Raw genomic sequence first — 57,004 nt, 5'->3', positions numbered from 1 at the left:
GAAGGCGAGGCTGCCGGTGCCGGCCGAGGCCGCGATGGCGATCGTCTCCAGCGCGGAGCGGATCCGGCCGCGGTTCGGCGGCAGGCCGTCCTCGGCGGACTCCTGGAACTGGGCCTGGATGATCTCGCCCTGGGGCACCAGTTCCGGGTACTCGGCGCGCAGCGTGTCGGTGAGCCGCTGGGCGAGGTCCATCATGGTGGGCAGGTCGGGGTGGGCGTGGCTGACCTGGTTCTGGCCGGGGTCGCCGAAGTGGGCGGGGCCGTTGACGTTGCCGAAGTTGTAGGTGCTCATGTCCTGTCCTCGCTCGCGGTCCGGCGGCCCGCCCCGGACCGGAGGGGCCGTCGGATGGGTGGGATTGCGGTTACGGCTTCGGCGCGGGCGGGCCTGATCCCGTAGGGCCGGGGCCGGCCTGGGGTCCGGTCCCTTGCTGCCCGCCCGGGACGATCGTCCCGTGGGCGCCGAAGGGGGCAGCGGCCGTCCTGCGGCGGTATCGCGCAGGCGGCCACCTCCCAGGGGTCGGGCACCAGCCCGGGTATGAGGTGGGCGTTGCTGCCGAGGACGTGGAGCCGGTTCCTGGCCCGCAGTCCCTGGAGCCCGGAGATGGTCTCCATGTGCCGTGCCCCGGAGATGTGCGGGTCGACGACGTCGAACGGGCGCGTCGGCAGCGCGTTCAGGTCGTGCGGCGCGGCCTCGGCCTCTGGTTCCACCGGCGGCACGGTCTGCTCGGAGCTGTCGGCGCGGAGGAACGCGTCCCGCGCCATGGCACGGCCGCGCGCCCGGGTGTGGCGGACCAGTGTCCAGGCGATCGCACAGGCGCCGAGAGGGCCGGAAATCGCCACCCGTCCGAGTGACCGGTCTCCGTTGACCAGCCCCCGGAGACCGGCGAGGAGTGCGAGGGTCACGGCCGTCTGGAGGCACGCGGGCCGGCGGTCGGGGGCGGCGCGGCGGCGGGTGGCCACGCGCGCGTGCCGGGCGAGGGCGACGGCGTCGATGGCGAGGCCGAGCCCGATCGCGTTGAGCCGGTCTGCGGTGAGCGTCCGGTCGGCGTACAGGGCGAAGTCGTCGTCGAGGTGCACCGGGGCGCTCAGGCGCCGGGACACGCCGTCCTCGCGGTACTGCGGCGATGACGGCAATGGTCTGCCCGTCACACTCATCCGTCCGTCCCCCTCAGGCCTTCCGCGCGGTTCACCCTAGGGAGAACGCCGCGGGTTTGTCGCCTGGTTCGGTGAGGGGCGGTGCCGGGGGGCGGTCGTGTGGTATCGGCCGCCGCGGTCCGGCGCTCCCCTGTGACGTCGGACCGCGGTGGCTCTTGGTTCTGCGCCGGACGGCGGCGCCGTGTCACACGCCCGGCGCGGCCGGCCCGCCGGAGGGGCGGTTATCGGCCAACCCGCTCCGGGTCAGTCGAACCGCAGCCGACCGGTGCGGGTGCGCTTCAGTTCGAAGAAGTCGGGGTGCCGGGCCAACACCCGGAAGGCGTCGAAGAGTTCGGCCGCCTCGGCGCCGCGCGGGACGGCGCGCAGCACGGGTCCGAACCAGACGGTGCCGTCGATGTGCAGGGTGGGTGTGCCGACGTATCCGCCGGTCTCCGGCTCGGTGCCGGCCGCGTGGCTGCGGCGGACCGCGTCGTCGTACGACGGGTCGTGGGCGACGGCCGACAGGCCGGCGGGGAGCCCGAGCCCGGCCAGCGAGTCGGTGATCACGGTGTCGAAGTCCTCGACGCCCTGTTCGTGGATGCGGGTGCCGAACGCCGTGTACAGGTCGCGCAGCACCTTCTCGCCGTACCGTTCGGCGGCGGCCACGGCGACCCGCACGGGCCCGGTCGAGCGGTCCACCAAATCGCGGTACCAGTCGGGCAGTTCGTTGCCGGTGTTGTGCAGGTACAGGCTCATCGCCCGGAACCGCAGGTCGAGCGGGCGCAACCGCTCCACCTCCAGCAGCCAGCGGGAGGTGATCCAGGCGAAGGGACAGGCGGGATCGAAGAAGAAGTCGACCCGGGTCGGGGCGCTGGTGGCGGCGGTGTCCGGGTCCGTGGCGGTGCTGCTGTGCGTCATGGCGCCGACGCTAGTGCCCGAGTGGTCCGGAATCCCGTCCCAATCCCTCACCGTTCCCCTGGCCCAATTCAGTCGGCGGTCAGACGCGCACCGCCTCGTCGGCCAGCCGGACCAGGTCGGCGACGGGCAACGAGCCCGCCGCCCGGTGCTCCCGGGCGAACCGGTTGGCAAGAGCGCGCAGCAGTTCGTTCAGCGGGGTGGGGACGCCGTGCAGCCGGCCGAGCAGGACGATCTCGCCGTTGAGGTAGTCCGCCTCGATGGTGCCGGTGCCCCGGACCAGGGACTGCCAGGAGGAGCCGCCGCCGCGGGGAGCGCCGTCCAGCGGGACCAGGGTGACCTTGTCGCCGCGGGCCGCGCGCTGCTCCTCCGCGCCGGCGTACGGGATGCCGGCGGCGTCCAGCACGGCCTCCCCCTCGGCCCGCACGCGCGCGAACAGGGCCCGCGCCTCCTCGCTCGCCACCGGCCCGCTGACCGCTTCGAGGGCGTTGCCGAGGTTGCCGAGCAGCTTGGCGTACTGCCAGCGGGCCACGTCGGGCACCACCGGCGCCTCGAAGTGGGCGTCCGCGAGGTCGGCGGCGATCCGGCGGGCGGTGTCGTCGGTGCCGTGCGGGAGACGGCCGAGGTGCAGGACGCCGGTGAGGGGGGCGCCGGCGGCGGAGACGACTCCGGGTTCCACGAAGGTCGACGGCAGCCAGACGCAGACGCCGTACACGTGCCGGAAGCGGCGCAGCGCCAGCCGGCCGCCCTCGACGCCGTTCTGGAGGCAGACCAGCGGCAGCAGTCCGGCCGCCGTGCCGCCACCGGCGACGGGCACGTCGCCCCAGGTCTCCAGGGCGGCCACGGTGTCCTGGGTCTTCACGGCGAGGACGAGGACGTCGTCGGCGCGCAGTTCGCCGAGCGGTTCCGGCCCGTCGACGGCGCGCAGCCGGTGCGTCGACTCGCCCTGGGGAACCCGCAGTCGCAGTCCGTGCTCCTGGAGGGCGGCCAGGTGCGGGCCCCGGGCGACGAGGACGACCTCCCGGCCGGCCTGGGCCAGCCGCCCGCCGACGGTACCGCCCACCGCGCCGGCCCCGATGATGATGTAGCGCATGGGCAGAGCCTCGCACACACGTCCGGGCCGGAGGCGCTGGTGCGGTGCGGCCGTCGTGCCCCGTGGGGGCGGGCACGACGGCCGCGCTCGGCGCACGCCGGATCGGGCGTCGGCCGGCTTGGCGAAACTCTGGCTGATCGACGGGGCCGGGTTCAACTCCTGTGCACAGCTGTGACTTGTTCAACAAGCTTTCGCAATGACAAAGGGGGCCCTGGCGGCGGATCGGACACCGCACCCCTGAGAGCGGCCCCCGAGAACCGGCGATAGATGTAAGGGCCCACCGTCCTCCCCAGCGGTGATCCGCGCCCCGCGTGGTTCACCGGGCAGTACGACGAGATGGCTTTATCCCGCCCCTACCGTCGAACAGGAGCAAGCAGACGTGGCGGCAGGGGGCCGTCACCGCACACGAGGGGGGCAGACCCGTCATGGGGAACACAGAGGTGCGGGTGCGGGGGCTGGCCGCCCGCGCCGGCGGCTGGAGCGCCCGGCACCGCTGGGCGGCCGTCGGCATATGGGTGGTGTTCGTCGTCCTGGCGATGGGCCTCGGCTCGGCGGCGGGCCGGGTCGACGTCAACGAGAGCGATCAGCTCAAGGGCGAGACGCACACCGCCGCGACGATCATCGAGGACGCCGGGATCAAGGAGCCGGCCGGGGAGACGGTCCTCATCCAGTCGGCGGACGGTGCCGTCCAGGCCACCAGCCCGCAGTTCCGCGCGGCCGTCGCCGACGTGGTCGAGGCCGTCGAGGGCACCGGCCAGGTGACGGGCGTGACCTCCCCGTATGACACGCACACCGTCTCCCGGGACGGCCGCAGCGCGCTGGTGCGGTTCGACGTGCGCGGTGACGCGGAGACGGCCGCCGACCGGATCGAGCCGGTGCTCAAGGCCGTCGCCGGGGTGCAGAAGGACCATGACGCGCTGCAAATCGCGGAGATCGGCGGCGCCAGCATACAGAAGCAGTACAAGGACGCCTTCGGCGACGACTTCCAGCAGGCCGAGTACTCGGCGGTGCCGGTGGCCCTCGGCATCCTGCTGATCGCGTTCGGCGCCCTGGTGGCCGCGCTGCTGCCGGTGGCCCTCGCGATCACCGCGATCATGGCGACGATGGGTCTGATGGGCCTGGTCAGCCACCTCCAGCCGATGAGCGACACCGCCAACTCCGTGATGCTGCTGGTCGGTATGGCCGTCGGTGTCGACTACTGCCTGTTCTACCTGCGCCGGGAGCGCGAGGAGCGGATGGCCGGCCGGGACGCCGGCACCGCCCTGCGGATCGCCGCCGCCACCAGCGGCCGGGCGATCATCGTCTCCGGTGTCACGGTGTGCGTGGCGATGGCGGGCATGCTGTTCACCGGGCTGGCCGAGTTCGAGGCGATGGGCCTGGCCTCGCTGATGGTGGTGGCGGTCGCCATGGTCGGCTCGGTGACCGTGCTGCCCGCGCTGCTGTCGCTGCTCGGCGAGCGGGTCGAGAAGGGGCGGCTTCCGTTCCTGGGCCGCCGCAGGCGCACGGGAAACGGGGACAGCCGGTTCTGGACGGCCGTGCTGCGGGGCGTGCTGGCCAAGCCGCTGGTCTCGGTCGTCGTCGCGGCCGGCGCGCTGCTGGCCATCGCCGCGCCCGCGCTCGGCATGAAGACCCAGCAGCTCACCCTGGACCAGGAGTTCGGCGACTCGCTGCCGATCGTGCAGACGTACAACCGCGTCAACGACGCCTTCCCCGGCGGCAGCGAACCGGCCGAGGTCGTCGTCAGGGCCAAGGACATCAACGCCCCCGAAGTCCGGCGGGCACTGGCCGACTTCAAGCGGCAGGCGGTCGTCTCGGGCGCCTCGCGCGGCCCGGTCGACGTCACGATGTACGACGCCAAGAACGTGGCCCTGGTGTCCGTGCCGCTGGTCGGCGGCTCCGACATGGACCGGGCGACACGGAGCCTGGAGAAGCTGCGCGACGAGGTGCGGCCCGCCACGCTCGGCAAGGTCGACGGCGTGCGGGCGCCGGTGACCGGACAGGTCGCGGGCAACAAGGACTTCAACGACCAGCTCATGGGCTCCGTCGTCCCGGTCTTCGTGTTCGTGGTCGTCTTCGCCTTCCTGCTGATGCTGCTGTCGTTCCGCTCGCTGACCGTCGCGGTCACGTCGATCGTGCTCAACCTGCTGTCGGTCGCCGCCGCCTACGGCATCCTCGTCGCCGTCTTCCAGCACGGCTGGGGCGCCTCGCTGGTGGGCGCGGAGGGCGTCGGCGCGATCGTCACCTGGCTGCCGCTGTTCCTCTTCGTGATCCTGTTCGGGCTGTCGATGGACTACCACGTGTTCGTGGTCTCCCGGATCCGCGAGGCGCGGATGCGCGGCCGTACGACGAAGGACGCGATCCGGCACGGCGTGGTCACCACGGCCGGGGTCGTCACCAGCGCCGCGGTCATCATGGTCGCCGTGTTCGCGATCTTCGGCACGCTCTCCATGCAGTCCATGAAGCAGATGGGCGTGGGCCTGGCCGCGGCGGTCCTGATCGACGCCACGGTCATCCGCGGGGTGCTGCTGCCGGCGGTGATGGCGCTGCTCGGCGAGCGCAACTGGTACCTGCCGAAGTGGCTGCACCGCCTGCCGGACCTCACCCACGACGAGAGCCCCGAGCCGGTGGCGGCGCCGGTGCCCGAGCGGGGCGAGCGGCTGACCGTCTGATTCCGCCCGTTGCCGCAGGGCCCGCCGGTTCCCGAACCGGCGGGCCCTGTCCGTGCTCTCGTTGTCCGCACAGGTACGCCGCAGCACGGGGGAGGCACCACACGGACAGGCGGATTCTGCTCAGGGGCGCGCTGGCCGTGCCCGCGGCCGGGCTGCCGACCGCGGCACCCGCACACACGGCGGGCGCGGCGGCTCCGCCGGCGTTCGACGTGCTCACCGGGGACGTGAACTCCGGGAGGATCCTCCTCTTCGACCGCGACAAGCCGTTCACCGACGCGCACGTCAAGTGGCTGCCGAATCCGGCGGGTCCAGGCCATCCCATGGAGCATCGCTTCCGCCGCGACACGAGCGGCGACGGCCAGGTCCTGCTCGCACCTGGGACAGCGGGACGGCGAGCGTCTACCGGCGCCGGGACAAGAAGCTGCTGTGGTCCGCGAACGTCCCCGACTACCCCCACGCCATCGAGCGGGCCCCCGGCACCGGCGTGGTGGTGGTCGCCGGCCGCAGCAAGGGGCCGGGCGGCAGCGACGCCAAGGGCCGCAGCCTGCACGTCTTCCGGTCCACCGGCGGCCACAGCGGCTCGCTGGTCCGCGCGGGTGCGCCGATCCCCTTCCACCAGGCGCACGGCCTGCTGCGGGACCCGCGACGGGAGCGGATGTGGGCGGCGGGCGGCTCCGGCTTGGGGGCGTACCGGATCGTGACGACGGCGAGTTCGGCGCGGCCGGTGGAGGACGCCGCCCGCCGGCTCACCGGCTTCCACCACCCGCACGGCCTCCAGCCGGATCACCAACACGCCGGCCGGCTCCTGGTCACCGACACAGGCGGCGTCTACGCGGTCGCACCTCGACGGTGCGGCGGACGACCCTGCGCACACGCAGGCCGGTGAAGTCGTACGTGCGCCACGCCTCCGGCGAGCAGATGCGGACGGGTGCGGTGGCGGGCGGCAACGCCTTCGGCACGGAGTACGTCCACTTCGACCTGAGCGGGGTCGACCGGGCCCGGCCGGGAGCGATCATCTGCAAGGCCCGGCTCGACACCACGGCGTACCTCTGACGGCCGCCTACCTCGGGCGGCGGCCCGGCAGTTCGGCCTCGATGAGGTCGGCCGCCTGCCGGGTGCCGCCCTCCTGCGCCATCTCCGCCTGCACCTCCTTGAGCCGGCGCGCGACCTCCGGGTCGTCCACCAGGGCGAGCGCGGCCTCGCGGAGGCTGTCGGCGGTGGCCTCCTCGGCGGGCAGGTGCCGGGCGACCCCGAGCGCCTGGAGCATGTCGGCGTTGCCGAACTGGTCGACGGCCTGCGGCACGGCGATCATCGGCGTCCCGGTCGCCAGCCCCTCCTGGCTGCCTCCGGCGCCCGCGTGCGTGACGAACAGGTCGGCCTGCCGCAGGATCGCCAGTTGCGGCACCCAGTCGCGCACCTCGACCCGGGCCGGCACCTCGCCCAGCTCGGCGCGGGTCACATGCCGGCCGACCTGGAGGACGACGTGCCATCCGGGCAGGTCGCCGAAGGCGCGCACGCACTCCCGGTAGAAGGCGGGCTGCTTGGTGAAGGCCGAGCCGAGCGACACCAGGACGACCTTCTCCGCATCGGCGGGCCGCTGCCAGTCGCCCTGGTCGGCGCGGTCGCCCTGGCAGGCGCCGACGAAGGTGTACACGCGCTCGTCCACCCGGTCGGCGTGCGGCTGGAGCACCTTCGGGATGAGCACGAGGGAGCGCGCGGGGTGGCCGGCGAAGGAGTCCGGGTCCAGGCTGATCCCGTTCTCGGCCAGCCATGCCGCGAACCGGGCGTAGTACACCCGCCCGCGCTCGGTCTTCCTCGGCTCGGCCCACATCGGCTCGGCGACCTCCTCCTCGTAGCCCTCCCAGGCGACGAGGTTCGGGGAGAGCGAGATCGCCGGGACGCCCCAGCGGTGGGCGAGGACACGGGCCGGGTAGGAGGTGATGTCGTACAGGACGAGGTCGGGGGTGTCGTCGGCGTAGGCCTCGATGAGCTGCGGGAGCGCCTGGATCGCGTCGTCCAGGAACGGTTCCACGTTGTCCAGCAGGGTGGTCCCCCAGGCCTCCGGGTCGGCGTCCGGGCCCGGCAGGGTGGAGGTGTACGGCACCGGCCGGGCCCCGGTGGCGGCCACCTTCTCGGCGAAGGCCGGCGGGATGGCGTAGGTGACCCGGTGCCCCCGGGCGACGAGTTCACGGATCACCTCCAGACTGGGGTTCACATGGCCGTGGGCGGCGATGGAGAACATGGCGATGTGGGCGGGTGCGGTCATGTCCCGAAGGCTAGGCGAGACGAGACGTCTCGTTCAATCGATTTTCCCGCCCGGCGCGACGGCACGTGCCGGGCCGAGTCCCGTGCAAACCGGCGGTCACGCTCAGCGCTGGTAGCGGGCCAGCACCAGATTGCCGTCTCTCTCCAGGCGACGGCGCAGTTCGGCGAGGCCGATGGCGCCGCTGTAGTACTCCTGGTAGGCCGGGGTGGCCACCTTGTCCTTCCACTCCGGGTAGCCGCGCACGGACTGGGCGGGCGCCGGGCGCAGCCGGGCCGCGAGGGCGGTGCCGGTGGCCCAGCCGTTCTCCGTGGTGTGCAGCGCCGGGTCCTTCAGGGCCTCGGTGCCGGTGGGCAGCATCCAGTCCCCGAGGGCGAGGCGGACCATGTTCTCCGGCCGCAGCAGGAAGTCGATGAACGCGACCGCCTCCTTCTTGTGCGGGCAGTCGGCGGAGACGGACAGCGTCTGCGGGCTGACGCCCTGGGTGAGCCCGTCGGCGCCCGACGGCGCGGGCAGCACCTCCCAGCGGAAGCCCTCAGGAGCCTGCTGCGCGATCTGCTGGCGGTAGGAGAAGCCCAGCGGGACCATCGCGTACCGGCCGCCGAAGAAGCCCGGCAGGGTGTCCGAGCTGCCGCTGCCCAGCGTGGAGGCGGGCGCGCTGCGGTCGACGGCGACCTGGTCGTGCACGGTGCGCGGTACGACCGCGTCCCCGGCCGTGAACCGTACGGTGACCTTCCCGTCCGCGTTCCGGTGGAACAGCCGCCCGCCCGCCGACAGGGACAGGTTGAGCGTGGCGGAGACGGGCTCCTTCAGCGGCCAGGCCACGCCGTACCGCCCGGGCCCGCTCAGCCGCTTGGCCACCTGCCGGAACTCCGCCCAGCTCCACGGGTGTTCCGGCGTCGGTATGCGCACCTTGGCCGCGCGCAGCCGGTCCGCGTTCGCGATCAGGACACGCGGTTCCTGGAGGAACGGCACGCCGTAGACGCCGTTCCCGAAGGCGGTCGTCTCCCAGCTGCTCTCAGGGATGTCGGACCTGAGCCGGGCGGGCAGCAGGCCGGTCAGGTCGGCCAGGTAGCCGCCATAGGCGAAGTCGGCGAGGTCGTCGGAGGCGTCGTGGACGATGTCGGGGGCCTCACCGCCCTCGAAGGAGGTCAGCAACTGGTCGTGCACGCTGTCCCAACTGCCCTGGACGTACTCGACCTTGATGTCCGGGTGGGACGCGTTCCACTCCTTCACCAGCTCCTTGTTGGCGGTGACGGACTCCTGCTGCCAGGCCAGGGACTGGAAGCGCAGGGTGATCGGGCCGCCGTCCGTGCGAGCGCCCGAGGTGCAGCCCGCGAGGAGCAGCAGGAGCACGACGAGCGCCGTGGCGCTTCTGGTCCGCATCAGCTCTTCACCGCCCATCAGCTCTTCACCGCCCCTACGAGCAGGCCGCCTGTGATCCGCCGCTGGACGAGCGCGAAGACGGCGACGGAGGGGAGGGTGGCGAGGAACGCGGCGGCGGCCAGCGGGCCGAGGTCGGCCACGCCCTCCGCGCCGATGAAGTGGGTGAGGATCACCGGCAGGGTCTGCCTCTGCGGGCTCTTGAGCAGCACCAGCGCGAAGAAGAACTCGTTCCACGCGGTGACGAACGCGAACAGGGCCGTCGCCGCGATGCCGGGTGCGAGCAGCGGCGCCGTCACCGACACGAGCGTTCTCAGACGTCCGGCACCGTCCACGGCCGCCGCCTCCTCCAGTTCGGCGGGCACCGCCCGGACGTGCCCGGTGAGCATCCACAGCGCGAACGGCAGCGCCCACACCACGTACACCAGCACCAGCCCGGTCAGGGAGTCGATCAGCCGCAGGTTCTTCAGCACCAGGAACAGCGGGATGATCACCAGGACGAAGGGGAACGCCTGGCTGACCACCACCCACGCCGTGGCGGCCCGGGTCAGCCGGGAGCGGTGCCGGGCCATGACGTAGGCCATCGGGGTCGCGATCAACACCGCGACGACGGCCGTGCAGAGCGCCACCACCAGGGAGTTCAGCGCGGCGTGCGCCAGCGGCTGCTCCGCGAACGCCTGCCGGACGTTGGCCAGGGTGGGGTGGCGCGGGAGCCAGGTGGGGTGCAGACTGCCCAGCTCACGGGGGGACTTGAGCGCGGTGGACAGCAGCCACAGCAAGGGGAAGGCCAGGAAGAGCAGGTAGCCGAGGAGGGCGGCGTACTGTCCGGCGCGGGCCGCGCGGCGGGTCCTCATGCCTCCTCACCGCCCCGCAGCCGGCCGGCCAGGAACACCGCGAGCAGGACCGCGACCACCGCGACGAGCACGCAGCCCATCGCCGCCGCGTAGCCGAACTGGCCGTAACGGAACGCCTCCTCGTAGGCGAAGAGCATCGGCAGCCGGGTCTTTCCGCCGGGTCCGCCGCTCGTGAGCACGTAGACCAGCGCGAAGGAGTTGAGGTTCCAGATGAGGTTGAGCGCGGTGATGGCGAGGGCCACCGGCCGGAGCGCGGGCCAGGTGACGGTGCGGAAGCGGCGCCAGGCGCCCGCGCCGTCGACCGCCGCGGCCTCGTGGAGTTCGCGCGGCACGTTCTGGAGTCCGGCGAGCAGGGCGACCGTGGTCTGCGGCAGGCCCGCCCAGACGCCGACGACGATGACCGCGGGCAGCGCGGTGGCCAGGCCGCTCAGCCAGTCCCGGCCGGTGCCGAGGCCGAGGTCGCGCAGGGTTTCGTTGAGGACGCCGGCGTCCGGGTTGTAGACGAGGCGCCACATGATGCCGACGACGACCTCGGGCATCGCCCAGGGCACGATCGCGAGGGCGCGGGCCAGGCCGCGCAGGCGTAAGTCCTGGTTCAGGAGCAGGGCCAGGCCGAGCGCCAGCAGGAACTGGGGCACGGTCACGCCGGCCGCCCAGACCAGCCCGATCCGGAACGACTCCCAGAACAGGGTGTCGTGCAGCAGGTCGCGGAAGTTGAGGGCGCCGATCCACCGGGTGGCGGCCGTCCGGCCGGACTGCGCGTCGGTGAAGGCCAGCAGGATGCCGTAGAGCAGCGGGCCGACGCTGAGCAGGAGGATGGGGATGAGGGCGGGCAGGACCAGGAACCAGGCGCTGTGATCGGCGGCGCGGCGACCGGCCGGCCGGCGTGCTTCGGCCGGTGGTGTCCGCGCTTCGGCCACTGATGTCACGGAATCAGCCCCTTTGCCTGCCCCGGTTGGCGTGTTCATGTTCGTGAAGGCCCGGTACCCCGTCAAGGGACCGCGCACGACGGCCGGGCCCGCGCCCGGTGGCCGACCTGGGCGGATGCGAGACTGGCCGGGGACCGGACAGACACGGCACGGGAAGACGGCACGGAGGCAGGACGATGGACGAGGCACGCGCGCGGGACGTACTGGCCGCGGCGGGAGTGCTGCCGGACCCGGTCCGGGACGCACGGCTCCTGGCCCTCGGTGAGAACGCGGTGTTCGCGGCCGGCGACCTGGTGGTGAAGGTGGGCCGGGACGCGGAGCTGCTGGGGCGGGCCGAGCGCGAGCTGGCCGTCGCCGGCTGGCTGGCCGAGGCGCACGTACCGGCGGTTCGGGCGGCCGAGCCGAAGCCGCTGCTGGTGGACGGCCACCCGGTGACCGTGTGGCACCGGCTGCCGGATGCCGTACGGCCGGCCGAGCCGCGGGATCTGGCCGTCCTGCTGCGCGGGGTGCACGCACTGCCCTCCCCTCCCTTCGATGTGCCGCCCCGCGATCTGCTGGGCGGTGTGGAACGCTGGCTGCGGCTCGCGGGCGACGCGATCGACCCTGAGGACGCGGCATTCCTCCGTGCGCGCCGCGACGGCTTCGCCGCGCAGGCGGCGGCGCTGACGCCCCATCTGACGCCGGGGCCGATCCATGGGGACGCACTGCCCCGCAATGTGCACGTCGGACCGGACGGGCCGGTCCTGGTCGACCTGGAGACCTTCTCCGCCGATCTGCGCGAGCACGACCTGGTCGTCATGGCCCTCTCCCGCGACCGGTACGGGCTGCCGGCGGAGGCGTACGACTCCTTCACCGAGGCGTACGGGTGGGATGTGCGGGAGTGGGAGGGCTGCGCGGTCCTGCGGGGCGCCCGGGAGACGGCGAGCTGCGCGTGGGTGGCCCAGCACGCGCCGTCCAACCCGAAGGCGCTGGCCGAGTTCCGGCGCCGGGTGGCGTCGCTGCGGGACGGGGACGCGACGGTGCGGTGGTATCCCTTCTGAGGATCCCGTCGGACGCGGCCGGACGAGACGGCCGACCACACTGCCCGCCACACGCGCCCGCGGACCGGAACGGCTAGGCGGGCTGGCCCTCGGTCAGCTCCCTTAGCGGCCACGTGCCGTCGACCACCGCGTCCGCCTCCCCCTTGCGCCGCAGGAACGCCTGGAAGTCCGCCGCCCACTGCGCGTACCACTCGATCTGGCGGCGGTGCAGTTCCGCCGGGCCCAGCGACGCTATCTTCGGGTGGCGGTCGGCTATCGCGGACGCGAGCCGCGCCGCGGCGAGGGCGTCGGCGGTGGCGTTGTGGGCCGCGTCGAGGACTATGCCGTACTCGGCGCAGACCGCCTCCAGGTTCCGTTTGCCGCGGCGGTAGCGGTCGACCCAGCGGTCGATGGTGTACGGGTCGACGACCGGGGCGGGGTGGGTGCCGCCCAGCCGGTCGGTCAGGGACGGCAGATCGTACCGCCGCAGTTCCGCCGAGAGCAGCGTGAGGTCGAACGCCGCGTTGTAGGCGACGACCGGAACGCCCGTCTTCCAGTACGACACCAGGACGTCGGCGATGGCGTCGGCCACCTGGTCGGCCGGGCGGCCCTCGGCCGTCGCGCGTTCGTTGCTGATGCCGTGCACGGCGACCGCGTCGGCCGGGATCTCCACGCCCGGATCGGCCAGCCATTCCCGGCACCCCATGGGCTCACCCGCCCTGACCTCGATCACGGCGCCCGTGACGATGCGCGCCTCGCGCGGATCGGTCCCGGTCGTCTCCAGGTCGAAGCCGATCAGCAGCTCCCGGTGCCAGCCCATGGGCGGCCCCCCTTCTTGGTGGTGCTTTCCCCCAGTGGCCTCCACCATCGCACGCGGCACTGACAATCAGACGACAGCGTTCCGCTTCCCGGCCCCGAACCGGCCCCCGCCCGCCCCGGCACCCGGCCCCGACCGTTCAGGACACCGGGCGCGAATCCGCCCAAGCCAGCTCGAATTCCTCGCGGTATGTCGGGAACAGTCCAACTTCGCCCACGTCGTCCGACTTGACCAACCGGCTGCCGTTGCGCAGCACCAGCACCGGCGACTCCATCCCCCGCGCCCCGCGCAGATAGGACTGCACCACGGCGATGCCGTCGGCGCCGTCGCCGTCCACGAGGTAGGCGGTGAAGCGGGGCGTCTCGTCGTACACCTGGATCTCGAACGCGCCCGGATCGCGCAGCCGGGACCGCACCCGGCGCATGTGCAGGATGTTCATCTCGACCGAACGGCTCAGTTCGCCCCGTTTCATCCCGAGTTCGCGTTCGCGGCGCTTGACCGAGCTGGAGGCCGGGTTGAGGAAGAGCAGCCGCACCCGGCAGCCGCTCTCGGCGAGCCGGACCAGGCGCCGCCCGGAGAAGTTCTGCACCAGCAGGTTGAGGCCGATACCGATGGCGTCGAGCCGGCGGGCGCCGCCGAAGATGTCCTCGGCCGGGAACTGGCGCAGCAGCCGCACCCGGTCGGCGTGGACGGCGACGACGTCGGCGTACCGGTCGCCGACCAGGTCCTCGACCGCGTCGACGGGCAGCCGGCGCGCCGAGGGGACGTCACCGCCGGCGCCGAGCATCTCCAGCAGCCGGGCGGAGGCCCGCTCGGCCTGGCTGAGGACCGCCTCGGACAGGGCCCGGTTGCGGGAGACGACGTTGCGGGTGACCTCCAGCTCGTCCAGGGCGAGTTCGAGGTCGCGGCGCTCGTCGAAGTACGGCTCGAAGCACGGCCAGTGCTGCACCATCAGCTCGCGCAGCTGGGGCAGGGTGAGGAAGCTGAGCACGTTGTCGTCGGCCGGGTCGAGCAAGTAGCCCTTGCGGCGGCTGACTTCGCGGACGGCGACCGCGCGCTGCACCCACTCCTGCCCGGCCGGGCCGGCCGCCGCCACCACCCACTCGTCGCCGTGGACGGGTTCGTAGATGGGCCGCAGCACGGCCGCCACGACCGCGCGCAGCCGCTGTTCGACGAGGTTCAGCCAGATGTAGGCCCGGCCGGCCCGCTGGGCGCGGGTGCGCACCTCGCGCCAGGCGTCGGCGTCCCAGTCCAGCTCCGGACCGATGGAACCCGCGTCCATCGGCCGGGCCAGGGACACCGCGCCGGGCGGGACGTCTGTGGAGTTCCCCTCGTGACCCTCGTCACCAGGAGGCAGCTCCAGCCCTCCCGAGCCCACCCGTGCACCGCCTTCCGCTCCCCCGGGCCTTTCCCGTCTCAACGATCAAGGAAGGGTACTCCGCGAGCGGTCGGCCGTGCAGCCGGACGGACAGGTCGGTTTCGCGACTGCCGTGCTCAACTACGCCATTCCCAGTGCCCGTTCTCCCATGCCAGCTCCTTCGGAGTGAGCGGATTCATAGCCGTGACGTCCCGCGGGGCGATGGAGAAGCCCTGCCAGTGCACCGGCATGGGCTGCTGGTCCTCGTCCCGGGCGATGTGGTGGAAACCGACGTTCACCCAGACCACGGGGTGGGTGAGGGCCTGGCCGCCCACCCATTTGTCGACGGACTTCGGGTGACCGCTCGCGCAGGACGGGTTGTTGCTCGCGAACAGCTCGCACTTGTCGTACTCGGTGACGTACATGTCGTGCTTGGTGAAGCTGCGGCCGGGGTACTTGGTGGTCGGCCCGGGGACCAGCTCGTACGAACGCGCGTGGCCGTCCTTGTTCTTGCCGGTGGCGCTGACCACCCGCCACCAGCGGTAGGTCTTGTAGTCGCCGGCGAGTTCCTTGCCGACCTTGGTGCGGGTGGTCCGGGCGGTCGGGCCCTCCCGCCCGGCGGGGGCGCTGACGGTGGAGTCGTACTGCTCGACCTTCGTCTTCGACGAGCCGTCGAGGCCGAAGTCGAGCCGCCAGAAGACGTTGTGGCTGTGGCTGGTGGCGTAGTCCCGGGCGCCCTTGCCGATGGGCCAGCCGCGTCCGTCCTGGGCGTTGTAGTCGTCGAAGGAGAGGCTGCCGGTCGCGCCGACGTTCATGTTGATCGTGCCGTCGTCCTGGAAGCGCCACTCGGTGATGTACTCGTACCAGCCGACCTGGTTGACCGTGTAGACCAGCAGGTCCTTGCCCTGCTGCTGGTAGGTCTTGCCCGACTGGAAGAGGTCGTGCATCCGGTAGGCGTGGCCGCGCGAACGGGTGGTCGTGCACAGGCCCTTGACGTTCGGGTGGCGCGGGTCGCCGTCCGGGACCTTGACGGTCTTGATGGTGCCGCCGGGGCACTCGCCGGGCGACAGCTCCATCAGCTCCTGCGCGAAGTCCTGGCCCGTCAGGTCGTAGTACTCGTGCTTCCCGTCGTCGTACGGGACGTGGATCTGGCCGAGTCTGGCGCTGTTGAGGACCTTGATCGGCTTGGCCTCGCCCTTGGGCTGGTAGGAGATGTTCTCCAGGACGAGGCCGGCCTTGCTGTCGTAGCGCCAGCACATCCGCCAGGTCGTGCCGGTGGTGAGCTTCTGTTCGATCGTGTAGGCGGTGCTGCAGCCGGGGGCCGCCGCGGCGGGCGCGGTCTGCGGCCGGGCCGCGGCCGGACCGGCGAGCGTCGTCGCGCCGGCGGCCAGCGCGGCCAGGGACACTCCGACGGCCGCGGCCTTGCGGGCGGCGCGGCCTCGGCCTCGCGGCCGGACCACGCCGGGCAGGTGCTTCTCGGGCATGAAGAGGTGACTCCCTTACCGGAGGTACGGGTGTGCAGGTCGGGTGGCGGCCGGTCAGCCGCGGTCGAGGGCGGCGGCCTTGCGGGCGCTCAGGTCGATCACGAGGTCCCTGGTGTCGATCCACGGTCCGTTGCGGACCTTGGAGAACAGCCGCACGCACCGGTGGACGCCGCACTTGTCGAGCACCGCGGGCTGGGCGCCCGGCGAGGCCTCGTAGATCCCGCCGCTCAGCTCCAGTTGGTCCGGCGAGGTGAGTTCCCTGCCGGTGGCGTCCTTGTAGTCCGCCTTGAGGCCCGCGCCCAGCGGGTGGGCGATCAGGATGCGGGCCGCCTCGGCGTTCTCGGCGCGGCTCGGCGGCGGCTGGACGCCGCGCTGGGTGCCGGTCCGCTCGACCTTCCCGGTCTTCAGGTTGACGGTCCTGGTGACGAGTGTGTCGTTCTCGTAGTCGTAGAAGGTCACGTCGGCGCGGCGCGGCGCGTCCGGGTCGTCCGCCTCGGCGGCCTCCGGCTCGGCGAGGTCGACGCTCAGCCGCTGTGGTCCGCGGTCGCCGTCGACGTCCCGGGCCGTGGCCGAGAGCCGTCCCGCGGCGGCGATCTTCTCGACCCGCCCCAACTCGTCGTCGGTGAGCGGGTCACGGCCCGTGCCCTGCTTCTGCTCGGCCGGTGCCCGCTCCACGACACCGGGCGGCGCGGCGTCCGGGTCCTGCCCGGCCTGCCGCGCGGCCCGTGCGCCGCCGCCGGCCCCTCCGGAGTCGTCCGCTCCCGCCGTGCCCGGCAAGGTGACCGCGACCATCGCGGCGGTCCCCGCCGCCGCGAGGGCCGCACCGGTCAGTACTTTGCCCAGATGGCGGTGGACTGTCTCACGCACATTCTCCCCCTACTCCCCCCTGGTCCCCGGGAGTACGCATCTGCCCCGCTGGTTCGGCGCACGGCGGGTACCAGAACCGCCGTGCGCACTGGTCACTGGATAAGAGGGCGGACGAGCCACGGGAGGTTGCCTCACTTTCGGACGATACTCGGGGCCAAGGCGGCCCCCGGCGGACGGCACACCTGGGAGAGTCGTATCCATGCAGGTCTGGCCTGGAGAGGCGTATCCGCTCGGCGCCACCTATGACGGCGCCGGAACCAACTTCGCGGTCTTCACGGAGGCCGCGGACCGAGTAGAGCTGTGTCTGCTGCACGACGACGGCTCGGAGACGGCGGTGGAACTGCGCGAGAGCGACGCGTTCGTGCGGCACGCGTACGTGCCGGGCGTGATGCCGGGACAGCGGTACGGGTTCCGGGTGCACGGCCCGTACGACCCCGGACGCGGACTGCGCTGCAACTCCGCGAAGCTGCTGCTCGACCCGTACGCGAAGGCGATCAGCGGGTCGGTCCGGTGGGGCGAGGAGGTGTACGGCTACCACTTCGGCGCGCCCGAGAGGCGCAACGACCTGGACTCGGCGCCGCACACCATGACCTCGGTGGTGATCAACCCCTACTTCGACTGGGGTGACGACCGCCCGCCGCGCACCGAGTACCACCACACGGTGATCTACGAGGCCCACGTCAAGGGCCTGACCATGCGTCACCCCGGGCTGCCGGAGGAACTGCGCGGCACCTACGCGGCCCTCGCCCACCCGGCGATCATCGAACACCTGACCAAGCTCGGGGTGACCGCGCTCGAACTGATGCCCGTGCACCAGTTCGTGAACGACCACCGGCTGGTCGACATGGGCTTGAACAACTACTGGGGCTACAACACCATCGGCTTCTTCGCCCCGCACAACGCGTACGCCTCCTGGGGCGACCGCGGCCAGCAGGTGCTGGAGTTCAAGTCGGCGGTCCGGGCGCTGCACGAGGCCGGGATCGAGGTCATCCTGGACGTGGTCTACAACCACACCGCCGAGGGCAACCACCTGGGTCCGACGCTGTCCTTCAAGGGCATCGACAACCCGTCGTACTACCGGCTGGCGGAGGACCCGCGCTACTACATGGACACCACGGGCACCGGGAACTCGCTGCTCATGCGGTCCCCGCACGTGCTCCAACTGATCATGGACTCGCTGCGGTACTGGGTCACCGACATGCACGTCGACGGCTTCCGCTTCGACCTCGCGGCGACCCTCGCCCGGCAGTTCCACGAGGTGGACCGGCTGTCGTCGTTCTTCGACCTGGTGCAGCAGGACCCGGTGGTCTCCCAGGTGAAGCTGATCGCCGAGCCGTGGGACGTGGGCGAGGGCGGCTACCAGGTGGGCAACTTCCCGCCGCTGTGGACCGAGTGGAACGGCAAGTACCGGGACACGGTCCGGGACCTGTGGCGGGGCGAGCCGCGCACGCTCGCCGAGTTCGCCTCCCGGCTGACCGGCTCCTCCGACCTCTACCAGGACGACGGCCGCCGCCCGCTCGCGTCCATCAACTTCGTCACCTGCCACGACGGTTTCACGCTGCACGACCTCGTCTCGTACAACGAGAAGCACAACACCGCCAACGGCGAGGACAACCGGGACGGCGAGAGCCACAACCGGTCGTGGAACTGCGGCGCGGAGGGCGAGACCGACGATCCGGAGGTGCTGCGGCTGCGCGCGCGGCAGATGCGGAACTTCATCGCCACGCTCATGCTGTCCCAGGGCGTGCCGATGATCAGCCACGGCGACGAGTTCGCGCGCACCCAGGGCGGCAACAACAACGCCTACTGCCAGGACAACGAGCTGTCCTGGGTGGACTGGCCGGAGTCCCTGGAGAGCGACCTGCTGGAGTTCACGCGCGCGATGGTGTGGCTGCGCCGCGACCATCCCGTCCTGCGCCGGCGCCGCTTCTTCCACGGCCGTCCGGTGGAGGGCACCCACGACGAGCTGTCCGACATCGCCTGGTTCACCCCCGAGGGCGGCGAGATGACGCAACAGGACTGGAACTCGGCGCAGGCGTCCGCGCTGACCGTGTTCCTGAACGGCAACGCCATCTCCGAGCCCGGCCCACGCGGCGAGCGCATCACCGACGACTCCTTCCTGCTGATGTTCAACGCCTCCCCCGAGCCGCTGGACTTCCTGGTGCCGGTCGACCACGGCCGCCAGTGGCAGGTGGTCGTCGACACGGCCCGCCCGGAAGGGGTTCCGCCGGGAGCGGGCGCGAAGGTGGCGGCCGGCGACCGCATCACCTTGCCGGACCGCAGCTTGACGGTGCTGCAACGGCCGGCATAGGGAGCCGGGCCGTACGGTTCGCGTGCGTGCGGGGAGTCGTTCCGCAGGCGCGCGGGGCGTCTCGTACGCGCGCGTGGGGGCCCGTCTCGTACGCGTGTGTAGGGGGCCCGTCTCGTACCCGCGCGAGCGAGGGCCGTCTCCTACGCGCGCGGGTGAAGGCCGTTCTCGTACGCGCGCGTGTCGGTCGCGTGGGACGCACGCGCGCGTGGACGGTCCGGGGGTCTTTCGCGTGGGCGGCCGGTGGCGGCGCCCGGGTGAGTACCTGTTCCCCGGCCCGCGACGGCCCCAGGTGGGCCAGACGGGTGCCGGCCGCCCCGTGGGCGCGTCGCGGGGAGCGCGGCCCTCTGGCCGAGCGCGGGCGCGCCACCGGTCGGCTCTCGTGCGGGCGACGGGCGGCGGCGCCGGCGAAGCGGACGGTCGCCGTCGGCAGCCCGGCCCAGGTGGGACACGCACGGCGGCGGCAGCGGCCTCGTCGCACCGGCCATCCGGCGGTGGGCGCCCCACGGGCCGCGCCGGCCCTGCTTTCCGTCGTCCCCAGCGCCCGGAACCGGACACGCGTGCGTGATCCGGGCAGAGGTCGATGACACGAAAGACGGCGAGCGGGGTACGTAGCTTCCCATGACTTCTGCGCGACCCGGACCGGGGGTGCCCACGGCCACCTACCGGCTACAGCTCCAGCCCGCGTTCCCGTTCGCCGCCGCCGAAACGGCCGTGCCGTACCTGGCGTCGCTCGGCGTCTCGCACCTGCACCTGTCCCCCGTCCTGGAGGCCGTTCCGGGCTCGGCGCACGGTTACGACGTCGTGGACCACACGCGTGTGCGCGCGGAGCTGGGCGGCGAGGAGGGGTTGCGCGCGCTGGCGCGCACGGCGCACGAGCACGGCCTCGGCCTGGTGGTGGACATCGTGCCGAACCACATGGCACTGGCCCCCCGGCACAATCCCGCCCTGTGGGAGGTGCTGCGCGAGGGACCCGACTCGCCCTACGCGCGCTGGTTCGACATCGACTGGGAGGCGCAGGGCGGCCGGGTGCTGCTGCCGGTGCTCGGCGGCCCGGTCGGCTCCGAGTTGGCGCACCTCGTGGTCGACGGTGATGTGCTGCGCTACCACGACCACGCCTTCCCGCTCCGCCCCGGCACCGAGCACCTGCCGCTGCCCGAACTGCTGGACGCCCAGTGGTACCGCCCGGTGTGGTGGCGGCTGGCCCGCACGGAACTGAACTACCGGCGGTTCTTCAGCATCTCGGAGCTGATCGGGGTGCGGGTGGAGGATCCGGAGGTCTTCGACGCCACCCACGGCACGATCCTGCGGCTGCTGGCGGAGGGCGTGTTCGACGGGCTGCGGATCGACCATCCCGACGGGCTCGCCGACCCCGACGGCTACCTCGCGCGGCTGCACGAGGCGACCGGCGGGCGCTGGACGGTCGTGGAGAAGATCCTGGCCGACGGCGAGCACCTGCCGGCCTCCTGGCCCGTCGCGGGCACCACGGGCTACGACGCCCTGCGGCACGTCGACGGCCTGTTCACGGACCGCACCGGGGCGTACGAACTGCTGGGCCGCTACCGGGCCTTCGCGGCCCCGCAGACGGACCGGGGCGGCAACTGGGAGGCCACGGTCCGGCGGGCCGCGTACAAGGTGCTCACGCACGAGCTGGCCACCGAGACGGACCGGCTCACCCGGGTGGCGGCCCGGCTGTGCGCCGCCTCGCCCGACCTCTCGCTGCGCGACCGCGCGCCCTGGGCCCTGCGGACGGCCGTGGAGGAGCTGCTGGTCCGGATGCGGGTCTACCGGCCGTACGCCTCCGGTGACGCGTCCGCCGTGATCACCGAGGGGGCCGCCGAGGAGGCCCGGCTGGCCTTCGTGGTGCCCGAGGAGGCCGAGGCCGTCGGCGTCGTGCGCCGGCTGCTGGTCGAGCCGCCCGGTGACCCGTCGGCGCCGGACCACGCCGACCGGGTGGAGTTCCGCACCCGGTTCGCGCAGACCGCGTCGGCGCTGCGCGCCAAGTCGGTGGAGGACACGGCGTTCTACCGCTACGTGCCGCTGCTGTCGGCGACCGAGGTGGGCGGCGACCCGGGCAGCCCGGAGGTGTCGCCGGAGGAGTTCCACGCGTACTGCGCGCGCGTGCAACGCGATTGGCCGCTCACCGGCACCGTCGTCTCCACGCACGACACCAAGCGCAGCGCGGACGTGCGCGCCGCGCTGGCCGTGCTCACGGAGTGCCCGGACCGCTGGGCGGAACTGCTCGCCGAGGTGACCCTGCCCGAGGAGGGCGTGCCGGACGGACAGCTGGCCTGGGCGGCCTGGCAGACGGTGTTCGGACTGGGGCCGGCCGAGGAGGAACGGGTCCAGCAGGCGCTGCTGAAGCACGTGCGCGAGGCGGGCATGTACACCAGCTGGACGGAACAGGAACCGCCGTACGAGGAGGCGGTGGCGTCCTTCGTCGCCGCCGGGCCGTGCGGGCCGCCCGGCGAGCGCGTGGCGGCGTTCCGGAAGGCGTTGGAGCCGCACGTGCGGGCGAATGTCCTCGGCACCGCGCTGGTCCATCTGACGATGCCGGGGGTGCCGGACGTGTACCAGGGCACGGAGGGCGAGTACCGGGCGCTGGTGGACCCGGACAACCGGCGGCCGGTGGCATTCCCGCCGGAGGCGCCCGGCGAGAAGGACGCGCTGACGGCGGCGGCACTGCGGCTGCGCGCCCGGCGCCCGGACGCCTTCGGCGCGGACGCGTCGTACGAGCCGCTGACGGCCGAGGGCCCGGCGGCCGACCACTGCCTGGCGTTCGCCCGCTCCGGATCGGTGGTCACAGTGGTGACCCGGCTGTCCCTGCGGCTCGCGGAGGCGGGCGGCTGGCGGGACGCCCGTCTCCCGCTCCCGCCGGGCCGCTGGGCGGACGTCCTCGCTCCGGGCCGGGAGTTCACCGGCGAGGCGTCCGTGGCGGAACTCCTGGACCGGCTGCCGGTGGCACTGCTGGAACGGGTGGCGGAGGACTGAGGGCACCGGGGCCGGGGCCGGGCCCCGGGGGGCGCGTGCGGCGTACGGCCGCTCGGCGGGCGGTTGCTCGCCGGATGGCCGGGCGGCAGGCGGGCGTACGACACACGGTTGCCCGGTCGACGGGCGCGCGGCACCCGCACCACAGCCACAGGCCCGACGGTGGCTTCCCGCGCGCCGTCACGCCGCGGGCGGCGCGCAGTCCTCGTGCGGGTCGTGGGGGCCCGGGGAGGGCCAGGCCGCGCGCAGGAGGTCCACGAAGGCCGCGGCGGCGCCCGTGGGCGGCACGCGCGCGTAGACGGTCAGGGAGCGCTTCCAGGGCGGGTCGGGGGTGAGGACCACGCAGTCCTCGCCGACGGCGCCCCGCACGATGTGGGCGGGCGCCGCGCACACCCCGACGCCGGCGGCGGCCATGCGGACGGCCGTCGAGGTGTGCTCGGTCCACACGGCGGTCCGGGGCTGGAACCCGGCACTCGCGCAGGCCCGGTCGAGGAAGCGTTCGCCGTGCACGACGGGTTCCATGGCGCAGCGGATCCAGGCGTGGTCGGCGAGTTCCGGGAGCGTGACCGTCGTACGCCCCGCGAGCCGGTCGTCGAAGGGCACGACGAGGACGACCTCCTCCTCGCCGACCGGCACGACGGTGCCGGGCCGCCCGAACGGCTCCGGGCCGACGGCGAGGTCGGCAGTGCCGCGCTGCACCGCCTCCTCCAGGGCCTCGGCGGTGGCGTACTCGTGCAGGCGCAGCAGGACACGGGGGTGAGCCGCGCGCCAGCGGGCGAAGACGTCGGGCAGGGTGCCGACCGCGATGGAGTGCAGGGCCGCGACATGCAGTTCGCCGCCCTCGGCGCCGACGGTGGCGCGGGCCGCGCGGCGGGCCTGGGCCGCGCTGCGGACGGCGAGTTCGGCGTGCGGCAGGAAGGCACGGCCCATCGGGGTGAGGCGCACGCCCCGGGGCAGGCGCTCCAGCAGGGCGCCGCCGACCGACTTCTCCAGTGCCTTGATCTGGTGCGAGAGCGCGGGCTGGGTGACGTGCAGGGCGTCCGCCGCGCGCGTGAACGACGCCTCCTGGACGACCGTCACGAAGTACTCCATCTGGCGCAGGCTCACGTCCCCGGACCTCTCCCCGTCCTGCCATGAAGATCGTGCATGGAGTCCACAAGAACATTGCCTTGGACTCATGACAAGGGGTGGACGGAGGGTGGATGCCATGACCATCGACACAGGCGTCAATACATCCGACGTGATCGTCATCGGCGGCGGCACCGGCGGCTACAGCACCGCCCTGCGCGCGGCCGGCCTGGGGCTGGACGTCACCCTCGTCGAACGCGACAAGGTCGGCGGCACATGCCTGCACCGGGGTTGCATCCCCAGCAAGGCGATGCTGCACGCCGCCGAGCTGGTCGACGGGATCGCCGAGGCCCGCGAGCGCTGGGGCGTGAAGGCGACCGTGGACTCCGTCGACTGGGGTGCGCTGGTGGCCACGCGCGACGACATCGTGGCGCGCAACCACAAGGGGGTCGAGGCGCATCTCGCGCACGCGGGCGTGCGGGTGGTGCGGGGCAGCGCACGGCTGACCGGGGCGCGCACGGTACGGGTGGAGAGCGCGGGTACGGAGAGTGCGCCGGGCGTGCACGACCTCACCGCGCGCCGTGCGCTGGTCCTCGCGACCGGTTCCCGCCCGCGCACGCTCCCGGGGCTCGATCCGGACGGACGGCGCGTGGTGACGAGCGACGACGCCCTGTTCGCGCCGGGGCTCCCCGCGTCGGTCCTGGTGCTGGGCGGGGGCGCGATCGGGGCGGAGTACGCCTCCTTCCACCGGTCGATGGGCGCCGAGGTCACCCTGGTGGAGGCCGCCGACCGGATCGTGCCGCTGGAGGACGCCGACGTCAGCCGGCATCTGACGCGCGGCCTGAGGAAGCGCGGGATCGATGTGCAGGCGGGCGCGCGGCTGCTGGACGCGGAGCTGCTGGAGAACGGCGTACGCGCGCGTGTGCGCACCGCGCGGGGAGAGACCCGGACGGTGACGGCGGAGCGGCTGCTGGTGGCCGTCGGCCGGGCTCCCGTCACCGAGGGCCTGGGCCTGGAGGCGGCCGGGCTGACGACGGACGAGCGGGGGTTCGTCGTACCGGAGGACTGGGGGCGGCTGGAGACGGCCGTACCGGGCGTCCACGTCGTCGGCGACCTGCTGCCGCCGCCCTCGCTCGGCCTCGCCCACGCCTCGTTCGCGGAAGGCCTGCTGGTGGCCGAGACCGTGGCCGGGCTGGAGTCGCCTGCGGTCGACTACGCGACCGTGCCCCGGGTGACGTACTCCTCGCCGCAGACCGCCTCGGTGGGGCTGAGCGAGGCCGAGGCACGCGCGCGTGGGCACGAGGTCGACGTCGACACGATGCCGCTGACCGCCGTCGCCAAGGGGATGGTGCACGGCCAGGGCGGCATGGTGAAGGTCGTGGCGGAGGCCGGCGGCGGGCAGGTGCTCGGGGTCCACCTCGTCGGCCCGAACGTGTCGGAGATGATCGCCGAGAGCCAGCTGATCGTGGGCTGGGACGCCGAACCCTCGGACGTGGCCCGGCATGTGCACGCGCACCCCACCCTGTCGGAGGCGGTGGGCGAGGTGTTCCTGACGCTCGCGGGACGCGGCCTGCACCAGCAGTGAGCCCGCGGAACACGGGGCCCGGACGGGGGCGGGCCCCCGCGTCCGGGCGCCCCCGGGAGCCTCCCCCGCCGGATGCTTGACAGTTCACCCTTCGCGTGCGGGACTGGGAGGTGCGAAGCCGGGCGGACTAGTCGGGGGGTGAGTCCTCTGCCGGAGCTGCGCTATCCCAGCGTTCCCGAACTGGTCGCCGCCGCTCAGGCGCTGGCGGCTCGGGAACCCGGGCTGTGCGCGCTGCGTCAGGTGGGCGTCTCGCGCGCGGGAAGACCCCTGCACCTGCTGTCGGTGGGACACGCCCGCCGTGCGGTGCTCGTGGTGGCGGGCGCGCACGCCAACGAGCCGACGGGCGGCTCCACCCTGCGGGTGCTCGCCGAAAGGGTGCTGGCGGAACGCGAGTTGCGGGCGGACACCTCCTGGCACTTCCTGCTGTGCGCGGACCCGGACGGCGCGAGTCTGCATGTCACCCCGGCGCCGCGCAGCCTGCTCGACTACCACCTCGGCTTCTACCGGCCGACGGGTGCGGAGCAGCCGGAGTGGTCGCCGTCGGTGCTGCCGCCGGACCGGCTGCCGCCCGAGACACGGACGTTGACCGGGGTCATAGACGAACTGCGCCCGTACCTCCAGGTGACCTTGCACGGCACCGATCTGGGCGGTAGCTGGGTGCAGTTGACCAAGGACGTGCCGGGCCTCGCCGAGCCGTTCGCCAAGTCCGCGGCGGAACTGCACATCCCGGTGGAGACGGGGGCCTCGGACGCGGCGGGCTGGCCCGCCTCCGGTCCCGGTGTGCATGTGATGCCCGGCCCGGAGACGGGCGTGGCCTACCCGAGCCTGCCGGACGACGCCCGGCACAGCACCTGGTACCACGCGCACCGGTACGGCGGTCTGACGGCCGTGGTGGAGGTGCCGATGTGGGCCAGCGACCTGGTGGACGACCCGGCGCCGCACCCGGCACCGGCGGCGGCCATGCGGCGCCTGGCCACGCGGCTGCTGCGGGACTCCCGGGAGGTCGAGCGGATCCTCGCCGAGGCGCAGCCCCGGCTGGAGGGCGTGGACGGGCCGCTGCTGCGGGCCGCGCGGTGGGCCCTGGAGCTGATCCCGGGCCTCGCGGAGGACTGGACCCACACGTCTCCGGCGGGCACGACGATGGCCTACGTCGGCAGTGTCGACGCGTTCGGACGGCGGCTGCCGCTGCGGGCCGCGGCGATGCTGCTGCGGGTGCTGCGGGAGGCGGACGACCGGGCGGCGCCGCGTCTGGAACAGCTCGTCGCCACCTGGTGCGACGCCTTCGCGGAACGGTTCCGGGCCCGCTGGGTGCCGTTGGAGCACCAGGTGGAGCACCAGTCCCGAACGGTCCTGGTGGCGGCACAGCAGGCCCGCGACCAGTCGGCGTGAGCCGGCGCGCGGAGCAGGCGCGCGGAGCAGGCGCGCGGAGCAGGCGCGCGGAGCAGGCGCGCGGAGCAGGCGCGCGGAGCAGGCGCGCGGAGCAGGCGCGCGGAGCAGGCGCGCGGAGCAGGCGCGCGAAACCCGGCGCGCGAAACCCGGCGCACTGATCAGAAGGGGCGCGAGCCGGGCGCCGCCCACGCCGACCCCAGGCCGGCCCACGGCACTCCGCGCACCGCCCACGCCTGCCCCGCCCTGACCCGCGCCCGACCCCAGGCGCCACCCCCGGCACCGCTCACGCCGCCCCGGCACCGCCCACGCCACCCCAGGCGCCGTCTCACGCCACGCGGGCGCGTGGGCCCGCCCCGCCTGCTCGTAGACCGCCCGTCAGCCGTCCAGGGCGAACACGGACCCCGTCCGCGCCCGCATCACACACGCGCTGGTGTACGTGTCCTGGAAGTCGACCGGCCGCCCGTCCCACCGCCCGCGCGCGTGGACCGTCACCGGGGCGAAGATCATCGGACAGAAGACCTGCTTGGCCGGGATGCGGTCGATGGCACCGCCGGCGGCGGTCAGTTCCGCGCAGGCCTCGGACGCGCGCGCGTGCCCCTGGGGCGGCTCGCACAGCAGCAGCGTGCCGCGGGTGTCGCTGGACCGGGCGTCGCCCTTGGTGACCGTGAGGTAGAGCCAGTTGCCCGAGAACCCGTCACGGAAGGCCGCCTGGGCCGGACCCGCGGTGAGGAGGCCGGCCGCGGTCAGCAGGGCGCCGGCCGCCGCTGCCGCTCTGGTGATGTACGTCATGCCCCGTTGCATCGGCACGGCGGCCCGTCTTCCGCAGTGCGGCTCACCCGATCGGTGCCGCACGCGCGCGTGGCTGCGCGCCCGTTCGAACAGGACCGGCCGGGCAGGGCTCAGCTCGCCGCGAGCCGGAACGCCATCCTGCCGAAGGCGACCTGGTCGCCCTCGCGGACGACGACCGCCCCGATCACCCGGCGGCCGTTGACGGTGGTGCCGTTGGTCGAGCCCAGGTCCCTGAGGACCCACAGGCCGCCCTGGTGGCGGAGTTCGGCGTGCACGCGGGAGACGGTGTCGTGGTTCAGCCGCAGCCCGTTCGCGGGATCGCGGCCGATGCGCAGCGGATGGGTGTGCGCCGGGTGCGGCAGCTGTAGCTTGGGCAGCCGCTCGGCCTGCCAGGCCCGCCGCAGTCGTACCGTGAACCCGGAGACGGCCTCCACGGTGCCGAGGACCGCGCGGGAGAAGCGGTTCTCCTGGGGCAGGTCGGCGACGAGGGCGGCGAGTTCGTCGGAGCGGCGCGCGGTGAGCGCCAGTTCCATCCGGCGCACGAACGTGTCGTGCGAGAGCCGGCCCATGGCGACGCCGTCGCGCAGCACCCGCAGCGCCTGGTCGCGCTCCGCGTCGGACAGGCGCGCGGGGTAGGTGGGGAACTCGAAGGACGACGTCACGCTGGTGATTGTCGGGCAGTGAACCCCGGGTGTCCAGAAATCAGGGAATCGGTGCCGATCCCCGGGTACTTCCGCGACACCTCCCGGCAAAGGGCCGATTCGAGAGCGGATTGATCGTCCGGGGCGGCACGATGGAGACGCGGGACATCACGGTGAGCAGACGAAGGGGAACCGTCCGTGCAGTTCGAGGTGTGGGCACCGCAGGCAGACCGAGTGACGCTCCATTGCGAGGGCACCGTGCGCGCGTTGGCGCGTGATCCCGCGCGCGGGGGGTGGTGGACGGGCGAGGCGGAGGCCGGGGACGGCGCCCGGTACGGGTTCGCGCTGGACGACGGACCCGTGCTGCCCGACCCGCGCTCGCGACGCCAGCCGGACGGCCCGGACGGGTTGAGCGCGGTCGTGGACCACGAGCGGTACGCGTGGCGGGCGTCGTGGGCGGGGCGCGGGCTGCCGGGCGCGGTGCTGTACGAGCTGCACGTGGGCACGTACACCCGGGAGGGCACCCTGGACGCCGCCGCCGCACGCCTGGACCACCTGGTGGAACTGGGCGTGACGCATGTGGAGTTGATGCCGCTGTGTCCTTTCCCGGGGCGACACGGCTGGGGCTACGAGGGTGTGTCGCTGTGGGCGGTGCACGAGCCGTACGGCGGTCCCGAGGCACTGAAACGCTTCGTGGACCGGGCGCACGAACTCGGCCTGGGCGTCGTCCTGGACGTCGTGCACAACCACTTGGGGCCTACCGGGAACCATCTGCCGCGGTTCGGGCCGTACTTCACGGACACGCACACCACGCCGTGGGGTTCGGCGGTGAACCTGGACGCGCCCGGCTCGGACGAGGTGCGCGCCTTCCTCGTGGGCAGCGCGCTGGCGTGGCTGCGGGACTACCGGATCGACGGTCTGCGGCTGGACGCGGTGCATACGCTGTACGACACGCGCGCGTGCCACTTCCTGGAGGAGCTGTCGGCGGCGGTCGACGGCCTCGCCGAGGAGGTGGGCAGGCCGCTGTTCCTGATCGCCGAGTCGGACCTGAACAACCCGCGCTTCATCACCCCGCGCGCGGAGAACGGCCTCGGACTGCACGCGCAGTGGAACGACGACTTCCACCACGCCCTGCACACCACGCTGACCGGTGAGTCCCAGGGCTACTACGCCGACTTCGCGCGTGATCCCTTCGCCGCGCTCGCCAAGACGCTCACCGGCGGCTGGTTCCACGACGGCACGTACTCCAGCTTCCGGGGCCGCAGTCACGGCCGGCCGCTGGACCGCGCGCGCGTGGCCGGGCACCGGCTGCTCGGCTACAGCCAGACCCACGACCAGGTCGGCAACCGCGCCCAGGGCGACCGGCTCTCCGCGCACCTCTCCCCCGGTCTGCTGGCCTGTGCGGCCGCGCTGACCCTGACCGCGCCGTTCACGCCGATGCTGTTCATGGGCGAGGAGTGGGCGGCGGGCACGCCCTGGCAGTTCTTCACCGACCACACCGACCCCAAGCTGGCCGAGGCGGTACGGCAGGGCAGGCGCCGGGAGTTCGCCGCGCACGGGTGGGCCGAGGAGGACGTGCCCGACCCGCAGGACCCGGCGACCCGCGAGCGGTCCTGCCTGGACTGGTCGGAGCCGGAACGCGAGCCCCACGCGCGCGTGCTGGCCTGGTACCGGCAGCTGATCGCGCTGCGCCACGCCCAGCCCGACCTCACCGACCCGGACCTCGCCGACACGAAGGTCGCGTACGACGAGGACGCCCGCTGGCTGGCCTTCCGGCGCGGCGACGTACGGGTGGCGGTGAACCTGGGCAAGGAGCCGGCGGCGATCCCGCTGGGCACCGGCCGGGTGGAGGTCCTCGCGGCCTGGGACCCGGTGGGGACGCCGGGCTCGGACGGGCTGCTCCAGGTGCCCGGCGAGTCGTGCGTGGTGCTGACGCAGCCCTGAGCGTGGGGGCCGGCACCGCCCTGAGGGGCCCTGGCGGTGGCGTCAGGGCCCCGGCTCGTCCTCCTGGAGGTCGGTCACCCGCTCCAGCAGGATCGGCTCCCAGGCGCGCCGCAGCTGGGTCCGCAGCAGGGGGAGGGAACCGGTCGTACGGCCTTCCAGGCGGTCGGTGAGGCGGATGACGGTGTCGCAGCGGGCCAGCCACAGGCCGCGCAGACAGGGGCGGGCGCCGTAGCCGGCGAGGGTGGCGGCGCGCACGGCCGGCGGGGAGCCGACGGCGACGGCGAGCCCGGCGATGTCCTCGGCGGGGTCGCCGACGGACGCCGCGGTCCAGTCCAGGATGCCGCGCACCCGTCCGTCGGCGCTGACCAGCACGTGCGCACCGGTCAGCCCGTGGTGGGTGAGGACGGCGGAACCGGGCTGCGCGGTGAGCTGGGCCGCGCCGGGCGGGGTCAGCTGGTGCAGCCGTGCCGCGTCGAACTCGTCGGCGGCGGCGAGCCGTTCGGCCGCGTGCACGGCCATCCGGCGCAGCGCCTCCAGAGAGCGCGGGGCGGTGCGCGGCACGCCGAGCGCCTCGGCCTGCCGGGCCGGCACCGTGCGCAGCCCGCTGAGCAGCCCGGCGAGGTCGGCCTCGCCGACGGCGGAGACGTCGTGCTCGTCGGCCGTGCCGCCGGGCACCCGGGTGTCCAGGGTGTAGGCGAGGCCGGGCGCCCAGTCGCCGTGCGCGACGCTGGTCGGGACGGCGACGGGCACCTGCGGGCGGACCAGCTCGCGCAGGCGCAGTTCGCGGCGGCGGCGGACGGAGGCCTCGCGGTCGGGCGCGAGGCGCAGCACATGGCGGCTGCCGACCCACCAGGTGTGCTCGCGGTCCTCCGTCACGGGCCGCACATCGGGTCCCCCCGTGCCGTCGCCGCCCTCCTTGAGCAGCGAGCGAACCAGTCTGCGGACGGTGTCCGCGGTGGGTGTCGGTGCCTGGGTCATGGGTCGCGCGTCGCCGTTCCGGGTCTCGTCGGGAGTGGGTCTCCTCGGGTCTCTCACTCCACTATGACCATCTCACGGGTGGTGTCGTTGAGGCGCCGGCCGCCGTCGGCGGTGACCGTGACGATGTCCTCGATGCGCACCCCGAAGCGGCCGGGCAGGTAGATGCCGGGCTCCACGGAGAAGCACATGCCGGGCACGAGCGGCTGTTCCTCGCCCTCGATCATGTACGGCGGCTCGTGCGTGGTGACGCCGATGCCGTGGCCGGTGCGGTGGATGAAGTACTCGCCGTACCCGGCGTCCGTGATCACCGCGCGGGCGGCGCGGTCGACCTCCTGGCAGGCCGCTTGCGGGCGCACGGCCTGGAAACCGGCCTCCTGGGCGGCGCGCACCACGTCGTGGACCCGGCGCTCCTCCTCGGTCGGCTCGCCGACGTGGACCGTGCGGGTGGTGTCGGAGCCGTAGCCGTCCTTCAGGCCGCCGAAGTCGAGGACGACCATGTCGCCGGACCGGATGACGCGGTCGCCGACCTCGTGGTGGGGGTTGGCGCCGTTCGGTCCGGAGCCGACGATCGTGAAGTCGACCTGGGAGTGGCCGAAGCGGCGCAGCAGCCCGGCGAGGTCCTGGCCGACGTCGGACTCGCGGCGGCCGGCGAAGGGGACCTTCCGGATCTCCTCGAACGCCAGGTCGGCAGCCGCGCCCGCGGCTGCCAGGAGTTCCAGTTCGGCCGCGTCCTTCACCGCGCGCAGCATGGGCAGGGCGTCGGTGAGGGAGGCGTAGGAGGTGCCGGGCAGGGCCCGCTGGAGGCCCAGCAGGTGCATCGCCCACGTGTTGTCGCTGATGCCGAACCGGCCGCGGTCGTCGAGGAGGCCGGCGGTGACCGCGTAGGGGTCCTTGCCGTCGGTCCAGTCGCGCAGCGTCAGCGCGGCGGCGCCGGCCGCCTGCTCGGCGTCCGGGGCCTCCAGGGTGGGCACGACGAGCACGGGGTCCCGGCCGGGCGCGAGGACCAGCAGGGTCAGCCGCTCCGTGACCGCTGTGGGCGTGTAGCCGGTGAGCCACACCATGTCCGGTCCCGGCGCCACGAGCAGCCCCGCGAGGCCGGCGTCGGCGGCGGAGCGCACGGCGCGCTCCATGCGGGCCCTGTAGTCGGCGGCGGTGAAGGGCGCGGGCGTACTACCGGTCATCCGGGCCTCCGGGGCGGGTGAGGAAACGGGGCGATGGCGTCTCGGGCAGCATCCTGCCCGCCCGCGCGGACCCACGCGAGCCGGTCCCGCGGACCGACGTCCCGCGGTCCGTTCAGGGGGCACTCGGCATGGGTCCATGATGACGTGCGGGACGGACGGTGACCAAGGGGTTTCCCGGCGTGACCGGGACGGCGGCGGTGGCGGGCCCGGACCGGGTCAGATCACCACTGCCGGCGTCACCGTCAACTGCTGGTAGCCGCCGCTCGCGTGGCGCACGGTGAGGAGCACCGCCGTGCCGGGGCGGGCCCGTCCGACGGCTCGGGCGAGGTCGGCGACGGTGTCCACACGGGCCTGGCCCCACTGGAGGACGACGTCCCCGCGGACCAGGCCCGCCGCGTAACCGGGGCCGGGCACGTGCACGCCCACCACGAGGGCGCCCGCCTTCTCCGCGTCGACGGCCTCCACGCCCAGGGCCGGTCCGGGCGGGGCGGGGACGGGCGCCGACGGGGGCGTGGCCCTGGCCGAGGGCGCCGGCGGCGGGGCCTGGCGTCGCGGCTCGGCGAGGCTGCTCATGCCGATCACCGTGGCGCCGACCGTGCCGATGCCGACGCCGGAGAGCACCAGCGCGGTGCCGGCGCACAGGCCGCACAGCAGGGTCCGCAGCCGCCGTCCGCGCCGGGGCACGGCGTGCGGGCGGTGGGCGGGGTCCGGGGTGTCGTCCGCCCGCCGGTCCTGACCGGGCATCGGCTTGGGACGCAACGCAGTCTGTTCCATGGTTCGCTCGCCTCCGGGTGGTGCTCTACCCGGGGCGGCGGACCGCGACGAGACACGAAAGGGTGAGAATGCCCGGAGGGTGACGCTGGGTAGTCATAGCCGTCGCGTTCAGCGCACCCTTGCGGCCCGCCCTCTCAGCCCGTGTGGCCCTCGCCGTGGCCGCCGTGCGCCCCGCCGTGGTCGAACTTCAGGGCCTCGGGCGGCATGACGACGAAGGGCCGCATCATGCCCATGTCCTCGTGCTCCAGCAGGTGGCAGTACTCCGAGAGCTGGGCGTCGCCGTGGCCGACGGCGTTGTCCGCCCAGCCGTCGTTGCCGCCGCCGGTCTGCGCGCCGTGCAGATGGGTCACCGACCAGGCGGGCAGGGCGGCGACGTCCTTGTTCGGCTCGACGCCCTCGCGGCCGGGCTCGGTGGTGGCCTGCGGGCGGCCGTCCGTGCGCAGCGGCACCTCCACCGAGGTGACCGGGTACTCGCTGTCCTTGGGGATGCGGTTGGTCCAGGCGATGCGGACGCGCTGTCCCCGGCGCACCTCGATGGTCGGGCCCGGCACGTGTCCGTCGTAGCCCCACATCAGGGTCGGCGGCAGTTGCGGGTGCAGGCGCACCCAGGTCGGGCGCAGAGCGATCTCGGTCTCGCGCAGGACGTCGTCCGCGGCGGGCCGCAGGACCGGCGGGACGGTCAACGGCGCCATGTACGGCGTCAGTTCGCGGGCCGCCGGTGCCTGCTCGCCCGTGGTCCGTCCGGTGAGCCTCTCGATGGTCTCGGTCAAGGTAGAACACCCCCGTGTGTTCTGGCTCTGTTGTTCCCCTTACTCCACAAGACTCCCCAAGGCTCACCGAAGTTCCCTGAATGCCCGATTCCGTACGCGGAGATTCGGCGACCGTCAGCCGAGCGACAGGGCGGGCGCGCGGTCGGGCAGGAAGCCGTGGGCACGGCGGCCGAGCCACGCGGCCTTGTACCGGTCGACCTCCCGGTGCCAGTTGAGGATGCCGGCCAGCCAGTTCCGCAGGTCCTGCACATAGGCGTCCATGAGCGTGCGGGCCTCGGCCGACAGTTCGAAGTCGTCGTACAGCACCGGCAGTTCGTGGGCGATCACATGCTCGAACTGCTGCATGCGCTGGGTCATCAGGTCGTGGACGACGCCGAGCGCGGCCGGATAGTCCACGCCGAAGAAGTTCTGCACCACCAGGACCGAGTTGTGGATCTCGCCCTCGTACTCGATCTCCTTCTGGTAGGAGAAGACGTCGTTGAGGAGACAGGCGTAGTCGATGGCGGCGTTCTCCAGGGAGCGCACCGGACCGCTGGCGTAGACCTCGGCGGGGATCGCCGGGCCGTTGCCCATCCGGCACAGGCTCAGGGTGAGGTCCGAGCCGAAGGTGGAGCGCCGCATCTCCAGGTAGTCGACCGGGTCGGGGACGCGGTTCTGCATCTGGTTGGAGAGCTCCCAGACCCAGCTCTCGGTCATCTTGTCCACGGCCGTCTTGAGGGTGCGCCGCTGGTCGGCGGTCATCTCGGCCGTGGTGCGCGTCCACAGGTCGATCAGCCCGCGTTCCATGGCGTCGGCGGGAACGACCGTCGGCGCGCCCTCCACCGCCATGCACCGCGACAGCCGGGCCGTGGTCAGCCGGGCGGCGGCGAGGTCCCGGCGGTGGCCGTACACCAGGGGGTAGTAGTCGTCGCCGTAGGTGCCCCAGGCGAGCCACTGCGCGCTGAGGTCGAGGGCCTCCGGGGTGGCGTCCGGGTCCAGGCCGGCGGAGCACAGCGCGAGGTCGTAGGCGGCGAGCTTGTCCTCGTCCCAGACGCCCTCCTGGAGGACGCCCATCCGGTGGCACCAGTCGACGAGGTTGCCGCGGGCCCGGTCCAGGTGGGGGCTGAGCTGGAGCTCGAAGGGCATGTAGAGGTCGGGGATGCGGGACGGGCCGACCTTCTGGTACGGCACGTGGGAGTAGGCGCGCAGCCGGTCCTGTGCGGCGGAGGCGAGCAGCGCGCCGACGTCGGCGGCGGAGGTCCCGGGGCCGCTGGGGAGCTGCCAGGGCGAGCTGGGGCGCGCGCCCTTGTTCATGTAGCGGCTGGAGCGCATGTGCCACTCGTGGCCGCCGGACTGCCAGTCCTGGAGCCCCTTGGTGTAGGCGGCGACCGCGGCGACCTCGGCGGGCGTGAGGCCCTTCTCCAGGGCGACGGCGGGGACTTCGGTGAACGCGGTGTGCTCGAACTGGTGCAGCCGTGAGGTGAGGACGTCGTTGACGGTGTCGGCGGCCTCCTGGGTGGTGCAGCCGAAGAACTTCTCCAGGACCAGCACGCCGTTGCTGTTCTCGCCCTCGTCCTCGACCTCGCGCTGGTAGGAGAACAGGTCGTTGCGCAGGTGGACGGCGTCGGAGAAGGTCTCCATGAGGACGCGCAGCGGCCGGGTGCCGGCGACGGCGGCGGGCACCTCCGCGGTCGCATACTCCACGAGCCCCGCCGACCAGGGGGCGCCGCCGACCTTGCGGCGCATCTCGATGTACTCGACGGGGTTGGCGACGCGCCCCTCGTCGATGTTGGACAGCTCCCACATCGACTCGTTGAGCAGGTGCTCGGTGGCGGTCGAGAAGCGGCGGCGCCAGTCCACGGACATCGACGGCACCGTCCGCGCCCACAGGTCCTTCAGCCCGGCCTCCACCGGGTTCTCCGGCTCCGGCACGGTGGTGGCGGGGTCGAGCGGCATGAACAGCGGCAGGCGGTCCAGGTGGGCCTTCCCGGCGGCCCGGTCCGGGGTGCGCTTGTACATGTCCAGGAAGTGGTCGTCGAAGAAGAACACCCACACGTACCAGTCGGTGATCAGGGAGAGAGCGGGTCCGTCGCAGTCGGGATGGGTGTAGGCGCACAGGAGGCCGTAGTCGTGCGCCTCCAGGTCGGCCTGTTCCCAGATCCCGGAGCCCTCCAGCATGCCCATGTCGCGTGCCCACCGGGTCGAGTGGGCCCGGGCCTCGTCCAGGTGCGGGTTGAGCCGCGCGGGATACGGCATGTAGAAGCGCGGGAGTTCGAACGGCTGCGTCATGGCCGGGCCCTACCCGCGACCCCGGACGCCCATCCAGCCGGCGGCACATGATCACACCATCGCGTGAACCGCTCGCGAAACCGGGAACCCCGGTGGGCGGTTGTGGCGTTGGGTGCCTTGCCGTGTCCGCGCGCGGGGGCCACGGTAGGCGCATGACCTCCTTCGTGCTGCCCCATGAGGTGCACGGCGACGGCGCCCACAAGGTGTTCGCCGTGCACGGCTGGTTCGCCGACCGGTCCGCCTACGCGGCCGTCCTGCCGGACCTGGACCGCGCGTCCTTCAGCTACGCGCTGGTGGACCTGCGGGGGTACGGCGAGGCCCGGCACGCCACGGGCTCGTACACGACGGCCGAGGCGGCCGTGGACCTGGTGGAGCTGGCGGACCGGCTCGGCTGGGACCGGTTCTCGGTGGTCGGGCACTCGATGGGGGGCGCGGTGGCGCAGCGGCTGCTCGCCGTCGCCCCGCACCGCCTGCGCCGGATCGCCGGCGTCTCCCCCGTGCCCGCCTCCGGAATGCCGCTGGCCGGCGAGCAGGCGGCGCTGTTCACGGACGCGGCGCACCGGGCGGAGAACCGGCGCGCGATCATCGACTTCACCACCGGGGGCCGCCGGCCCGCCGCCTGGCTGGACCGGATGGTCGCCCGCTCGCTGGAGCGCAGCGACCCGAAGGCGTTCCGGGCCTGGCTGGAGTCGTGGGCGGGCGAGGACTTCACCGCCGACGTCGTGGGCAGCGAGGTACCGGCGCTGGCCGTGGCCGGCGCGCTGGATCCGGCGCTGTCCCCGGAGGTCATGCGGCAGACCTGGCTGTCCTGGTACCCCCGCGCGGAGCTGACCGTGCTGCCGGGCGCCGGTCACTACGCGATGGACGAGGCCCCGCTGGACCTGGTCCGCGCCGTCGAGGACTTCCTGCGGGCCGACGACGCGGGTGGCGCCCGGGCGGGCGGGGCGGCGTGAGCGTGCGGGAGGTGCCACCGGTCCCGGACGTCTTCGATCCGCGCCGGTACGCCGCCGGGGTGCCCCACGACGACTACCGCGTGCTGCGCGACCACCATCCGGTCGCCTGGCAGGAGGAACCGGAGGTGCTGGGCTGGCCGGCCGGGCCCGGGTTCTGGGCGGTGACCCGGCACGCGGATGTCGTGCGCGTGCTGAAGGACGCGGAGACGTACTCGTCGTACGCCGGCGCGACCCAGATCCGCGACCCGGACCCCGAGGACCTGCCGTTCATCCGGCGGATGATGCTCAACCAGGACCCGCCGGGGCACGGGCGGCTGCGGCGGCTGGTGAGCCGCGCCTTCACGCCGGGGCGCGTGGACCGGTTCGCGGCGGTAGCGCGGGAGCGGGCGCGCACGCTGCTCGCGGGCGCCCTGGAGGCGGCGCGGGCGGGGGACGGCACGGTGGACCTGGTGTCCGCCGTCACCGACGAGTACGCCCTGCTGAACCTGGCGGATCTGCTGGGCGTCCCGGAGAGCGACCGGCGGCTGCTGCTGCGCTGGACGCAGCGGGTGATCGGCTACCAGGACCCGGACGAGGCCGGTCCGCCGGTGCTGGACGGGGCGGGCAGACCGGTGAATCCGCGGTCACCGGCGATGCTGGCGGACATGTTCGCCTACGCCGGACAGCTGGCCGCGTACAAGAGGCGGTACCCCGCGGACGACATCATGACGACACTCGCCCACGACGCCGAACTCGCGGAAGCCGAGCTGGAGATGTTCTTCTTCCTGCTCACCGTGGCGGGCAACGACACCGTGCGCGCCGCGGCCCCGGGCGGGCTGCTGGCGCTGGCGGAGCACCCGGAGGCGTACGAGCCGCTGCGCGCCGGGAAGGCGGCCGTGCCGTCCGCCGTCGACGAGCTGCTGCGCTGGCATCCGCCCGTGCTGACCTTCCGCCGGACGGCCGTGCGGGACACCGAGCTGGCGGGCCGCCCGATCCGGGCGGGCGACAAGGTCGTGGTGTTCCACGCCTCGGCCAACCGCGACGAGCGCGTCTTCGCCGCTCCCGACCGGCTCGATCTCACCCGCGCCCCCAATCCGCACGTCTCCTTCGGGGACGGCCCGCACGTGTGCCTCGGCGCTCACTTCGCCCGGCTGCAACTGCGGCTGCTGCACGAGGAGGTACTGCGCGTCCTGCCCGGACCGCCGCGTCTCGCCGGGCCGACCGGGCGGCTGGTGTCCAACTTCATCAACGGCATCAAGTCACTGCCGCTGCACGTGACCTGACGGGTCCTTCCCGTCGCCCTTCGGGTCGGTCTGGATCAGCGCGTGCGTACCGCTGGTCCGCCAGCTCTGTCCCTCGGCCGCCACCAGTTCGGCCTCGGTCGTCGCGGACAGGCCGGTGATCACATCGGACTTGAGGGTGCGCAGGGCGGCGACCGGGCCGGGGAAGTACGCGGTCGTCTCCCGGAAGGGCGTGGTGGGCGGCCAGAGCCGGTCGCCCACCAGGCGGCGGTAGTTGAGGTCGCCCTTGACGATGGTCAGCGTGGCCGCGGCGAACTCGGCGCGCAGGTCGTCCGGCATCGCCGCGTACGGCAGCGGGGCGCAGGAGAAGGGGTGGGCGCGCACGGTGAGCCGGCCGTCGGCCATGGCCGACCACAGCAGGCGCCCGTACTCGGCGGCCGTCCCGCGGGCCGCGCGCAGCCGGTGCAGCGCGTCGACCACGTCGGCGGTGGTGGCGTCGGAGACGTAGTACGGGTACGGCTTGACGTGCAGCACCGCTCGGGCGGTCCGGCCCTCGGCGAGGAGATGGGCGATCAGCAGGAGGTCGGGGACGAGTTCGCGGCCCGCGTTGTCCGCGACGAGCACGAGCGTGCCGGTTCCGGCGGGCGGGAGCAGCGACCACAGGGTCTCGCTGTCGTCGGCGACCAGCGCGGGGGCGGGTTCGCGGGCCGGGGCGCCCGCGGCGGAGAGCCGGAAGCCGAGGTCGGCGCGGTTGCCCCAGAGCGAGCCGTGCAGCAGGGCGCGCGCCCGCTCGTCCGTGGGCAGGTCCCGCAGGCCGTCCAGGGCGGCCAGTTCCTCGTCGGTCTCCGGGGCGTCGAGCTCGGCGCGCTTGAAGGGACGGAAGGGGTCGATGCCCTGCCAGGCGCCCGGCCCGAACCAGCCGACGGCGTCGAGCAGCCGGCGGTAGAAGTAGCTCTCGGCCCACAGCCAGGGCACGTCGAACCAGGACCGGCCGGCGTACTCGGCGAGGCCCCAGTCCTGCCACCGGTCCCGGTCCGGGGCGTCGGCGGGCAGCGGTTCGACGGTCCCCTCGGTGCAGCTCTTCAGCAGCTCGTCCAGCGCCGTGTGCTGCCCGGGGCCGTACGGGAAGGCGTCCCGTACCTGCCGGATGATCGCGGGGTGCCGTTCGGCCAGCACGCTGTGCGGGAACGAACCAGGTTCGTTGCCGAAGATCACGGGTGCGAAGGGGATGTCGGGCATGTCCGTCACCGTATCGCGGGCGTCAGGCGGTGCGGATCTCCCGCTCCAGCTGCGTGGCGAGGCTGACGTAGCGGGGGCGGCGGTGCACCGGGACGAGTCCGCGGACCATGAGGTGCCACATCTCGGCGACTCTGCGCGGCAGCCGTCCGACCGGTTCGAGCGAGCGGCCGGCGACGCGGGTGCCGATGAAGAAGCAGACGAGGGAGTGGGCGACGACGCCGACGTCGAGATCGCCGTGTACGTCGGCTTCCCGGACGGCTCCGGTGAACTTGCGGGTGGCGAAGTCGAGCCACTCGGTGAACGGGTGCCGCAGCGGCGGCCGTACGGCGATGTCCGCGGCGGCCAGGCGGAGTCCGGCGCGCGGTACCGGATCCTCCACGGCGAGCCGGGCGATCCCGAACGTGGTGCGCATCAGGGCCTCCAGCGAGGAGCAGCCACGGCTCTCGACGTCGGCCACGAGGTGCCGGGCGGCCTTGTCCTGGAGTTCCAGGATGGCGTGGGCGAGATCCTCCTTGGCGGCGAAGTGGAAGTACAGGGCGCCCTTGGTGACCTTCGCGTGTGCGACGATGTCGCTCAGGCTGGTGGACTCGTATCCGCGCCGGTCGATCAGATCGGCGGCGGCCGTGATGATCGTCGCCCGGGTCTGTTCGGCACGTAACTGCCTTGGCATCCTGGACTCCCTCCTCGCGCCAAAAAGAACAGGACATGCGGTTTGTTTCTGACTCGTTGCATACGATAACTCACCGAGCGGCAACGGGAGTCCGGCGGACCACGCGCGCGGTACGACACGTGTCATCGCCCCGCTCGGCACCGGCCGGATGCTCCGCACCTCTCCAACGGGCGAGACCTCATGGTTTCCCCTTCGTCGCCGGCCGGTGTCCGGGAGCCCCGGGGCGGCGGGCGCCGCCCCATGATCGCCACGATACGAGGCGGACGGCCGACTCCTCAATGGGATGTGGAAGCAGGCGCAAAACAGCCGAACCGGTCGGTGCTTTCACGCCCCCCGCGCGCGGGTGCGCCGGACCGGCTGAACACGGCGACCGACGGGGCCGTACTGGACGCGCAGACCCCGTTCCCCGCGCCCGTCGAGGAGACGCCCGGATGACTCGAAAGACTCGGAAGACCCGGACGACCGCCCGCCTGGGCGTCAGGACGGCCGCCGCGACGGCACCGCTCCTGCTCCTGCCGTGGGCGGCGGGGCCCGCCCAGGCGCACGGAGCCCCGACGGACCCGGTCAGCCGGGTCTACGCCTGCTCACCCGAGGGGGAGGCCGCCCGGACGCCGGCCTGCCGCGCGGCGATCGCGGCGAACGGCGGCCCGTTCACCGCCTGGGACAACCTGCGTGTGGCGGGGGTGGCGGGCCGCGACCGGCAGGTGATCCCGGACGGCAGACTGTGCAGCGGGAACCTGCCCGCGTACCGGGGCCTGGACCTGGCCCGGCGGGACTGGCCGGCGACACGGCTGACACCGGGCGGCCACCTGACCCTGACCTACGCGTCGACCATCGCGCACACGGGCACGTTCAAGCTGTACCTGACCAAGCCGGGTTACGACCCCTCACGGCCGCTGACGTGGTCCGACCTGCCCGCGCGCCCCTTCGCCGAGGTCACCGACCCGCCGCTGCGGAACGGGGCGTACCGCCTGAACGCGACGCTCCCCGCGGACCGGACGGGCCGTCAAGTGCTCTACACCATCTGGCAGAACAGCAGTACGCCGGACACGTACTACGCGTGCTCCGACGTGGTCTTCCCGAAGCGCGCGAAAGCCGCCGGGGCGGCGGGGTCCGCCCGGCCCGCGCCGACGGCGAGTTCACCGGACGCGCCGGCCGCGTCGGGTTCGCCGGCCGCACCGGCCCCATCGGAGCCGGGTTCCCCGGTGGCGGGTCCGACCGATCGATCGACGAGCGGCGCCGGTGACCGGTCCGAGGCCGCCGTGCGCGACGGAACGCCGGTCGCGCAGACCACGCACGGCGGACCGGGCCCCTCGGCGCCGTTGCTGACGGGCGGCGCCGCCGCGGTGCTGCTGCTCACCGGGGGCGCCGCCCTCACGCTGCGGCTTCGGCGTCTACGACGACGCTGAAGCACGCCATCCGGTCGGTCAGTTGACGTAGACCCGGACTCCCGCGTCGGTGACGGGGGCGTACTTCGCCGTGAAGTAGCCGTTGGCGAAGCACAGCGACGAGCCGGAGGTCTTGGTGAACTGCTGGTTGGTGAAGGTGATGCTGCTGTCGGCGTTGTCGGCCTTACCGGTCAGTCCGGGCGCCTGGTACACACAGCTCACGGTGCCCAGCAGGGTGCGCAGCTGGACGGTGGCCTGGATGACGGAGCCGCTCGGGGGCGAGACGGTGAGGGTGCCGGCCGAGGTGATCGTCGCCGAGTAGGGCAGGTTGTTGATGGTGATGCCGTTGACGCCCAGGACACCGGTGACGTTGCTGGTGCAGGTGGTGTTGTCGAAGGTGTGCGCGGTGACGGACTCGGTGGCCGTGCCGGGCGCGGTCGGGTTGCCGGTGACCTTGGCGGTGAACTGCGAGCCGGTGCACTTGACCCCGCTGGTGCCGGTCGCGCTGGAGTAGAAGGTGGCGGAGGTGCCGGAGGCCAGCGGCGCGGTGAGGGTGTCGCCGACGGCGACCGCGGTGCCGCCGGTGCTGCCGGTGGTGAGGACCGGGCCGGCCGCGGAGGCCGGGGTGGCCCAGGTGAGGGCGAGCGCCGTGGCGGTGCCGGCAAGGGCGAGGAGGGAACGCGTACGCATGGGGGTGCCTCTCTTCCGAAGTGGGGGGACAGATGAGGTGAGGTGGGGGGTGCGATCGGTGCGATGCCGCCGGCGCGGGGCCGTCACGCCTTCTCCGTACGCGGCGGACCCGCGACGGCGGCACACCGGACACCGGCCGAAGGCCTCGGGGGAAGACCTCCGGCCGGGCCGGGTACAGGGGCGGTCCGACACGGGGAGAACGAGGGAAGTGACCGTGCCGGAGCCGCGCTGAGAGGTGGAGCGGTTGCCGTGACAGGGCCGGGAACGCGGCCGGTGCCGCATGAGGGACGCGGCGGATGCCACGTCTGACGCGAACGGGTGCCGCTTGCCGGATCCGGCGCCACGGATCCGTGGAAACAGGGGAAGTTGTAGACCTGATTAACCGTCAGGGTCAAGTGGTCGAGGGGTAGTTGAACCTGGCCGGTTGCGGTCCGTGCACATCCGACACCCTTTTTTCACATCTCCCTTGACCCTTGAATGTAACCGGCGGTAACTTCCTCGAAGGCTACTGCCGCGTAACGAGAAATCCCTTGCGCCCGCCGGGAGTTGCGAGGAGGCGTGCGCGGCATCCGCTGTCCGCGCCAGGACACCGCGCCACTGAAGCCCGACCCGCATTGATCCGCGCCCCATTGACCCGCGCCCACGGGAGCAGACATGGCCTCGTCCCCGGACGTCCCGTCCGCCGGCAACACCCCCGACATTCCGGGAAGCGACACCCCGGGAAGCGACACCCCGCCCGAAGCCCGGAACGCCGTCGGGACCACCGCCGGCGTGCGGCGCGGACGGGTCCAGGCCCGCCGCGCCGCCGTGATGGCGGTACCCGCCACCCTGGTCGCCGCCGGCCTCGCGGTCCTCACCGCGCAGGGAGCGCTGGGTGTGCAGTTCGCCATCTCCGGCATGCCGTTCACGGTCACCGCCACGGAACTCAACGGCACCGGATTCGAGCAGTTCGGCGGCCTCGACAACATGGCGGAGGGCAGCCCCAACGCCGGGGACACCGGCGGCCAGGTGCTCGTCATCACATCCGCGATCAAGCACGCCACGCTCACCAAGTTGTGCCAGAGCGTCGACCTGGGCGGCACCAACCTGCTGATCACCGCGGGCGGCGGGTCCGAGAAGGTCAGCGCGACCGACCTGACCACCGACTCCACCGAGCTGTCGGGTGACGCGGCGTTCAACAACATCGAGATCGGCAACGACGCCAGCACGCTGACCAAGGCGGGCGTGAAGGGCCCGATCGGCGTCTTCAGCCAGCAGGCCGACACCGTGCGGATCGCCCATCTCCGGCAGACCAACTACGCGACGACGGCTGGCGTGTTCAAGCTGCCGGGTCTCAAGCTGCGCTTCAGCGACTCGGGTTGCTGATCACCGTGCCGGACCGTCCACGCCCGGGACCGAGGCTCGCCTTCCGCGGATGGCGGGCCCGCCGGCCGTTCTGGGGCGGGCTGCTGCTCGCCCTCGGCGGCGGCGAGATCCTGCTCACCGAGAAGGCCTCGCTGAAGGTCGTGCTGCACATCGGCATGCAGGGCCTGGCCGGCTATCTGCTGCCGACCCTCATGGTGCTGCTGGGCCTGCTGATCCTCTTCAACCCCTCCCAGCGGCTCTTCTACTCCATCACCGGCATCCTGCTCTCCCTGGGCAGCTGGCTCACCTCCAACCTGGGCGGCTTCTTCATCGGCCTGCTCCTCGGCGCCGTCGGCAGCTGCCTCGCCTTCGGCTGGCTCCCGGACCAGGAACCCCGCGTCAGCCGCCGCAAACGACGCGAGCGGGAGCGGGCCGAGGCCCACGCCCTGACGTCGGAGGAGGCGGGCACGGCCTGAGCCGGGGGCTGGGCGGTGAGGCGGGCTCGGTGCGGGCTCGGTGCGGGCTCGGTATGTGCCGGGGTGTCCTTGACGCGGGCCGGCCTTGACGCCGGGGCCGTTCTTGACGCGGCCAGCCTTGGCGGGGGGCGTCCTTGGCGCCGGGGTGACCGTGCCGGGTGTCGGTGGCGGAGCGGATCAGCGCGGCCGGGCCTCGGTTGCGGGTAGCCGGGCCGCGGTCGTACGCCCCGCGTCGGGCGGCCGGGCCCGCCGCTGCCCCGGCGGCAAGGGGCCGGACTCCTGCCTGGTCCGGCGGAGCGGAGGGCACCGGACCGGGCCCGATCACAGGCCAGGGGTCCCCCGAACAGGTGACTTGGGAACTTCTTTGCGCTTGCCGGGAGTTCATCGGGCAGTCGGGCGGCCGTGGAGTGCCGTCCGGGTGACGTGATGAACGAAGGAGCTACGGCATGGTGTTCAAGAGGCTGCTCGGCGCGATCGGGGTCGGCGGCCCCTCCGTGGACACGGTGCTCGACGGCGGCGCGGCGCTGCCCGGCGGCACCCTGTCGGGCCGGGTACTGCTGCGGGGCGGTGCGACGGCCGTGGAGGTCGAACACATCGGCCTGGAGCTGATCGCCCGCGTGGAGGCGGAGCACGCGGACGGAGAGAGCGAGGGCACGGTCGCCTTCGAGCGGTTCACCGTCGGCGGCGGTTTCCGGCTCGGTGAACAGGAGGAGCGCGAGCTTGCGTTCAGTGTCCCGCTCCCCTGGGAGACCCCCGTCACCGAACTGCGCGGGCAGCCGCTCGGCATCGTGCTCGGCGTGCGCACCGAGGTCGCGGTGGCCGGCGCCCGGGACAAGGGCGACCTGGACCCGCTCGCCGTCCGCCCCCTGCCCGTGCAGGAGGCCGTGCTGGAGGCCCTCGGCGCACTGGGCTTCGGCTTCCGCTCGGCCGACCTGGAGTACGGCCGCATCGGCGGTACGGGCCAGCAGTTGCCGTTCTACCAGGAGATCGAGCTGACCCCGGCCCCGCAGTACGCGCACGCGGTGAACGAGATCGAGCTGACCTTCCTCGCCTCCCCCATGGGCGTCGAGGTGGTCCTGGAGGCGGACAAGCGCGGCGGACTGTGGTCGTCGGGGCACGACGCCCTGACCCGCTTCACCGTGCGCCACGAGGACGCGCCGACCCTCGACTGGCAGAGAGAGGTGGACGGCTGGATCCGCCAGGTGACCGAGCACCGCGAGGCCTACGACAGCCATGCGGCGTACGGCCACGGCGGCGCGCACCAGCCCGGTCTCCACTCCCCCGGCGCCCACCGCTCCGGCCCGGGCCTGGGCACGGCCGTGGCCGCCGGCGCGGCGGGCCTCGCCGTAGGGGTCGTGGGCGGCATGGTGGCCGCGGAAGTCGTGGACGAGATCGGGGACTTCTTCGAGGGAGAGGAGGACGAAGGCGACGAAGGCTAGGAGAGGAGCAGGAGGAGGGGGGCCGCTCAGCCGGCGGAGCCCTGCGTACCGTCCTCCTCCTTCATCGCCTTGGCCTCGCTCTTGAGGATGCGCATGGACTTGCCCAGCGCCCGGGCGGTCTCGGGGAGCTTCCGGGACCCGAACAGCAGGAGGAACACGACCGCGACGATCAGCAGATGCCAGGGCTCAAGTCCGTTGCGGAGCATGACCGCCCCCTTCTTCGTCTCGCTTGTCTCACCTTGCGGCAACGCTTGCCGTATTGCGCAACTGTACAACCCGGCTTGGGGAGGAAGAGCGCGCACCCGCCTCGGGGCGGGGGGTCCTCCCGGTCCGGGCCTGGCCTGGCCTGGCCTGGTGACGGCAGACGCTGGTCGTAACGGGCCTGGCTTGGCCGACTGGGCCGGGGCTACCGCCCACGCCGGTCGTGGCGGGCCTTCGCCGCCCTGAGGGCCAGGGCCAACATGACCAGGGCCTGGGCGAGCAGGTCTCGGTGAACCGGGCTGAGTGGAACAGGGCCCGGTCTTCCGGGGCGTCGGGGCCGTGCGGTTCGCCCGTGAGGACGCCCGGCGCGTGGTCAGTCCGTGGGCGCACGACAGCCGTACGTCGGCGGGACGACGCCGCCGGGGCCGTCAGGGCGCGGTCGGCCGAGCGCTCGCCGGCCGCGCGCAGCGGCGGCGCCCCCGAGGTCGACGCCGTCGTGGCAGGCGCCCGCCCGAGACCAACCGAGGGTGGGCAGCACGGCGGTGCAGGGGGCGCGCAGGCCGCGCAGCCGGTGGGCTGCTCGGGAAGGAGGTGTGCGGGCGGGGCGGGGTGTTCTCGCCGAGGGTGGCGGGCCGAGCGGTGGCCTCGGCGTCGGCGAGTCCGCGCGGGCCGGTGTCCAGACGCTGGAGCTTCCGGGGGACGGTGCCGGTCCCGGGATCAGAGGCCGCGGAGCCGGCGGGCCGGGACGGCGGCGGGTGCCTTCCGCTCGGCGAGCCGGCCGACGAGGCGTACGACGTCGACCACGGGGGCCTGCTCGGCGGTGTCGACGAAGTAGACCTGGCGGCGGCCCTCGCGGCGGGAGCGGACGAGGCCGGCGAGTCTGAGCTTGGTCAGGTGCTGGCTGACGGCGGGCAGGGCGCCGCCGACCCGCGCGGCGAGGCCGGTCACATCGCTCTCGCCCTGGGTCAGCGCCCACACGATGTGCAGCCGGGCGGGCGTGGCGAGCAGTCCGAAGACAGCGGCGGCCTCGGTGAGCACCTCGGCGGAGGGGTCCTGGTGGCCGGTGCCGGACGCTGTCGCCACTGTCGCCTTCCTCCGCTGGGTTCGTCGTGGGCTCGCCGCTGTGTTCCGGCTGTGTCCGCCGCGCTCGCGGACTCAGTGTAGATCTCCGGAACTTCCCGGCCGCCCCATTAGTTTCTACGTTGCTGTAGAAGTTAACGTCGGACTGCCGGAAGCAGCCGGCGGACGATACGAGGAGTACGCATGGCCCTGTGGGACCGCATCAAGGAGTCGGCGTCGCAGATGCAGACGCAGTTGGTGGCGAAGAAGAACGACCTGAAGAGCGGCGCGTTCCGCGATGCGAGCATGGCGATGTGCGCGCTGGTGGCCGCGGCCGACGGGACGGTGGATCCGTCGGAGCGGCAGCGGGTGGCCCAGCTCATCGCCACCAACGAGGTGTTGCAGAACTTCCCGGCGGACGACCTCCGCCGGCGCTTCGAGGAGAACTTGAACAAGCTGACGACGGACTTCGCCTTCGGCAAGGTGAGCGTGTTGCAGGAGATCGCCAAGGCGAAGAAGAAGCCCGCCGAGGCGCGGGCCGTCATCCAGATCGGCCTCGTCATCGGCGGCGCGGACGGCGACTTCGACAAGGACGAGCAGGCCGTGGTGCGTGAAGCGTGCTACGCGCTGGACCTGCCGCCGCACGAGTTCGACCTCTGAGCCTGCTGTAGAGCGCGTGGATGAGGGCACGCGCGAAGACCTCGGCCGTGCCCTCGGCCGTGCCCTCGTCCACGCCCGCGTCGAACCGAGCTCAGCGCTCCCGCGCTCGCCCTCCTTCGCTCACAACTCCGCGAGGCGGGGCAGCAGTGCCGTCGCCGTCTCGATGTCCCCGGTCAGCGGGCGGTCCTCCAGGCCGGTGGGGAGCACGGCGGCGGCGAGGGCGAGGGCGGGGAGGGCCGGCGGTTCCGGGTGGAGACGCAAGGCCCTCACGGCGCACACCAGTTCGCAGGCGAGGACGGTGGCGTAGGCGGCGCGGGCCCGTTCCGTCTGGCGGGCCGCCTGCCCGGCGAAGCCGGCGGCCTCCTCCAGGCCGTGGGAGAGGACGGCGTGCCCGGCCGAGGCCGGCGCGGCGGCGCTGGAGCGCAGCTCCGCGAGCGCCGAGTTGGCGGTGTACTCCAGGATCATCGTGCCGGAACTGCCAGCCGGGCCGGTGGCGAGAAACCCGGGCAGGCCGGTGAGGTCGGGGCGGCTCAGCGCGGACAGGCGTGCGGCGGAGAGCTGCGCGGTCTTCAGCAGGGCGAGGTTCAGGCCGTCCAGCGCCAGCGCGAGCGGGGCGGCGAAGAAGCCGCCGTGGTGGTAGAGGTGGCCGTCCGGGGTCAGTACGGGGTTCTCCGAGGGGCAGTTGATCTCGGTCTCGACGATCCGGCGCAACGCGGCCGAGGCATCGAGGGCGGCGCCGTGCACCTGCGGGAACGCGCGGAATCCGTACGGGTCCTGGATCCGCCGGCCGGCTGCGGGGAGCCCGGTGTCCCCGCCCGTCGCCGGGTCGTCGGGCAGGCCGAGCAGACGCCGTACCTCGGCGGCGGCACGGGCCGGGCCGGGGTAGGGCCGCAGGGCGTGCACCGGCGCGGCGTACGCCTCCGGCGAGCCCGACACGGCGGCGAGGGACAGTGCCGCGACCACGTGCGTGGCCCGCAGCAGCAGCTCGGTCTCGTGCCCGGCGAGGGCGGCCTGTGCGAGGGCGAGGGCGTTGCTGCTGAGCAGCGCGAGCGCGTCGCCGGCCCGCAGGGTGACCGGGGCGGGCAGCGCACCGGCGGCCGGGCCTCCCTCGCCGACGCCCCGGGAGCGGGCCTCGCCGACGTGCACACCGTCGACGGTCGCGGTCAGGTCCGCCGCCGCCTGGACCGTCTGCTCCGCACCGACGCCGACCACACCGAGGGGCCCGGCGCCGGAAGGCGGCCGTTCCCCGCTGAGCACACCCCTACCCGGCGCCTCCTCCAGCACGCCGCCAGGTCCGACCGTCGCCCGCTCGGCGGTGCCCACGCCCCCACTCGCAGAACCAGCGCCCGGCGCCTCCCCGGCCCCGGGTCCCGGCCCGGCCCCCGCCCGCTCCCCCACCGGCACGGTTCCGTCCGCGCGGGGTGGGGTCGCCGGGTCGTCCGGTGTCAGCCAAGGGCGTTCGCCGAGGAGGGTCAGGCCGGTCTGGGCCAGGGCCGTCAGGTCGCCGGTGCCCACACCGCCGTACTCGTTGACGGCCGGGTGCACGCCGAGGCGGAGGGCGTCGGTGAGGGCGGTGACGAAGGACGGGTGGATGCCGGAGCCGCCGGCGAGGAGCTGGTTGGCGCGGATCGCGAGCATCGCGCGAACCGTGCGGGCCGGCAGCGCCGGACCGGCCCCGCCCGCGTGGCTGCGCAGCAGACGCAGGCCGTGGGCGGTCTCCTCGGCCGGGTCGACGGCGACCGAGCGGTGCGCGCCGACGCCGGTGCCCCGGCCGTACCAGCGGCCCGTGGCGGCGAGCCGGTCGGCCGTCTCCCGGGCACGGCGGACCCGGTCCAGAGCGCCGGGGTCGACGGCGGGCACGGCCGTACCGTCCGCGAGCCGGATCAGGGCGGGGAGGGTGAGGCCGCCGCCGTCGAGCGGGACGCGGGTGTCCCCTCGCTGCGGGGGCACCCGCGTGGGCACGTCCACGGGTCGTTCCTGACAGTTCCTGGTCGTTCCGGTTGTTCTAGTCGTTCCGGTTGTTCTAGTCGTTCCGGTCACTCTGGGCCGTTGCGGCAGTCCTGGTCACCAGACCGTTCCGGCCGTCCCGGCGTTCCGGTCACCTGGCCGTTCCGCCCGTGCCGGTCGCCCCGGCCGTGCCGGTCGCCCCGGCCGTCCCGGTCGCCCCGGCCGTCCCGGCGTCCCGGTCACCCGGCCTCCCCGCCCCGGCCCTTCCGAGTGGTCCGGCCTCAGCCCAGCCCCGCCGACTTCAGCCACGCCTTCGCGACGTCCAGCGGGTCCTTGTTCTGGGCCTGCACCTGGGTGTCCAGGTCCAGCAGGGTCGCGGTGTCGAGCTTGGCGGAGACGGCGTTGAGCGCGTCGACGCCCTCCTTGGACAGCGCGCCCTTGTAGGCGAGCGGCTGGATGTTCTCGAAGCCGAACAGGTTCTTCGGGTCCTGGAGGACGACGAACTTCTCCTTGGAGATGTTCGGGTCCGTGGTGAAGATGTCCGCCGCCTGCACGGCGTCCTTCTTCAGCGCCGCCAGCGTGAGCGGGCCGCCCGCGTCCAGCGCCTTGAAGGACTTGAACTCCAGGCCGTAGACGGACTTCAGGCCCACCAGGCCCTGCTGCCGGGTCTGGAACTCCGGCGAGGCGCCGATGACCAGGTCCTTGGCGATGTCCTTCAGGTCGGCGATGGAGGACTTCTCGGTGAGCTGGTACTTCTTCGCGGTGGCCGCGTTGACCGTGATCGAGTCCTTGTCCTGCGCCGGCGCCGGGTCGAGCAGCGTGAGCTTGGAGTCCAGCTTGGCGCTGATGGCGTCCGTGGTCTCCGCGAGGGTCTTCGGGGCGGCCTTCGGGTCGAGGTAGGCCAGCAGCGCGCCGTTGTACTCGGGCAGGACCGATATGGAACCGTTCTTGATCAGTCCGTAGGTGGTCTCACGGCTGCCGATGTTCGGCTTGTAGGTGACCTTGATCCCCTTGGCCTTGAGCGCCTCGCCGTAGATGTCGGCGAGCAGGGTGCTCTCGGGGAAGTTGTTGGATCCGACGACGACGGTGTCGCCGCCGGCCTTGCTGTTGTCCGACAGGGGGTTGTCGGCCTTGCCGTCATTGGAGGAACAGCCCGCCAGCAGAACCGTCGCCGCCGCGAGGGCGACCGCCGCCGCGCCTCGGTTCCTCCGGATGGACCTGCTGATGTGGGTTGTGGAAGTCACGGACTGATCCAATCCAGCCAGTTCTCGGTCAGTCAAGGGAATCAGATCACCGATTGGCCTCGATCCGCGGTCACCCGTGCACACAGAGCAGTTGCTTTGTAACGGATTCTTGATGAAAGGTGAGCTGATCCACACCTCAAGAGGCCTGTACTCTCACCTGCGTTGGTATCGACCACAGCGGTGCGCGGGGCCCGCTTCGGTGTCGTGACGCGTTCCGGGGGCGACACGGCCCTCAGGTCCGGGAGTGACGGCTCCCCCGGACAAGACACCCACGAAGGAGGCCCGGTGTCCACGAACCAGGTGGACGCGCCCGCCCGGCACGCCCCCACGCGGGGCGCAGCACGGGGATTCGCCGACCGCTGGCCCTTCCGGCGCAAGCTCAATCTGCTCGTCGGCATTCCCCTCGCGGTCATCGCGGTTCTGCTGGCGTACCTCTTCACCGACCTGGTGCGGCAGTCGTCCAGTGCCGCCTCGGCGGCCCGGATGGTGCGCGACAGCGCCCAAGTGGCGCGCCTGGTGGACCGGGTGGAGGCCGAGCACCAGCAGGCCATCCTGCTCTCGACGCGCTACGAGTCCGGGGACGCGAAGCCGACGACGTCCGCCTACCGCGCGGCGCAGCACGCGGTCGACTCCCAGGTGGCCACGGTGCGTGAGGCCTTCGGGGACCGGCTGCCGGAGAGCGAGGCGCAGGCCCTGCGCGGGGTCGAGGGCCTCACCAGCCTGCGCACCTCGGTGGAGCAGTCGTACCTGCCCGCCGACAACATCGACCCGGCCTACGCGGGCGCCGCCCAGAGCCTGATCGACGGCCTCGGCCTCGACCGCGACGCCGACCTCGCCGAGACCTTCACCGGCAGTCTGCTGGACTCCCTGCTGCGCGCGGACGCCGCCCACGGCGCCTTCGAGACCAACGTGTTCGCCGCCACCACGGGCGACACCAACGCGCAGATCGAGTTCACCAGCGCGGTCGGCGCGTACGAGCTGTACACCCACCAGGCCGCGCGGTTCGCCCGGTTCGCCACCGAGGCGCAGGCCGAGCGGTTCTCCGGCATCGAACACACGCAGGCACAGCGCGAGATCGCCGAGGCGTACGCCGAACTCCAGGTCGGTGTCGGCCGGCTGGAGACGAACGACAAGGAACGGCTGCGGCGGGCGGTGCAGGACGCGCTGACCGACTACCCCGCCTACCCCGAGCAGGCCGCCGCCCGGCTGAAGATCACCACCGCGCTGATCGGCCAGATCGCCGACCGGGCCGACGGCGCCGCCGACGGCGCCCGGTGGCGGGCCGGCCTGCTGCTGAGCGGCGCGCTGATCGCCTTCGCCCTGTGGATCGCCTTCGCGGTGCTGGTGCGCCGCTCGGTGGTCCGGCCCGTGCAGGCGCTCACCGGAGCCGCGCGGGAGGTCGCCGAGGTCGCCGGGCGGGAACTGGCCCGGGTGGCCGACGACGACGCCGAGGACGAGGGACCGCCCCGCCTGCGGGACATGCCGGTCACGGCCCGCGACGAGATCGGCGACCTGGCGGAGGCGTTCAACCGGGTGCAGACCACCGCCGCCGCGCTGCTGGAACGCCAGGTGCTCAGCCGGCGCAACACCGCGGAGATGTTCGGCAACGTGGGCCGCCGGGTCAGCAACCTGACCACCCGCCAACTCGCGCTGATCGACGCGGTGGAGCGGGGGGAGACCGACCCCGCGCTGCTGGAACGGCTGTACTCCATCGACCACATCGCCGTGCGGCTGCGGCGCAACGCCGACAGCCTGATGCTGCTGGCCGGCATCCGCGAGACCGTGCTGGACGCGGGCCCGACGGCGCTGTCCACCGTCGTACGGGCCGCGCTCGGGCAGATCGAGGGCTACCAGCGGGTACGGCTGTACGCCGCGTCGGACGCCCTGGTCGAGCCGGACATCATCGGTGACCTCACGCTGATGGTGGCCGAACTGCTGGAGAACGCGGTGTCGTTCTCGCCCGAGGGCAGCCCCGTCGAGGTCACCGTCCGCTCCGGGGCCGAGGGCACGCACGTCGTGGTCACCGACCACGGCCTCGGCATGAGCGCCGAGCGGCTCGCCGAGGAGAACGCCCGGCTGATCCGCCGGGAACGGCTGGACCTGGTGCCGACCAAGGTGCTGGGCCTGTTCGTGGTGGGCGCGCTGGCCCGCCGCTGGGAGATCGGGGTCGAACTGACCCGCACACCGGGCGGCGGTGTGACGGCCGAGGTGACGCTGCCGGCCTCGCTGCTGCTCGCGCCGGGCGCGGGGACGCAGGCTCCGGCGACCGCGGCGCCCGCGCCGGCGGCCGGGGTGTCCGGGCCGGTACCCGCGCGGGACGCGCTGCCGCCGGAGACCGCCCACGAGAAGGCACCGGCCGACGGCACCGCACCGGACGAGCCCGTCCCCGCGGAACACGGCGGTCCGCTCCCCCGCCGGGTCCCCCGCCGCGCACCGCAGGACACCGGCACGCAGGCCCCTTCGGGGGAGCGGACGCGCGGCGACGCCGAACAGACCGCGCGCCCGCTGCGCCGCCGGGTGCGCGGGGCCACGCTGCGCACCACCGCGGGCGCCGCGCCGACGGTGCCGAAGACCGTACGGCCGCTGGACGCCGAGGCCGTCCGCGACGCGCTGGAGGAGTTCGAGGACGCCGTGGAACGCGCCCGGCGGGACAGCGGCACCGGCGGCTTCGCCCGCCCGGCGAGCACCGGTACGGCTCCGCACGAGAGCGGCCCGGCCACGACGACGCGCCAGGACGGCGTGACGACGGCACCGCGCCGGCCCCGCCCGGACGGCGCCGCCGGAGCCGCCCGCCCGACCCACCCGAACGCCGCCCCGGACGCCACGCGCCCACCGCACCCGCAGGACGCCCCGCCCCGCGCCGACGACACCCCGGCCACCGACCCCCCACCGCACCCCGCCCCCGAACGCCCCACGCCCGCGGCCCCCGCCCCCACACCCCCGACCACCCCGCCGCACGACCCGAACCACCTTCCGGAAGGAGCCGAGCAGTGAGCACGTCGACAGGTGACAGCCCGACGGGCGGCAGCACGCCGACCGACCTGCGGGCAGCCGCGGCCGACTTCACCTGGCTGCTGAACCGCTTCGCCACCGAGACCGCCGGCGTCGTCGACGCCATCGCCGTGTCCTCGGACGGCCTGCTGATCGCGGTGTCACAGCTGCGCGAGCACGCCGACTCCGAGCGGCTCGCGGCGATCGTGTCCGGCATCACCAGCCTGGCCGCGGGCGCCTCCGGCAACTACGGCCTCGGCGGACTGAACAAGGTCATCATCGATCTGGAGGGCGGTCATGTCATCGTCTCCGCGATCGGCAGCGGCGCCGTGCTCGGTGTCGTCACCGACAAGGAGGCGAAGCTCGGCAACATCGCCTACGAGATGACGCTGTTCGCCAACCGCGCCGGCGCCGCGCTGAGCCCGCAGCTCGTGCTGGAGCTGAAGAACAGCGTGGGCGCGGCGGCGGCCCGCTGAGGAGGAGAAGGTTTCCATGGCGGACGGCATGGCGGACGGCATTCCGCCCCCGGGCCCGGACCCGGTCGGCCCCGTCCCCGCCGTACGGCCGTACCTGGTCACCGCCGGCCGGGTCGCGGACACCGCCTCCGGCCGGGCGCTGCCCGTGGAGACCCAGGTGGTGTCCACCGCCGACGGTCTCGACGCGCTCGGCCGGCTCTCCTTCGAGCAGCACGACATCGTGGCCGCCTGCCGGCTGCCGCAGTCCCTCGCGGAACTCGCGGCCCGGCTGCGGCTGCATCTCAACGTGGTCCGCGTCCTGGCCGAAGACCTGCGCGAGGCGGGCCAGTTGGCGGTGTACGTGCCGGACGCCGAGGCCACCCACGACGCGTCCGTCCTGCGCAGGGTTATCGATGGCCTGCGGGCCATCCCCAACTCCCGAGGGGTACCGAGTGACACCGACTGAACCGCTCCTGGCCCGGGGCCCGGCCGCGCCTGCGGCGGTACGGCCGCCGCTGCCGGTGAAGATGGTGATCGCGGGCGGTTTCGGCGTGGGCAAGACCACGGCCGTCGGCGCGATCTCGGAGATCGAGCCGCTGACCACCGAGGCGTCGATCACCGAGGTCGCGGCCGGCGTGGACGACCTGACGCACACCCCCGGCAAGACCACGACGACCGTCGCGATGGACTTCGGCTGCATCACCATCGACCCGACGTTGAAGCTGTACCTGTTCGGCACGCCCGGGCAGGAGCGGTTCGGGTTCATGTGGGACGACATCGTGGAGGGCGCGGTCGGCGGGCTCGTCATCGTCGACACCCGCCGGCTGGACGACTGCTACGCGGCCGTGGACTACTTCGAGCACAAGGGCATCCCGTTCGCCGTCGCGGTGAACGCCTTCGACGGCCGGGTGGAGCACGCGCTGGAGGACGTCCGCTGGGCGCTGGACGTCTCCGAGGGCGTGCCGGTCGTGGTGTTCGACGCCCGGGAGCGGGGCTCGGTGCGGGACGCGCTGCTCGTCGTACTCGAACTCGCGCTGGCCCGTACCGAGCGGTGACCGTCAGGCGCCGCGGCGTACCCCCGGCGACACCGTGATCCGGGACGCCGCCCAGAACACGGCGAGGGTCGCGAGGGCGAGGCCGGCGACGAGCGTGGCGCCGCCGACGACCTTCTCGTAGTTCTTCTGGTAGAGGCCGTCGATGATGTAGCGGCCGAGGCCGCCGAGGCTGACGTAGGCGGCGATGGTGGCGGTGGAGACGATCTGGATGGCCGCCGTGCGCAGTCCGCTGAGGATCAGCGGGAGCGCGACCGGCACCTCCACCTGGAGCAGCACGCGCGCCTCGGGCATGCCCATGCCCCGGGCCGCGTCCACCGGGGAGGGATCGACGGAGCGGACCGCCTCGTAGGTGGTGACCAGGATCGGCGGTACGGCGAGCACCACCAGCGGGATCATCACCGGCAGCAGGCCGAAGCCGATCCAGATGAACATCAGCACGAGCAGGCCGAAGCTGGGCAGCGCGCGGCCCGCGGTGGCGATGAACGCGAGGGCGTTGCCGCCGCGCCCGGTGTGGCCGGTGAACAGGCCGACGGGCAGCCCGATCGCGGTGGCGATCAGCAGGGCTTCCAGGGAGTACTTGATGTGCTCGGCGAACCGGGTGGGGATGCCGTCGTAGCCGTGCCAGTGGGCGCTGTCGCTGAAGAAGGCGTGCGCGAAGTTCAGGACGTTCACCGGGCGGCACCCTTCCGCGGCATCCAGGGGGTGAGGAGGAGGCGGACGAGGACCAGCGCGGCGTCGGCGAGGATGCCCAGCACCGCGATGGTCAGGACCGAGTTCACGGCCAGGGCGGGCCGGTGGTAGGTCTGGGCGTCGTAGAGCATGTTGCCGAGGGCGCCCTGGTTGCCGATGAGCATGCCGACGCTGACCAGGGAGATGCTGGAGACGGTGGCCACCCGCAGCCCGGCGATGATCGCGGGCACGGCGATGGGCAACTGGACCTGGAAGTACCGGCGTACGGCCCCGAACCCCATGGCCTGGGCGGCGGCCAGGGTCTCCGGCGGCACCGAGCGCACGCCGTCCACGATCGCCGGGACGAGCACCACCAGGCTGTAGAGCGCGAGCGGGATCATCACCGTCGTCTCGCTCTGCCCGAAGTAGTCGATGAGGACGACGAAGAAGGCGAGCGACGGGATGGCGTAGAGGACGGTGGTGATGCCGAGGACGGGCGGGTAGATCCAGCGGAACCGTACGCACAGCTGGGCGATCGGCAGCGAGACGAGCAGTCCGGCCAGCACCGGCAGCAGGGCCTCGCGCAGATGCAGCCCGATGAGACCGGCGTAGCTGTGCTGGAGGTCGCTCGGGAGGTCGAAGAAGCCGCTCATCGCCCGGCCTTCGCGTCGGCGCGCTCCGCCACCTCGCTGTGGGCGGCGCGGATCGCCTCGCCGATGACCTGCTGGGAGACGACACCGACCGCGCGTCCCTCGCCGTCCACCGCGACGGCCCAGCCGGTCGGCGAGAGCACGGCCCCGTCGAGCGCGGTGCGCAGCGAGTCGGTGCCGGGCACGAACGGCCGCCCGTGGTCGAGGAGTCGCTCCCGGTCGATGGCACCGGCGGTGAGCCGGTCCGGTTCGCTCCAGCCGAGCGGCCTGCCGTCGAGGTCGGTGACGAGGAGATAGGGGGCCGTGGCCGCCCGGGCGGCGAGCTTGCCGGCGTCGGCGTCGATCGGGACGACGGGCCCGGTCTGCAACTCCAGCCCGGTGGACGGGAAGAAGGAGAGCCGGCGGATGCCGCGGTCGGCACCGAGGAAGTCCTCCACGAAGGAGTCGGCGGGCGCGCTGAGCAGTTCGGCGGGCGGCGCGAACTGGGCGAGCCGGCCGCCGGTGCGCAGCACGGCGACCTTGGTGCCCAGCTTGATCGCCTCGTCGATGTCGTGCGTGACGAAGACGATGGTCTTGCCCAGCTCGTCCTGGATGCGCAGGAGTTCGTCCTGGAGTCCCTTGCGGACGACGGGGTCGACGGCGGAGAACGGCTCGTCCATCAGCAGCACCGGCGGGTCGGCGGCGAGGGCGCGGGCCACACCGACGCGCTGCTGCTGGCCGCCGGAGAGCTGGTACGGGTACCGCTTGGCCAGCGCGGAGTCGAGCCCCACCCGTTCCATCAGCTCGGCGGCCCGGGCCCGCGCCCGCTGCTTGGTCCAGCCGAGCAGGCGGGGCACGGTGGCGATGTTGTCGAGGATGGTGCGGTGCTGGAAGAGCCCGGCGTTCTGGATGACGTAACCCATCGACCGGCGCAGGGTGTTGACCGGCTGCTGCCGGATGTCCTGGCCGTCGAGGAGGATGCTGCCCTCGCTGGGCTCCACCATCCGGTTGATCATCCGCAGGGTCGTCGTCTTGCCGCAGCCGGAGGGCCCGACGAGGACGGTGATCGCGCGGTCCGGTATGTCCAACGACAGCCGGTCGACCGCGACCGTGCCGTCCGGATACCGCTTCGTGACTGAATCTATCCGTATCAAAACGCCGCGTACCCTTCGGGCGACCGATCCTGGGCTGATGCGGGGAGAGTCTAGA

General features: G+C 73.2%; 47 protein-coding genes and 3 pseudogenes (1 of these 50 cut by a window edge). 20 read left to right on the top strand and 30 right to left on the bottom strand.

Annotated features, from left to right (window positions below):
* From AQJ11_RS04420 to AQJ11_RS04405, 4 genes are all read right to left on the bottom strand, one after another.
* Positions 1 to 291, bottom strand: the 5' portion of a protein-coding gene (locus AQJ11_RS04420) for a hypothetical protein (RefSeq protein WP_014675730.1). 33 nt of this gene lie to the left of the window's left edge; only the first 291 of its 324 coding nucleotides appear in the window; the start codon lies at positions 289 to 291; its stop codon lies beyond the left edge, outside the window.
* Positions 288 to 1,154, bottom strand: coding sequence for a hypothetical protein (locus AQJ11_RS04415; RefSeq protein WP_244218103.1), 867 nt, complete (start codon positions 1,152 to 1,154; stop codon positions 288 to 290). The genes AQJ11_RS04420 and AQJ11_RS04415 overlap by 4 nt, the downstream gene beginning before the upstream one ends.
* A gap of 243 nt (positions 1,155 to 1,397) precedes the next feature.
* Entirely contained in the window at positions 1,398 to 2,051 is a 654-nt protein-coding gene (locus AQJ11_RS04410; protein ID WP_059261946.1) for a mycothiol-dependent nitroreductase Rv2466c family protein, read from the bottom strand.
* Between the two features lie 79 nt (positions 2,052 to 2,130).
* Entirely contained in the window at positions 2,131 to 3,141 is a 1,011-nt protein-coding gene (locus AQJ11_RS04405; protein ID WP_059261945.1) for a ketopantoate reductase family protein, read from the bottom strand.
* Positions 3,142 to 3,566: 425 nt separating this feature from the next.
* On the opposite strand from AQJ11_RS04405, the gene AQJ11_RS04400 reads away from it, so the two are divergent.
* From AQJ11_RS04400 to AQJ11_RS50735, 3 genes are all read left to right on the top strand, one after another.
* Positions 3,567 to 5,810, top strand: coding sequence for an MMPL family transporter (locus tag AQJ11_RS04400; protein WP_107120783.1), 2,244 nt, complete (start codon positions 3,567 to 3,569; stop codon positions 5,808 to 5,810).
* A 286-nt stretch (positions 5,811 to 6,096) separates the two neighbouring features.
* Positions 6,097 to 6,696 (top strand): hypothetical protein, encoded by a 600-nt coding sequence (locus tag AQJ11_RS50740; protein ID WP_244218102.1) that lies wholly within the window; start codon positions 6,097 to 6,099, stop codon positions 6,694 to 6,696.
* On the top strand, positions 6,693 to 6,863 hold the full coding sequence (locus AQJ11_RS50735) for a hypothetical protein (RefSeq protein WP_244218101.1): 171 nt from the start codon (positions 6,693 to 6,695) through the stop codon (positions 6,861 to 6,863). Before AQJ11_RS50740 ends, AQJ11_RS50735 begins: the two co-directional genes overlap by 4 nt.
* Positions 6,864 to 6,870: 7 nt before the next feature.
* On the opposite strand, the pseudogene mgt reads toward AQJ11_RS50735, so the two are convergent.
* From mgt to AQJ11_RS04375, 4 genes and pseudogenes are all read right to left on the bottom strand, one after another.
* Positions 6,871 to 8,113 (bottom strand): annotated as a pseudogene (gene mgt, locus AQJ11_RS04390) (macrolide-inactivating glycosyltransferase).
* Positions 8,114 to 8,178: 65 nt separating this feature from the next.
* Positions 8,179 to 9,459 (bottom strand): ABC transporter substrate-binding protein, encoded by a 1,281-nt coding sequence (locus tag AQJ11_RS04385; protein WP_175252298.1) that lies wholly within the window; start codon positions 9,457 to 9,459, stop codon positions 8,179 to 8,181.
* A 17-nt stretch (positions 9,460 to 9,476) separates the two neighbouring features.
* On the bottom strand, positions 9,477 to 10,310 hold the full coding sequence (locus tag AQJ11_RS04380) for a carbohydrate ABC transporter permease (protein WP_014675721.1): 834 nt from the start codon (positions 10,308 to 10,310) through the stop codon (positions 9,477 to 9,479).
* A complete protein-coding gene (locus AQJ11_RS04375) occupies positions 10,307 to 11,230 on the bottom strand; it encodes a carbohydrate ABC transporter permease (protein ID WP_014675720.1) in 924 nt (307 codons plus the stop codon). Before AQJ11_RS04375 ends, AQJ11_RS04380 begins: the two co-directional genes overlap by 4 nt.
* 185 nt (positions 11,231 to 11,415) lie before the next feature.
* On the opposite strand from AQJ11_RS04375, the gene AQJ11_RS04370 reads away from it, so the two are divergent.
* Positions 11,416 to 12,279: a phosphotransferase enzyme family protein gene (locus AQJ11_RS04370; protein ID WP_059261942.1), complete on the top strand. Its 864-nt coding sequence runs from the start codon at positions 11,416 to 11,418 to the stop codon at positions 12,277 to 12,279.
* A gap of 73 nt (positions 12,280 to 12,352) precedes the next feature.
* Here AQJ11_RS04370 and AQJ11_RS04365 read toward each other — a convergent pair whose 3' ends face one another.
* From AQJ11_RS04365 to AQJ11_RS04350, 4 genes are all read right to left on the bottom strand, one after another.
* The gene (locus AQJ11_RS04365) at positions 12,353 to 13,078 is read right to left on the bottom strand and encodes a 3'-5' exonuclease (protein WP_014675718.1); all 726 of its coding nucleotides are present in this window, start codon (positions 13,076 to 13,078) and stop codon (positions 12,353 to 12,355) included.
* 136 nt (positions 13,079 to 13,214) lie between these two features.
* Positions 13,215 to 14,453, bottom strand: coding sequence for an SAV2148 family HEPN domain-containing protein (locus AQJ11_RS04360; protein ID WP_014675717.1), 1,239 nt, complete (start codon positions 14,451 to 14,453; stop codon positions 13,215 to 13,217).
* Between the two features lie 116 nt (positions 14,454 to 14,569).
* Positions 14,570 to 15,916, bottom strand: a complete 1,347-nt coding sequence (locus tag AQJ11_RS04355; RefSeq protein ID WP_059261941.1) for a copper amine oxidase — start codon at positions 15,914 to 15,916, stop codon at positions 14,570 to 14,572.
* Between the two features lie 54 nt (positions 15,917 to 15,970).
* Positions 15,971 to 16,783 carry a hypothetical protein gene (locus tag AQJ11_RS04350; protein ID WP_059261940.1) on the bottom strand — a complete coding sequence of 271 codons (813 nt, stop codon included), beginning with the start codon at positions 16,781 to 16,783 and terminating at the stop codon, positions 15,971 to 15,973.
* A 199-nt stretch (positions 16,784 to 16,982) separates the two neighbouring features.
* Here AQJ11_RS04350 and glgX point away from each other — a divergent pair, with 199 nt between their 5' ends.
* A complete protein-coding gene (gene glgX / locus AQJ11_RS04345; protein WP_014675713.1) occupies positions 16,983 to 19,094 on the top strand; it encodes a glycogen debranching protein GlgX in 2,112 nt (703 codons plus the stop codon).
* 618 nt (positions 19,095 to 19,712) lie between these two features.
* Positions 19,713 to 22,082 (top strand): malto-oligosyltrehalose synthase, encoded by a 2,370-nt coding sequence (treY, locus tag AQJ11_RS04340; protein ID WP_208616438.1) that lies wholly within the window; start codon positions 19,713 to 19,715, stop codon positions 22,080 to 22,082.
* A 177-nt stretch (positions 22,083 to 22,259) separates the two neighbouring features.
* On the opposite strand, the gene AQJ11_RS04335 is transcribed toward treY, so the two are convergent.
* Complete coding sequence (locus AQJ11_RS04335) at positions 22,260 to 23,186, bottom strand: LysR family transcriptional regulator (protein ID WP_059261938.1); 927 nt, start codon at positions 23,184 to 23,186, stop codon at positions 22,260 to 22,262.
* Between the two features lie 100 nt (positions 23,187 to 23,286).
* Here AQJ11_RS04335 and lpdA point away from each other — a divergent pair, with 100 nt between their 5' ends.
* A complete protein-coding gene (lpdA, locus tag AQJ11_RS04330) occupies positions 23,287 to 24,732 on the top strand; it encodes a dihydrolipoyl dehydrogenase (protein ID WP_059261937.1) in 1,446 nt (481 codons plus the stop codon).
* Positions 24,733 to 24,870: 138 nt separating this feature from the next.
* Entirely contained in the window at positions 24,871 to 26,121 is a 1,251-nt protein-coding gene (locus AQJ11_RS04325) for a M14 family zinc carboxypeptidase (protein ID WP_059261936.1), read from the top strand.
* Positions 26,122 to 26,496: 375 nt separating this feature from the next.
* On the opposite strand, the gene AQJ11_RS04320 is transcribed toward AQJ11_RS04325, so the two are convergent.
* Together AQJ11_RS04320 and AQJ11_RS04315 are read right to left on the bottom strand one after the other, a co-directional pair.
* Positions 26,497 to 26,910 carry an SSI family serine proteinase inhibitor gene (locus tag AQJ11_RS04320; protein WP_208616437.1) on the bottom strand — a complete coding sequence of 138 codons (414 nt, stop codon included), beginning with the start codon at positions 26,908 to 26,910 and terminating at the stop codon, positions 26,497 to 26,499.
* Between the two features lie 110 nt (positions 26,911 to 27,020).
* Positions 27,021 to 27,572, bottom strand: a complete 552-nt coding sequence (locus tag AQJ11_RS04315) for a DUF1707 and FHA domain-containing protein (protein ID WP_014675706.1) — start codon at positions 27,570 to 27,572, stop codon at positions 27,021 to 27,023.
* Positions 27,573 to 27,749: 177 nt separating this feature from the next.
* On the opposite strand from AQJ11_RS04315, the gene treZ reads away from it, so the two are divergent.
* Positions 27,750 to 29,495 (top strand): malto-oligosyltrehalose trehalohydrolase, encoded by a 1,746-nt coding sequence (treZ, locus tag AQJ11_RS04310; protein ID WP_059261934.1) that lies wholly within the window; start codon positions 27,750 to 27,752, stop codon positions 29,493 to 29,495.
* Positions 29,496 to 29,537: 42 nt separating this feature from the next.
* Here treZ and AQJ11_RS04305 read toward each other — a convergent pair whose 3' ends face one another.
* From AQJ11_RS04305 to cyc2, 5 genes and pseudogenes are all read right to left on the bottom strand, one after another.
* Positions 29,538 to 30,473, bottom strand: coding sequence for a phosphotransferase (locus tag AQJ11_RS04305; protein WP_059261933.1), 936 nt, complete (start codon positions 30,471 to 30,473; stop codon positions 29,538 to 29,540).
* A 53-nt stretch (positions 30,474 to 30,526) separates the two neighbouring features.
* Positions 30,527 to 31,654, bottom strand: coding sequence for an aminopeptidase P family protein (locus AQJ11_RS04300; protein WP_059261932.1), 1,128 nt, complete (start codon positions 31,652 to 31,654; stop codon positions 30,527 to 30,529).
* A 216-nt stretch (positions 31,655 to 31,870) separates the two neighbouring features.
* A complete protein-coding gene (locus AQJ11_RS04295; RefSeq protein WP_059261931.1) occupies positions 31,871 to 32,428 on the bottom strand; it encodes a PDZ domain-containing protein in 558 nt (185 codons plus the stop codon).
* Between the two features lie 257 nt (positions 32,429 to 32,685).
* Positions 32,686 to 33,198, bottom strand: a pseudogene (locus AQJ11_RS04290) (multicopper oxidase domain-containing protein); the annotation flags it as partial.
* 114 nt (positions 33,199 to 33,312) lie between these two features.
* Positions 33,313 to 35,466 (bottom strand): germacradienol/geosmin synthase Cyc2, encoded by a 2,154-nt coding sequence (gene cyc2, locus AQJ11_RS04285; RefSeq protein WP_059261929.1) that lies wholly within the window; start codon positions 35,464 to 35,466, stop codon positions 33,313 to 33,315.
* A 152-nt stretch (positions 35,467 to 35,618) separates the two neighbouring features.
* On the opposite strand from cyc2, the gene AQJ11_RS04280 reads away from it, so the two are divergent.
* Positions 35,619 to 36,419 (top strand): alpha/beta fold hydrolase, encoded by an 801-nt coding sequence (locus AQJ11_RS04280; protein WP_059261928.1) that lies wholly within the window; start codon positions 35,619 to 35,621, stop codon positions 36,417 to 36,419.
* The gene (locus tag AQJ11_RS04275; protein WP_059261927.1) at positions 36,416 to 37,681 is read left to right on the top strand and encodes a cytochrome P450; all 1,266 of its coding nucleotides are present in this window, start codon (positions 36,416 to 36,418) and stop codon (positions 37,679 to 37,681) included. Before AQJ11_RS04280 ends, AQJ11_RS04275 begins: the two co-directional genes overlap by 4 nt.
* Here AQJ11_RS04275 and AQJ11_RS04270 read toward each other — a convergent pair.
* Together AQJ11_RS04270 and AQJ11_RS04265 are read right to left on the bottom strand one after the other, a co-directional pair.
* Positions 37,658 to 38,878, bottom strand: a complete 1,221-nt coding sequence (locus AQJ11_RS04270; protein WP_059261926.1) for a damage-control phosphatase ARMT1 family protein — start codon at positions 38,876 to 38,878, stop codon at positions 37,658 to 37,660. The two genes, AQJ11_RS04275 and AQJ11_RS04270, sit on opposite strands and share 24 nt — an antisense overlap.
* Positions 38,879 to 38,900: 22 nt before the next feature.
* Complete coding sequence (locus AQJ11_RS04265) at positions 38,901 to 39,548, bottom strand: ScbR family autoregulator-binding transcription factor (protein WP_014675696.1); 648 nt, start codon at positions 39,546 to 39,548, stop codon at positions 38,901 to 38,903.
* A gap of 431 nt (positions 39,549 to 39,979) precedes the next feature.
* On the opposite strand from AQJ11_RS04265, the gene AQJ11_RS04260 reads away from it, so the two are divergent.
* Complete coding sequence (locus AQJ11_RS04260) at positions 39,980 to 40,957, top strand: lytic polysaccharide monooxygenase auxiliary activity family 9 protein (RefSeq protein WP_059261925.1); 978 nt, start codon at positions 39,980 to 39,982, stop codon at positions 40,955 to 40,957.
* 18 nt (positions 40,958 to 40,975) lie between these two features.
* On the opposite strand, the gene AQJ11_RS04255 is transcribed toward AQJ11_RS04260, so the two are convergent.
* On the bottom strand, positions 40,976 to 41,626 hold the full coding sequence (locus AQJ11_RS04255; protein WP_059261924.1) for a hypothetical protein: 651 nt from the start codon (positions 41,624 to 41,626) through the stop codon (positions 40,976 to 40,978).
* A gap of 654 nt (positions 41,627 to 42,280) precedes the next feature.
* Between AQJ11_RS04255 and AQJ11_RS04250 the strand changes: the two genes are divergently transcribed.
* The 3 genes from AQJ11_RS04250 to AQJ11_RS04240 all read left to right on the top strand — a co-directional run bounded on the left by AQJ11_RS04250 (position 42,281) and on the right by AQJ11_RS04240 (position 44,885).
* Entirely contained in the window at positions 42,281 to 42,991 is a 711-nt protein-coding gene (locus AQJ11_RS04250; protein ID WP_059261923.1) for a DUF6230 family protein, read from the top strand.
* Positions 42,992 to 42,996: 5 nt separating this feature from the next.
* Positions 42,997 to 43,446 carry a DUF6114 domain-containing protein gene (locus AQJ11_RS04245; protein WP_244218100.1) on the top strand — a complete coding sequence of 150 codons (450 nt, stop codon included), beginning with the start codon at positions 42,997 to 42,999 and terminating at the stop codon, positions 43,444 to 43,446.
* A gap of 446 nt (positions 43,447 to 43,892) precedes the next feature.
* Positions 43,893 to 44,885, top strand: coding sequence for a sporulation protein (locus tag AQJ11_RS04240; protein ID WP_059261922.1), 993 nt, complete (start codon positions 43,893 to 43,895; stop codon positions 44,883 to 44,885).
* 35 nt (positions 44,886 to 44,920) lie between these two features.
* Here AQJ11_RS04240 and tatA read toward each other — a convergent pair.
* A pseudogene (tatA, locus tag AQJ11_RS04235) lies at positions 44,921 to 45,091 on the bottom strand (Sec-independent protein translocase subunit TatA); the annotation flags it as partial.
* A gap of 712 nt (positions 45,092 to 45,803) precedes the next feature.
* Positions 45,804 to 46,169: an ArsR/SmtB family transcription factor gene (locus tag AQJ11_RS04230; RefSeq protein WP_059261921.1), complete on the bottom strand. Its 366-nt coding sequence runs from the start codon at positions 46,167 to 46,169 to the stop codon at positions 45,804 to 45,806.
* Positions 46,170 to 46,349: 180 nt separating this feature from the next.
* Between AQJ11_RS04230 and AQJ11_RS04225 the strand changes: the two genes are divergently transcribed.
* Positions 46,350 to 46,805, top strand: coding sequence for a tellurite resistance TerB family protein (locus tag AQJ11_RS04225; RefSeq protein WP_059261920.1), 456 nt, complete (start codon positions 46,350 to 46,352; stop codon positions 46,803 to 46,805).
* A gap of 120 nt (positions 46,806 to 46,925) precedes the next feature.
* Here AQJ11_RS04225 and AQJ11_RS04220 read toward each other — a convergent pair whose 3' ends face one another.
* On the bottom strand, positions 46,926 to 48,773 hold the full coding sequence (locus AQJ11_RS04220; RefSeq protein WP_059261919.1) for an aromatic amino acid lyase: 1,848 nt from the start codon (positions 48,771 to 48,773) through the stop codon (positions 46,926 to 46,928).
* A 260-nt stretch (positions 48,774 to 49,033) separates the two neighbouring features.
* On the bottom strand, positions 49,034 to 49,996 hold the full coding sequence (locus AQJ11_RS04215; RefSeq protein ID WP_014675685.1) for an ABC transporter substrate-binding protein: 963 nt from the start codon (positions 49,994 to 49,996) through the stop codon (positions 49,034 to 49,036).
* A gap of 285 nt (positions 49,997 to 50,281) precedes the next feature.
* Between AQJ11_RS04215 and AQJ11_RS04210 the strand changes: the two genes are divergently transcribed.
* From AQJ11_RS04210 to AQJ11_RS04195, 4 genes are read left to right on the top strand one after another with little or no spacing between them, the layout of a single operon-like run.
* Positions 50,282 to 52,990: a sensor histidine kinase gene (locus AQJ11_RS04210; protein ID WP_059261918.1), complete on the top strand. Its 2,709-nt coding sequence runs from the start codon at positions 50,282 to 50,284 to the stop codon at positions 52,988 to 52,990.
* Positions 52,987 to 53,463: a roadblock/LC7 domain-containing protein gene (locus tag AQJ11_RS04205; RefSeq protein ID WP_014675682.1), complete on the top strand. Its 477-nt coding sequence runs from the start codon at positions 52,987 to 52,989 to the stop codon at positions 53,461 to 53,463. The genes AQJ11_RS04210 and AQJ11_RS04205 overlap by 4 nt, the downstream gene beginning before the upstream one ends.
* A gap of 28 nt (positions 53,464 to 53,491) precedes the next feature.
* Positions 53,492 to 53,908, top strand: coding sequence for a DUF742 domain-containing protein (locus tag AQJ11_RS04200; RefSeq protein WP_208616451.1), 417 nt, complete (start codon positions 53,492 to 53,494; stop codon positions 53,906 to 53,908).
* The gene (locus AQJ11_RS04195; RefSeq protein WP_041665543.1) at positions 53,895 to 54,497 is read left to right on the top strand and encodes a GTP-binding protein; all 603 of its coding nucleotides are present in this window, start codon (positions 53,895 to 53,897) and stop codon (positions 54,495 to 54,497) included. The genes AQJ11_RS04200 and AQJ11_RS04195 overlap by 14 nt, the downstream gene beginning before the upstream one ends.
* Positions 54,498 to 54,500: 3 nt before the next feature.
* Here the strand turns inward: AQJ11_RS04195 and AQJ11_RS04190 are convergent, their stop codons facing one another.
* From AQJ11_RS04190 to AQJ11_RS04180, 3 genes are read right to left on the bottom strand one after another with little or no spacing between them, the layout of a single operon-like run.
* On the bottom strand, positions 54,501 to 55,169 hold the full coding sequence (locus tag AQJ11_RS04190) for an ABC transporter permease (RefSeq protein WP_014675679.1): 669 nt from the start codon (positions 55,167 to 55,169) through the stop codon (positions 54,501 to 54,503).
* On the bottom strand, positions 55,166 to 55,819 hold the full coding sequence (locus AQJ11_RS04185) for an ABC transporter permease (RefSeq protein WP_014675678.1): 654 nt from the start codon (positions 55,817 to 55,819) through the stop codon (positions 55,166 to 55,168). Before AQJ11_RS04185 ends, AQJ11_RS04190 begins: the two co-directional genes overlap by 4 nt.
* Positions 55,816 to 56,949: an ABC transporter ATP-binding protein gene (locus AQJ11_RS04180; protein WP_014675677.1), complete on the bottom strand. Its 1,134-nt coding sequence runs from the start codon at positions 56,947 to 56,949 to the stop codon at positions 55,816 to 55,818. The genes AQJ11_RS04185 and AQJ11_RS04180 overlap by 4 nt, the downstream gene beginning before the upstream one ends.
* Positions 56,950 to 57,004: the final 55 nt, after the last annotated feature.

The organism is Streptomyces corchorusii (assembly GCF_001514055.1).
Lineage (GTDB): Bacteria > Actinomycetota > Actinomycetes > Streptomycetales > Streptomycetaceae > Streptomyces > Streptomyces olivaceoviridis.
Note: the sequence above shows the minus strand (reverse complement) of the source record. Positions and strands in the feature narration are given on the sequence as shown.

What these genes read in the sequence shown, in the direction of transcription:
- AQJ11_RS04355 (WP_059261941.1), bottom strand. Translation starts at nt 15,916, where the DNA reads ATGCCCGAGAAGCACCTGCCCGGCGTGGTCCGGCCGCGAGGCCGAGGC.
- AQJ11_RS04370 (WP_059261942.1), top strand. Translation starts at nt 11,416, where the DNA reads ATGGACGAGGCACGCGCGCGGGACGTACTGGCCGCGGCGGGAGTGCTG.
- AQJ11_RS04300 (WP_059261932.1), bottom strand. Translation starts at nt 31,654, where the DNA reads ATGACCGGTAGTACGCCCGCGCCCTTCACCGCCGCCGACTACAGGGCC.
- AQJ11_RS04415 (WP_244218103.1), bottom strand. Translation starts at nt 1,154, where the DNA reads ATGAGTGTGACGGGCAGACCATTGCCGTCATCGCCGCAGTACCGCGAG.
- lpdA (WP_059261937.1), top strand. Translation starts at nt 23,287, where the DNA reads ATGACCATCGACACAGGCGTCAATACATCCGACGTGATCGTCATCGGC.
- AQJ11_RS04270 (WP_059261926.1), bottom strand. Translation starts at nt 38,878, where the DNA reads ATGCCCGACATCCCCTTCGCACCCGTGATCTTCGGCAACGAACCTGGT.
- AQJ11_RS04225 (WP_059261920.1), top strand. Translation starts at nt 46,350, where the DNA reads ATGGCCCTGTGGGACCGCATCAAGGAGTCGGCGTCGCAGATGCAGACG.
- AQJ11_RS04365 (WP_014675718.1), bottom strand. Translation starts at nt 13,078, where the DNA reads ATGGGCTGGCACCGGGAGCTGCTGATCGGCTTCGACCTGGAGACGACC.
- AQJ11_RS04305 (WP_059261933.1), bottom strand. Translation starts at nt 30,473, where the DNA reads ATGACCCAGGCACCGACACCCACCGCGGACACCGTCCGCAGACTGGTT.
- AQJ11_RS04385 (WP_175252298.1), bottom strand. Translation starts at nt 9,459, where the DNA reads ATGCGGACCAGAAGCGCCACGGCGCTCGTCGTGCTCCTGCTGCTCCTC.
- treY (WP_208616438.1), top strand. Translation starts at nt 19,713, where the DNA reads ATGACTTCTGCGCGACCCGGACCGGGGGTGCCCACGGCCACCTACCGG.
- AQJ11_RS04280 (WP_059261928.1), top strand. Translation starts at nt 35,619, where the DNA reads ATGACCTCCTTCGTGCTGCCCCATGAGGTGCACGGCGACGGCGCCCAC.
- AQJ11_RS04260 (WP_059261925.1), top strand. Translation starts at nt 39,980, where the DNA reads ATGACTCGAAAGACTCGGAAGACCCGGACGACCGCCCGCCTGGGCGTC.
- AQJ11_RS04320 (WP_208616437.1), bottom strand. Translation starts at nt 26,910, where the DNA reads ATGACGTACATCACCAGAGCGGCAGCGGCGGCCGGCGCCCTGCTGACC.
- AQJ11_RS04200 (WP_208616451.1), top strand. Translation starts at nt 53,492, where the DNA reads ATGGCGGACGGCATTCCGCCCCCGGGCCCGGACCCGGTCGGCCCCGTC.
- AQJ11_RS04250 (WP_059261923.1), top strand. Translation starts at nt 42,281, where the DNA reads ATGGCCTCGTCCCCGGACGTCCCGTCCGCCGGCAACACCCCCGACATT.
- AQJ11_RS04380 (WP_014675721.1), bottom strand. Translation starts at nt 10,310, where the DNA reads ATGAGGACCCGCCGCGCGGCCCGCGCCGGACAGTACGCCGCCCTCCTC.
- AQJ11_RS04405 (WP_059261945.1), bottom strand. Translation starts at nt 3,141, where the DNA reads ATGCGCTACATCATCATCGGGGCCGGCGCGGTGGGCGGTACCGTCGGC.
- AQJ11_RS04410 (WP_059261946.1), bottom strand. Translation starts at nt 2,051, where the DNA reads ATGACGCACAGCAGCACCGCCACGGACCCGGACACCGCCGCCACCAGC.
- AQJ11_RS04255 (WP_059261924.1), bottom strand. Translation starts at nt 41,626, where the DNA reads ATGCGTACGCGTTCCCTCCTCGCCCTTGCCGGCACCGCCACGGCGCTC.
- cyc2 (WP_059261929.1), bottom strand. Translation starts at nt 35,466, where the DNA reads ATGACGCAGCCGTTCGAACTCCCGCGCTTCTACATGCCGTATCCCGCG.
- AQJ11_RS04240 (WP_059261922.1), top strand. Translation starts at nt 43,893, where the DNA reads ATGGTGTTCAAGAGGCTGCTCGGCGCGATCGGGGTCGGCGGCCCCTCC.
- glgX (WP_014675713.1), top strand. Translation starts at nt 16,983, where the DNA reads ATGCAGGTCTGGCCTGGAGAGGCGTATCCGCTCGGCGCCACCTATGAC.
- AQJ11_RS04185 (WP_014675678.1), bottom strand. Translation starts at nt 55,819, where the DNA reads ATGAGCGGCTTCTTCGACCTCCCGAGCGACCTCCAGCACAGCTACGCC.
- AQJ11_RS04265 (WP_014675696.1), bottom strand. Translation starts at nt 39,548, where the DNA reads ATGCCAAGGCAGTTACGTGCCGAACAGACCCGGGCGACGATCATCACG.
- AQJ11_RS04400 (WP_107120783.1), top strand. Translation starts at nt 3,567, where the DNA reads ATGGGGAACACAGAGGTGCGGGTGCGGGGGCTGGCCGCCCGCGCCGGC.
- AQJ11_RS04295 (WP_059261931.1), bottom strand. Translation starts at nt 32,428, where the DNA reads ATGGAACAGACTGCGTTGCGTCCCAAGCCGATGCCCGGTCAGGACCGG.